This window comes from Acinetobacter sp. 24-47-67 (assembly GCF_056779735.1).
The window spans coordinates 1-56,383 of the sequence record NZ_JBWYIK010000014.1 but is presented as its reverse complement, the minus strand read 5'-3'; the positions used below and the strand labels follow the sequence as shown (position 1 = coordinate 56,383).

Sequence of the window (56,383 nt, the reverse complement as noted above, 5' to 3'; positions counted from 1 at the left end):
GTGAAACCTCTTAGCGCTGATGGTAGTGTGGGGTTACCCATGTGAGAGTAAGTCATCGCCAGCTCATTATTCTAAACACCCCCTTCAATACAAGGGGGTGTTTTTTTATATCAAAAAATTGAATTTGAAAATAATTAAACCCTTGTAATTAAATAAGAAGCTCCATTCAGTTAACTTATGCCAAAAGATTGATGATTCTTGCAATTAAAAAAACAACAATAAATGTCAGTATGCCTATGAGGATTTAAATAATTTCAGGGACATAGTTGATGCAATACAATCCGATCTATTACACAGATGAACACTTTGCATTTGCCGATGCAGTAAAAAAATTTGTAGAAAAAGAAATTATTCCCTATGTAAATGAGTGGGACGAAGCTGAAACTTTTCCACGAGAACTCTACAAAAAAGCTGCAGAAGTTGGATTGATGGCATCAGGTTTTGATGAAAAATACGGTGGTATCCCAGATACAGATGCATTCTATACTTTATTGGGATGTGTGGAGTTGGCAAAGGCGGCATCAGGTGGGTTAATCGCTTCCTTACTTTCACATATGATCGGTGCACCGCCAATCAATAGCTTTGCAAGTGAAGAGGTGAAAGCAGAGGTTTTGCCACAAATCTTATCAGGTGAGAAGATTTCGGCATTAGCAATAACAGAACCGGGAGGGGGGTCTGATGTTGCAGCACTTAAAACAAAAGCAGTAAAAGAAGGTGATTACTATGTAGTCAGTGGCGAAAAAACCTTTATTACTTCTGGTATTCGCGCTGATTACTATACCGTTGCCGTTCGAACTGATCCTGAAGGAAAAGGACCCAGTGGTATCTCAATGCTACTGATTGATGCCCATACACCAGGTATTACAAAAACGAAGTTAGATAAAATGGGATGGTGGGCTTCTGATACCGCTCATCTACACTTCGATCAAGTTAAAGTGCCTGCAAGAAATTTGATTGGTCCTGAGAATATGGGTTTCTTTGTTATCATGAATAACTTCAATATGGAGCGTTTTTTCTTGGCTGCGAGTAGTTATGGTTATGCAAAAGTTTGTTATGAAGAAGCTCTAGATTGGGCTCAACAGCGACGTACTTTTGGTAAACGCTTGGTAGATCATCAAGTTGTTCGTCATAAATTGGTAGATATGGCAACACGTTTACAAACGACTCGCGCTTTACTTGAAGATACGGCATATAAAATGGGGCGTCCTGAACTTCAAGGGAATGAAATGATTGCACAAATTTGTATGCTCAAAAACGTAGCAACGCAAACTATGCAATTCTGTGCTGATGCAGCCGTTCAAACACTAGGTGGCATGGGCTTTATGCGTGGCATGAAATCTGAACGTATATATCGCGAAGTTAAAGTGAATATGATAGGCGGTGGAGCTGAGGAAATTATGAAAGATTTGGCAAGCCGACAGCTGGGCTTCTAAAAGAAATAAAAAGGTGGATAAGCCACCTTTTTTAATTGATCAGATATAAAGTTAAGCATTCATTGCCATATCCCAGACGATATTGGTTAACTCATCAAGTGACATTTTCCCTTCTGGATTGTACCAAGTTACGGTCCAAGCGATTGAACCACCAATCAGTCTTCGCCAGATAAAAGGATCGTGCTTAATTTTGCCTTTGTCATGTAATACCTTGATGACACTCAGCCATATCCCTTCATAATCATTTCTTAATTTTAATAGTTTCTTCTGATTTTCCTCAGAAAGTGAAAACCATTCATAGACCAATACAGCCATAGCGGAACCTGTATCCCCAGAGATCGCATCGAGTTCAGCTTTAATCAGAGCCTTGAGTTGTTGCTCTGGATGGTCTGAAGTGGATATGGCACTTTCAAGGCAAGCGTGATTGTAAATGATGGTTTGTTCCATCACATGCGCCAAAATATCGTCTTTGGTTTTGAAATGATGAAATAAACTTCCAGATTGGATACCAATAAACTGAGCGAGTTCACGAACAGTGGTTTTGGCATAACCTTGTTTATGGAATAAATAAGCTGCCCCCAAAAGTAAACGACCACGTGGTGTATCGTCAAAGCAGGCTATTGGTTGAATTTGGTCAATAGAGGTCGCGATCATCTTGTTATTTTATCCTATTTTGTTTTCTAAACGCGTTGCTTCCATGCAAATTTTAGCGCAATAAGCAGATTTGCAAATAATAATAACATTTTGCACTTTACAAACCAAGCGCTTGCTTGGTAGATTAATCTCAAATTCTAAACAGAATAATGAGATTGTTATGACAAATATTCAGGACGAACAAAAAATTGTAAAAATTGGCTGTGCTTCAGGTTTCTGGGGAGATACCAACACAGCTGCATTTCAATTGGTACACATGTCGGATATTAACTATTTAGTATTTGATTATCTTTCAGAAATCACCATGTCTATCATGGCAAAAGCCAAAATGAAAGATCCTTCTCATGGATATGCATTGGACTTTGTTAGTCGTGTTATGACACCGCTCATCAAAAAAATTGCGGACAAGAAAATCAAAGTTGTAAGTAATGCTGGCGGTGTAAATCCATTGGCATGCCGTGATGCACTTCAAGAAGTGATCAAAAATGCTGGTTTAGATTTGAAAGTTGCGGTGGTACTTGGTGATGATTTAATGGATCAGCACGTTGAACTTCAAAAACAAAATATAAAAGAAATGTTTAATGGTGAGGATCTTCCTCCACATGTCGCAAGTAGTAATGCTTATTTGGGTGCCGTAGGTATTCGTGATGCTCTGGATTTAGGTGCAGACATTGTGATCACAGGTCGTGTCGTGGATTCGGCTGTTGTGATTGGGCCTTTATTGCATGAATACAAATGGGATTTAAACGATTACGATAAATTAGCACAAGCTGCACTTGCAGGTCACGTGATTGAGTGCGGTGCACAATGTACTGGCGGTAACTTCACAGATTGGCGTTTGGTTGAAGGCTTTGACAACATGGGCTTCCCAATTGTTGAAGTGAAAGCAGATTCATCATTTATCGTCACTAAACCAAATGGTACAGGTGGTTTAGTTTCTACAGGTACTGTGGGCGAGCAAATTGTGTATGAAATTGGTCATCCACAAGCTTATTTATTGCCTGATGTAACTGCTGACTTTAGCCAAGTCAAACTTGAGCAAGTAGGCGAGCACCGTGTATTGGTGACAGGTGCAAAAGGTACAGCACCGACACAACATTACAAAGTAAGCACAACCTATCCTGATGGTAACCGTGTGTTGGTGAGTTTCTTACTTGCAGGCCAAGATGCAGAAGAAAAAGCTTATGCCGTTTCTAATGCAATTTTAAATAAAGTTGAGCGTGTAATGGCGCTTCGTTCGATTCCACCATTTACTGAAAAATCAATTGAGATTTTAGGTACAGAAACAACGTATGGCGCAAATCGTCGTGTGCAAAAACCTCGTGAAGTTGTGGTGAAAATTGCCGTTAAACATATGTTTAAAGAAGCATGTATGTTCTTTGCATCTGAGATTGCGCAAGCTTCAACAGGTATGGCACCTGCATTAACAGGGATTGTGGGTGGTCGTCCAAAACCATCTCCAGTGATTAAATTATTCTCGTTCTTGGTAGAGAAATCTCAACTAAATGTTGAAGTGGATATCAATGGTGAGCGTCATAAAGTTGATGTACCACAGGGTGAGCCGCTTGCAGAGATTCCAACGATTCCTACAGGTGAAGTGGCAACTTTAACAGGTAATGAAATCGAAGTGCCATTGGTTGAAGTTGCACATGCACGTAGTGGTGATAAAGGTAACTACAGCAACATCGGTGTACTTGCACGTAAACCAGAATTCTTACCTTGGATTCGTGCATCTTTAACGGAAGCCAATGTTGCTGAATATATGAAGCATGTATTTGAAGGCGGTGAGGGTGGCGAAGTTCGTCGCTATGAATTACCGGGTTTAAATGCCATGAACTTCTTATTGATTGATGCGCTTGGTGGTGGTGGTGTTGCGAGTTTACGTATTGACCCACAAGGTAAAGCCTTTGCACAACAATTGTTAGATATGCCAGTGAAAGTGCCTGCAAATTTATTGTAAGCACAGCTTTGGGCATCGCCATGATGCCCAATCCAGAAAATTTACATCAATTAAAAATGGAATTATGCGCAATGGGTTATCAATCAATTTTTAGAAATGATGCGTTCGCTGGCAAAGTCGTGATTGTGACAGGTGGTGGTTCGGGGATTGGTCGTTGTACGGCACATGAGCTTGCATCACTTGGTGCGCAAGTGGTCATCACAGGTCGTAAGATTGAAAAACTTGAAAAAGTGATTGCTGAAATTACAGAAGATGGCGGTAAAGTGCATGGCATCGTGTGTGATAACCGCGAAGAAGAACAAGTCAAAAATATGATTGCGGAAGTGATCGAAAAATTTGGTCGCATTGATGGTTTAGTCAATAACGCAGGTGGTCAGTTCCCATCGACTTTAGAAAGTATTTCTGCCAATGGTTTTGATGCGGTGATCCGTAACAACTTGCACGCAACGTTCTTTTTAATGCGTGAAGCCTATAACCAGTGGATGGCAAAAAATGGTGGAGCCATCGTCAATATGGCAGCAGATATGTGGGGCGGTATGCCGGGTATGGGGCACTCAGGTGCAGCACGTTCAGGTGTTGATAACCTGACCAAAACGGCTGCGGTGGAATGGGGTAAATCAGGTGTGCGGGTAAACTGTGTGGCACCGGGTTGGATTATCTCATCAGGGATGGATACCTATTCAGGCCCTGTCGCAGAATTCATTATCCCTAACCTTTCTAGCAATGTGCCTTTACAACGTATGGGAACAGAGTCGGAAGTATCTTCGGCGATTGTTTATCTATTATCTGACGCTGCTAACTTTGTTTCAGGGATGACAGTACGTATTGATGGTGCGGCTTCACAAGGTACACGCGTATTCCCATTATCATCTGCAGAAAATAGTGAGTCTTATAACGGCTTCCACCGTGCATTTATTCCAGATGTACTAAAGAAAAAAGACGAAAAGAATTAATCCAGATTATAAGGAACAAGGAGGAAACGGAATGGCAGTGATTCAGTCCGAAGTTGCAGTAGGAAGCGAAGTATTTGAACAGAATAAAGCGAAATTGCTCGAGCAAATCGAAGAGATTCGAGCGATTCAAAAAAGTGCGCTAGATCGTTCTTATAAAGCTAAGCCTAAGTTTGATAAAAAAGGAAAGATTTTACCGCATGAGCGTGTACGTATGTTGCTCGATGCAGATTCTCCATTTGTAGAGTTGTGTGGTCTTGTGGGTTACAAGATGCATGATGATAAAGATGGTTCAGAAGCAGGTGGCGGGATCATTGCAGGGATTGGTTTTGTAAATGGTACACGTTGTATGGTGGCTGCCAATAACAGTGCGATCAAAGGCGGTACGATTGCTCCAATGGGTGTACACAAAAGCCTTCGTTTACACCAAATTGCGTTAGAGCAAAAATTACCAATCATTACTTTAGCAGAAAGTGGTGGTGCAAACTTAAACTACGCAGCAGAAGTATTTACTGCTGGTGGTACAACCTTTGCCAACCAAGCACGTTTATCTGCAAAAGGGATTCCACAAATCTCTGTAGTCCATGGTAATGCCACAGCAGGTGGTGCATACCAACCGGGTCTTTCTGATTATGTGATTACGGTACGTAAGCAAACTGAAATGTTGCTTGCAGGACCGCCATTGTTATTGGCAGCAACAGGGGAAGTGGCAACTGCTGAAGAATTGGGTGGTGCAGAAATGCATGCACAAGTGGCAGGTACAGCAGAATACTTAGCAGAAAATGATGCTGATGGTATCCGTATCGCACGTGAAATCTTTAAGCATTTAAACTGGAAAGAGCAAGTTAAGCTTGAAACACCAGAATATAAAGAGCCACGTTATTCAGCAGAAGAATTACTTGGCATCATTCCATCAGATCCAAAACAACCTTTGGATATGAAAGAAATCATTGCACGTATTGTTGATGATTCTGATTTCTTCGAATTTAAAAATGAGTATGATTCACATACGGTATGTGGTTGGTCGCAAATTGGTGGTATGCATTTAGGCATTATCACTAATAATGGTCCGATTACGCCACAAGGTGCAGCAAAAGCAGCGCAGTTTATTCAGTTATGTGAACAAACACGTCGCCCGATTTTATTCTTGCACAACACCACAGGCTTTATGGTAGGTACAGATGCAGAACAAAACGGCATCATCAAACATGGTTCTAAGCTGATCCAAGCGGTTGCCAACTGTACAGTGCCGAAGATTTCGATCATTGCTCATGGTTCATACGGTGCAGGTAACTATGCGATGTGTGGTCGTCCACTTGGCCCACAATTTATCTTCTCATGGCCGAACTCTCGTGTTGCGGTAATGGGCGGTGCGCAAGCAGGTAAGGTACTTCGTATTGTTGCGGAAGCGAAACAACGTGAATCTGGCATGGAGCCAAATGAGCAAATGTTGGACTTCTTAGAACAATCGACAGCAATGAAATTAGAGTCGCAATCGACTGCATTATTCAACACAGCGATGTTGCATGATGATGGCATTATCGACCCACGTGATACACGTAAATTGCTGATTTTCTTATTGCAAACCATTAATGAATCACAAGCACGTGAGTTGAATCCAACACGTTTTGGTGTGCCAAGATTCTAATCAATCCCTCTTGCGGAAGATATTCCTCATCCCTTTAAAAAGTGAGGAATACCCCTCTTTTTAAAGAGGTGAGAAGCATGGATTCGCAAGGTAGATTAAAGATTAAAAAACAAATATTGAAATTTTAAGGAAGACAAAAAATGAAATTTACTGAAGAACATGAAGCGCTACGCCGTACAACACGTCAATTTGTAGAAAACGAAATCAACCCATTCACAGCAGAATGGGAAAAAGCGGGTCGATTCCCAATCCACGAAGTATTCAAAAAAATGGGTGATTTGGGTTTATTGGGTATCTGTAAACCTGAAGAAAACGGTGGTTTGGCACTCGATTATTCTTATAACCTTGTTGTTGCAGAAGAATTAGGTCGTATCAATGTTGGTGGTGTTGCACTTGCTATGGGTGTACAAACTGACATGGCAACCCCTGCAATTGCACGTTTTGGTAGCAAAGAATTACGTGATGAGTTTTTAACGCCAGCAGTTGCAGGTGAAAAAGTTGCAGCGATTGCGGTATCTGAGGTTCAAGCAGGTTCTGACGTTGCAGCACTAAAAACCACAGCAACTAAAGATGGTGATGACTACATCATCAATGGTCATAAAATGTGGATCACAAACTCTCTACAAGCAGACTTTTTCTGTTTGTTAGCGAATACCTCTGACGGTAAGCCACACTTTAATAAGTCAATGATTGTGGTTCCAGCAAACACACCGGGGATTACATTCTCTGAGCCATTAGATAAATTAGGTATGCGTTCTAGTACCACTGCACAGGTGTTTTTTGACAACGTACGTGTGCCACAGCGTAACTTAGTGGGTCAAGAAGGCATGGGCTTTATGATGCAAATGCTTCAGTTCCAAGAAGAGCGTATGTGGGGGGCTGCAAACGCAATGGGCGGTATGTTGCAATGTATCGAAAAAACAATTCAATACACGAAAGAGCGTACAACTTTCGGTCAGCCGTTAATTGACAACCAATATATCCATTTCCGTTTTGCTGAGTTAATGACTGAGATCGAAGCGCTTAAAGCATTAACCTATCGTGCTTGTGAACTTCATATCGAAGGCGAAAACGTAACGCAAATGGCATCTATGGCAAAACTAAAAGCAGGTCGTTTAACGCGTGAAGTTGCAGATAGCTGCTTACAGTTCTGGGGTGGTAATGGCTTTATGGCAGACAACCCTGCTGCACAATTCTACCGTGATGGTCGCTTAGTTTCGATTGGAGGTGGTGCGGATGAAATCATGCTTGGCATTATCTGTAAGATGATGGACATCCTTCCTGGTAAGAAAAAATAAGCAGGAGATCTGAGATGACATTATCAAGTTCAATTGCCAATTTAGAAGTTGATGGCAGCATCATCCTAGAGCAAGACGGTGGCATTTTAACTTTATGGTTAAACCATCCTGAAAGCCGTAATGCGATGAGTCTAAAGATGGTGCAATCGATGCAAGCGGTATTTGCTGCGATCAAAGATGATGTGTCTGTACGCGCTGTAATTTTGCGTGGTAAAGGCGGTCACTTCTGTGCAGGTGGTAATATCAAAGATATGGCAGCGATCCGTGCTAAAGCGATGGAAGTGGGAAACAACACACCATATACCGAATTTAACCGTACCTTTGGTGCGTTGATTGAGCAAGTCGATCAAGCACCACAAACGGTTGTGGCTGTACTTGAAGGTGCTGTACTCGGTGGTGGTTTCGGTTTGGCATGTGTCTCTGATGTTGCAATTGCGCATGCAGAAGCACAATTTGGCTTACCTGAAACTGGCTTAGGGATTTTACCTGCACAAATAGCACCGTTTGTGGTGACACGTGTTGGCTTAACTCAAGCACGTCGTTTAGCCTTATTAGGTATGCGCTTTAAGGGTCAAACCGCTTTAGAGGTGGGGATTGTGCATCAAGTGGTTGCAGATGAAGTTGAACTTGCATCAGCACTTGAAGAAACCATTACCCAAATTAAACGCTGTGCGCCATTGGCATCGCGTGCAACCAAAGCATTATTACATCGTACCACCAAAGAAGAATTGGGGCCGTTACTTGATGATGCAGCACGTCAATTTGCAGATGCCGTGGCAAGCGCAGAAGGAATGGAAGGCACAATGGCGTTTATTCAAAAACGCCAACCAAGCTGGGCAGAATAAACCACATTCCAACGCCTGTATGAATGTGAATTAAAAAGGATACGCTCCTCAAGATCAGAGGAGCCTAAAAAATTGGTGGAACTATGGCGTTTACAAAAGTATTAGTTGCAAACCGTGGTGAAATTGCTGCTCGTGTGATGCGTACAGCAAAAGCCTTAGGTTACGAAACCGTTGCTGTGTACTCAGATGCCGACAAAAATGCGCGTCACGTACAAGTCGCAGATGAAGCGGTTTATATCGGTCCTTCAAAAGTATCAGAATCTTATTTATCGATTCCAAATATTATCGAAGCATGTAAGAAAACTGGCGCAGATGCGGTGCATCCGGGTTATGGTTTCTTATCAGAAAATACTGATTTTGCTGCAGCATGTGCAGAAAATGGCATTATCTTTATCGGTCCACCTGCAGGTGCGATTGAGCTCATGGGTAGCAAGCGTTTGTCTAAAATCGCCATGATCGAAGCAGGCGTACCATGTGTACCGGGTTATGAAGGCGACCAACAAGACATCGACTTTTTAGCAGATCAAGCGAAAAAAGTAGGTTTTCCATTGATGGTAAAAGCATCAGCAGGTGGTGGTGGACGTGGTATGCGTCTTGTTCACCAAGAAGCGGATTTACTTGAAGCGTTAAAAACTGCACGTTCTGAAGCAGAAAATGCGTTCGGTTCGGGTGAGCTGATTATCGAGAAAGCAGTGATTGCACCTCGCCATGTAGAAATCCAAGTCTTTGGTGATACACATGGTAACTACGTGTATTTATTTGAACGTGATTGCTCGATTCAACGTCGTCACCAAAAAGTGGTTGAAGAAGCACCTTGCCCAGTTTTGACAGAAGAAACTCGTCAAGCGATGGGGAATGCCGCAGTTGCAGCAGCCAAAGCGTGTGATTATGTCGGTGCGGGTACAGTTGAATTCTTACTTGATCAATCAGGTGAATTCTATTTCTTAGAGATGAATACGCGTCTACAAGTTGAGCATCCTGTAACAGAAATGATCACAGGTCTTGATCTTGTTGAATGGCAACTTCGTGTCGCAAACGGTGAAACTTTACCGCTTAAACAAGAAGAATTGACCATGAATGGTCATGCGATTGAAGTGCGTTTATATGCAGAAGATCCACGCCAAGACTTCTTACCACAAACAGGTAAAATCTTGCGTTGGCAACCTGCAGATTTAGAAGGCGTACGTATCGACCACGGCATGATGCCAACTGATGAAGTTAGCCCATTCTACGATCCAATGGTGGCTAAAATCATCGTACATGGTAAAACTCGTACTGATGCGATCCGTTTACTTGCTCGTGCAGTAAATGATTCTGTACTGTTAGGTGTAAACAGTAATAAGGAGTTTTTAGTTAACTTATTACGTCATCCACTTGTGGTGGAAGGTGATGTGAACACTGGTTTTATTCAACAGCATTTCCAAAGTGATGTGAGTTTGAATAAGCAGAGTCTAAATTTAGAAAGCTTAGCATTGGTTGCAGCGTTGTTGACAAATGCATCTGCGCAAACAGATTGGAACACAGGAGTTTCTTCAGCGTTACCACTGAAACTTCGATATGATGATCAAAAGTTAGATCTCATTGTGCATCGTGATGGTCGTTCAGTGAGTGTTGAAACCTGTGGTGAAAGCCAGTCTATTGAGGTTGTAGCGCAAAATACACAGCAATTGATTTATAGCATTAATGGAATTCGACGTCGAATCGACTATGTTCTTGATGGTAATTTTGTTTATTTAGATCGCGCGAATGGCAACGTCATGGTGGAAAATATTACCTATTTACCACCTGAGACTGCCGATGTGGCAGGGGATGGTAAAATTCGTGCCCCAATGGATGGTGCAATTATAAATGTCATTGCTCAACCTGGAGAGCGTGTAACTAAAGGGCAAACATTATTGATTCTTGAAGCGATGAAAATCCAACAGCAAATTAAGTCAGATGTCGACGGTGTTGTGGGTGAAATCGTAGGACAAGTTGGTCAGCAAGTGAAAAAACGTCAAATCTTGATGAATATTGAGGTTGATGCTGAATAAGCAATAAAAAAAGCCATCTAACGATGGCTTTTTTTATGACCGGATTTATACAAATACTGTTTGTACGGCACAGTAAAGCACCCAAAGAATTGCAATCGCAACTACAGGTTCTAAAACTTTTGCCCAAGTTGGTGTAGCCACTACTTCTGGCTCAGCAACATCGTGGTGATCATGTTGAACTTGATTGACCATGTCATGAAACTCCTTCATCGTTTGGTCTAATGATATCTCTTCTTGAATGACAGGTTGAGAACCAATCAACTCATTTAGGTTATTTGTTAGCCAAACCCAATCTTTTGCTTTACCAGAGAGATGTTCAACTTGACCCTGAAGTAATTCATTCATGCCTTGTAGTTGATAATGACCTGTTACATCAAGTTGTTTAAGTTCATTAAGCTGTAAGGTCAAAATCTCTGATGTCGCAGTTTCAAGTTCTTGATGAGACAGCGTAGACTGATTATGTTGAGATGTCGTCAAATGCCGTGCGACTTCTTGAATATAAAGTTGGTCAGCGGCATGAATTTCTTGGTATATTTTTTTTTCGTCTTTACGCCATAGGCTGATGAGTTTACCTAAAGCTAAGATATTTAATTCATTGAGATATTCATGCCGTTGTTCAGCTGGATACTGTTTCAACAGCTGAGGCTTTTGAATTTTGGTCTGCTCAACAAAATATTGTACTAAATCAAAAGCCATTCAACTCTCCTGTAAGTTTTTAATCCAAAATTCTTAAACTCGGTTTTTTCTTTGGTGCTTCATTTTCTTGATTTTGTTGCTGTTTAGATTCTATCGGATTTTCATCCGTTTGTGCATTGGCATATTCATCAGGATCAAAGAATAATCCTTGACCATTTTCTTTTGCATATAACCCGAGTACAGCATTGATTGGTACATAAATATCTTTGGAAACACCACCAAAACGTGCAGAAAAGGTAATCGCTTCATTGCTCATGTGTAGTTGATGCACAGCATGTGGCACGATATTTAAAACAATCTGACCGTCTTGAACGAACTGTGTAGGTACATCGGTATAAGGCTGTGTGGCATCTACCAGTAGATATGGGGTGAGATTGTTATCGCAAATCCATTCATAAATCGCACGTGCTAAATACGGGCGAGTTGGACTTAATTTGATTTCTTGATCAGACATGTGACTCACTCTTTTGCTTTTTTAAGCGGATTTTAATTCAGGACTATAACGATTTTTTTCCTGAACCGTCATGGACTTAAGGAAGGCTGGACGACTGAAAACACGCTGGCAATATAAATAAAACGGGCGGCATTGTTGCTTTGGAAGCTCAATACCCATCGTTCTTAACCGTATAAAAATCGGTGCCAACATGCAATCTAAAATTGTAAATTGTTCAGACATGAAATAAGGATAGTGCTGAAACAAAGGTGTCAGCGAGATAAGCGTATCTTTTAACTTTTTTTGAGCTGCCTTTTGTGCGTCAACATCAAGTGTGTCTGGGTGGCGCAACATATCATCTGCAAGTTTTAACCAGTCATTTTCAAAACGCCATATATATTGGCGTTGTTCTGCACGTGGAGCAGGAGCATCTGCATATAACTTATTCTGACGATAGCGATCATCTAAATATTCAGAAATGATGGATGTATTGAAAAGTTTTAACTCATTTTCAATCATCATCGGGAGTCGATTGTATGGATTTAAACTCGCAAGATCCTCGTTGTCTTCGTCGACAATAAATAAATTGTGTTTAATTTGTTTTTCTGCCAGTAAGAAGCGAATCCAATGCGATCGAAAGTCATCTGCATGACTATAAATGGTGATGCCTTGTAATGGGGTGGTTTCGACTGACATATTCCAATCAAAGTATTAATGAATAGATAAGGATACTAAAAAAGCACGCTAAAATCATCGTTTAATGAGCGATGCATATTAAAACACTTGGATTTTATATTGATTCGTATTTATGTCTGGAACGTTTTTTATTAACTTCTATCCTTGCATTGTTGAAATTCAATCTTTAACTTTTTTATCCAAAGCGATGTAAAAAGCCGATCTTTAAATCGGCCTTGTTCACTAATGTATGATTCCACTCCACCATTGACGGACGTCGCGATTGTTAGTTAATGCACTTGTGTCGCCTGGTCTAAGTTTATAGCCACACTTGTAAACCACTGAGAATTTTTGACCTAAAGATCGATGTACCAGACTGTTATTTTGTACAGGGTATCCATCTGAGCATCCAACTAACTCTAATGCTTTATTTATGTTTTCATATGAAGACATTAATCTTTGTATGGGTCCATCACAAACATGCTTACCCGTATTGGATTGCCAGCACACGGCTAAAGCATCTATCGATTGTGAGTTATTTGCTTGTGCAATATTGGATGTACCTAATATTGTAGCGGCTACGGCGAATGATAAACATATTTCCCTATTTAACATTTTTATCCCCTTAATTTAAAAAACTGCATGAAAGTATTTTTTAATGAAGTTATAAAAAGTTAACAATCCTCAAATTGGGATAGATGATTAAGCATATGTTTGTTTAAGTCAGTCAAAATAGAGCAATAAAAACTAGCATCTTTTTATTGATATCAGCGTTTAATATTCATTTTAAAGTATCGTGTACGACTGATTTTCATGAGTAAGGGAAAATATAAAGATGAAAAAAAACCTTGGCATAAGCCAAGGTTTTTTTGTCCGAATTCGGAAAACGAATTAACGTTTAGAGAATTGTGGACGTTTACGAGCTTTACGTAAACCAAGTTTCTTACGTTCAACTTCACGAGCATCACGAGTAACGAAGCCAGCTTGACGAAGAGCAGGTTTTAAAGTTTCGTCAGCAGCGATCAATGCACGAGTAATACCGTGACGGATTGCGCCAGCTTGACCACCGATACCACCACCAGCAACAGTGATGTAAAGGTCATATTTCTCAGTAGCATCTAAAAGCTCTAGTGGTTGACGTACAACCATACGAGCAGTTTCACGACCGAAGTATTGTTCTAAAGAACGGTTGTTAATAACGAGTTTACCAGTACCAGCAGATAGGAAAACACGTGCAGTTGCGGTCTTACGGCGACCTGTACCATAGTTAGTAGCCATGTGCTGTATCCCTTAGATGTCCAAAACTTGTGGCTGTTGAGCTGTGTGAGGATGCTCAGCACCAGCATACACTTTCATTTTCTTGATCATAGCATAACCAAGAGGACCTTTTGGCAACATGCCTTTTACAGCGCGTTGGAAGATTTCTTCTGGCTTGTGAGCAACTAATTTTTCAAAGTTAGTTTCACGGATACCACCAGGGAAACCAGTGTGGCGATAGTATTTCTTATCAAGTGACTTATTACCAGTTACTTGAACTTGCTCAGCATTGATAATTACGATGTAATCACCAGTGTCAACGTGAGGAGTATAAGAAGTTTTGTGCTTACCGCGTAAACGACGTGCGATTTCAGTCGCAAGACGACCTAAAGTTTTGCCAGAAGCATCAACAACGTACCAGTCGTGTTGAACTTCAGCTGGCTTAGCGCTGAGAGTTTTCATTAACCACTACCTATTATAGTTGGTTTGGACGGTGGAATCTGTCCAAACAAAAAGGAGAGCGAATTCTAGCGGAAAAACACTAGAACCACAATCAAAATATTAAGATTTCGAGGGGCATATTCTATTTAATTTAGATTGAAAAGTATAGCGGTTTATTTAATCAATTTCTTTTAGAATGAGGAAATAATCATAATAATAGCTCAGAGTTTTGATGAGTTCACAAAATAATAATGATCGTTTCTCTCCTCCTGTTCATCATTCAGATTTATCTTCACGCCATGATCAAATCAAAGTGAGCAAGGTGACGAAATTTTTGACCGGATTTTTATTTATTTTTCTCGGAATATATTTAGCGTTAGGCATGGTGTTTGGCGCTATTTATGGAATCGATGTTTTAAGTGTCATTCTTATATATTCAATGTATGCACATTTTATGATTTTCCCTTGGATCATCTATTTAATCGGTGGCTTGGGTTTCTTGTGCATTAAAGATTCAGCATTTTATTCAGCGCGTTCAACGATTGGACGGATTCTTTTGTTGGGTTTGTTCTTCGTCATCGTGATTGTATGTGTATCCGAAGTCGCTCATGCTTTTGGTCTATTAGATGCAAGATTTCGTATGGATTGGCACTAAAAGACTCAAAAGAACGATTAAAAAAATCAGAGGGCTAAGATTTTACCATTTTGGTATTGTTGAACATCGTACATTCGATCTGTATTAAAATAATAAAAATCCTTGAATGATGATCGTTATGCTTCCTTTGTATGTCACCAGCGGTGAGCCTGCTGGAATTGGTCCTGATATCTGTTTAAGCCTTGCGCAACGTTTGGATGAGCGTCCACTCGTCGTGCTTGCTGATATACAAATGCTCAAGCAACGTGCAGAAAAACTTCATCTTGAAGTTGAAGTGATTGAGTATCAAGGGCAACAAACATCGTCAAAAGTGGGTCAGCTTTATGTGGAACATATTCCTTTAAATGAAACTGTAGTACTGGGTGAGTTAAATGCTCAAAATGCGAGTTATGTCTTAGAGCAACTCCGCCGTTCTGCAGACTATGCGATGTCAGGTAAAAGCGTTGGCGTGGCGACAGCACCTGTACAAAAGTCAGTGATCAATGAGGCAGGTATTCATTTCAGTGGTCACACTGAGTTTTACCAAGAGTTTGCTGGTGTATTACGCGTGGTCATGATGCTGGCAACCAAAACCTTACGTGTTGCACTTGCAACCACGCACTTACCCCTTCGTGCGGTTGCGGATGCGATTACAGCTGAGCGCTTGCATCAGGTCATCGACATTCTGATTCATGATTTAAAATCAAAATTTAAAATCGAATCTCCCAAAATTTTGGTGTGCGGTTTAAATCCTCATGCAGGTGAAGATGGTTATTTAGGAGTGGAGGAGATCGAAGTGATTAATCCTGTACTTGAACGCTATCGTGCGCAAGGGATAGACATGAGTTTATGTCTGCCTGCAGATACCTTATTTACACCAGAAAATTTAAAAGATGCCGATGCAGTTTTAGCCATGTATCACGATCAGGGATTACCTGTGTTAAAATCACAAGGATTTGGTGAAGCCATTAATATTACTTTGGGCTTGCCGTTTATTCGCACCTCTGTCGATCATGGCACAGCACTCTCCCTCGCAGGTACTGGACTTGCGAAAAACTCGAGCTTACATGTGGCTGTGGACTTAGCGCTCGATTTAGCGCGTTAGTGATCTTGTCTTAATTACACGTTGGAAATCTTTATGTATCAGATTAATGCCTTAAACCCGAAAGATGAAGGGCATCACACGCGTAAGCGTTTTGGTCAAAACTTCTTACATGACCAACGTGTCATTGCCAAAATTGTGCGTTCGGTGAACCCGCGTACTGGTGACAATATTGTTGAAATTGGTCCAGGTCTTGCTGCTTTAACATCGCCTTTAATTGGTGAATGTGATGCTTTGACTGTCATTGAATTAGACCGTGATTTAGCAGCTGGATTACCGGGTCGTGTACCGCATCCTGAACGTTTAACTATTGTGGAAACTGATGCTTTACGCTACGACTTCACTGAATTGTTTGATGGTCGTCCGTTGCGTGTTGTCGGTAACTTACCTTATAACATTTCTACGCCTTTGTTATTTCATCTCTTAGAGTTTGGTGACAAGGTCAAAGACATGCACTTCATGTTGCAAAAAGAAGTGGTCGATCGTATTACGGCATCACCAAATACCAAAGAATATGGTCGTTTATCAGTCATGATTCAGTACTACTGTAAACCGACATTCTTGTTTGAAGTGCCACCTGGTTCGTTCAACCCACCACCCAAAGTAACTTCTGCGGTATTTCGCTTAGAGCCGTATGATGTAAAACCAATAGTGGCGAAGAATGAAAAAGCCTTGGCACGTTTAGTCTCCCATGTATTTACACAACGCCGTAAGACACTTCGCAACAGTTTAAAAGGCATGTTGCAAGAGGAAGGATTTGAAAAAGCTGGTGTTGATCCAATGGCGCGTCCAGAAACATTAACACTTGCTCAATTTGTTGCACTTGCAGATCAAATGGTAGATGCATAAATGGCTGGTGAAAACATTCGATATAATTACGTGATTGGTGATGTTCAGGGCTGTTTTGAAGCTTTGAAAATGTTACTCAAGGAAATCAAATTTGATCCTGATCAGGATTTTTTATGGTTTGCGGGTGATTTAGTCGCACGTGGTGAAAACTCGATTGGCGCTTTACGTTTTATCAAGAAACTGGTCGATCGAGGCGTTGCTGCGACAGTCTTGGGTAATCATGATTTGACCTTGTTAGCGTGTGCAAGGGGCATTAAAGAGATTAAAGAGAAAGACAATACTCGTGATGTGATTGATGCGATTGACAGTGATGATTTAATCGACTGGTTACGCAAACAACCCTTATGTTTATGTCCAAATGAAAATATTGTCATTACACATGCGGGTATTCCACATATTTGGACAGTAGAGCAAGTGAAACAGTTTGCTCAAGAAGTTGAAACGGTTATTGCGCATGATGATTTTGATGTTCTGGATGCATTTTTGAAAGAAATGTATGGTAAAGAACCTACATTATGGTCAGATGATTTAACAGGACATGAGCGCTTACGATGTATCGTGAATTATCTAACCCGTATGCGTTTGACTGATCCAGAGGGTCGACTTGAATTTAGTTTTAAAGACGCTTTAGATGAGCCGATGCCAGCTGGCTATCAGCCATGGTTTGAATATGAGTCAAAAGCTGCTCAAACTCATCAAGTCATTTTTGGACATTGGGCTGCCTTACAGGGCAGAACAATATCTGCGCATATTCAGAATGTTGACGGTGGTTGTGTCTGGGGCAATCAATTAATGGCGTATCGTCTTGAAGATCAGCAAATGTTTGCTGTTGATAATCCTATGTTTGCATAGAATCTACTTTTGGTCGTTTTCGTCTAATAAAAAAGCCACTCATCAGTGGCTTTTTTATTTTCAGTTGTGGGTATATCAAGAGGTCGCTTTTAAAAAGTGAATAAAAGTAGGGAGCCAAACGGCTGTAAACGTTGCATTTACCGCCATACCAAATGCAGCATAACGACCAGCTACACTGCCTCGTTGCCAAGCTTGAGCTGTCCCAATCGCATGGGCTGCTAAACCGAGTGCTAAGCCTGAGGCACGCTCATCATTAATATGACGTAGTATGAGTGGTGAAAAAGCTGCGCCAATCACGCCAGATAAAATAACGATTAAAATGGCTAAGCTAATTGGTGCATGGAGTAAGGTCGCAATATTAATTGCGATTGGTGTTGTCACTGCACGTGTAGCGAAAGCCATAATGGTCGAATCTGCCATATGCAGTAGATACGCTAAGCCCATAGGCAATGCGACAGCACTGACACTAGCAAAAACTAATATTCCTAAAATGCCTTTTAGTGGTAAATCGTCATAACGCATCGCTGCAAGTGGGATCGCGAGAGCCACTGTGACGTATCCTAATAAATGATCAAAAATCGGATTGACATCTTTCATGTAGTGATCATAAGGAATACCAATAATCAGTAAGATGACGATCACAAAGAACATCCCGAATACAATGACAGGAATCTGTGGTACGACACGGTTACAGGGTTTTGAAATTAAATAGGCGAATAACGTAATAGCAAAGCCGATTAAAATTGCGAGCATATTTCTCTCCTATAACCAGCGTTTTGCCATTTTGGCGTAAACCCAAAGTGGAATAAGTGTACTTAACGTGAGTACGAGTAAAAAAAGAGGAATTTCTTTACCCATATGAACCAACATAACCAATGCCCCAGCACTAATTGGTAAAAATGCGAAAGCACTTTCTTTCATGATTTTATTATTTACATCGACAACTCTGGTTGGAAGAGTGCCAAATCTACGCCAAGCAAACAGTACAAGTAGTAAGGAAAGCAACCCGACAAGATTGCCCAGTTCGGGATGATTCAATTGAGTCATAAGCCAAACTGAACCTTCTCGGAAGCCAATAATAAGCACTATGGTGCCAATCCATGCTGGCCAATCTATCGTTTTCATCCACTGCATCATGATTATACTTTTAACATTATTTATCACGTTTTAACTGATTTATGATTTGATTTCAAACTCTTCTAAAGGTCTTTTAAATTGTTGCGCCTTATCACCAAGAATTTGATCAATTGGTAAATGTGCTTGTTTTATAAGTTGCTCTAATTTATGTGGCGCAATTTGAATATTTAAAATCAAATGACCTAGATCATCATAATGTTCAGACTGAATCACATTTAATTCATACAGTTGATTGCGTAATTTGCCATATTCAGGTCTGAGTGTGAGTTCAAATTGTTGTATTTGCCCCATTAAACACTCTTGAACGGCTTGTCGCAGTAAATCTAAACCTTGACTTGAGTGTGCTGAAACATAGACTCGATCAGGCAAATTGGGAGAAGCATAAATGATTTTAGGTTCTTCTCCCGTTTGATCAATTTTGTTGTATACGCGTAGTATTGGCACTTGAGCCCCAATTTCTTTTAGGACTTTTTCAACAGCATCAATTTGCTCAAGCTTTTCTGGACTATTTGAATCGATAACATGTAAAAGCAAAGTCGCCTCAAGTGTTTCTTCAAGGGTTGCTTTGAATGACTCTACTAACGAGTGTGCAAGATTGCGAACGAATCCCACTGTGTCAGCCAAGACCAATGTTCCAATGCCATCCCAATTTAATCTTCTTAAAGTTGGGTCAAGAGTTGCGAACAATTGATCTGCTGCATACACATCACTTTCAGCAAGAATATTAAATAGGGTGGATTTTCCTGCGTTGGTATAACCGACTAGAGACACTGTTGGAATAGACGCTTTTTGACGCGCTGCACGACCTTGAATTCGTGTTTGGCGGACTTTTTCAAGTTTGTCTTTGAGCTGGGTTATGCGGAGACGAAGTAAACGACGATCTGTTTCTAATTGTGTTTCACCTGGACCACGTAAACCAATACCACCTTTTTGGCCATCTAAGCCCATGCGACCACCCACTAAACGTGAAGCGAGATGGTCTAACTGAGCCAATTCAACTTGTAGTTTACCTTCATGTGTGCGTGCGCGTTGTGCAAAAATATCTAAGATAAGGCGAGTACGATCGATGACACGACATTGAATAACACGCTCGAGATTACGTTCTTGAGATGGTGTGAGGGAATGATCGAAAATGACAATATCAGCTTCTACCGCTGCAACAAATTCGGCGATTTCTTCAGCTTTACCCGAACCAATAAAAAATTTAGGGTCAGGTTTAATACGTTGAGCTTGTATATGTTCAAGAATCTCTGCACCAGCAGATTTGGCCAATAAACGAAATTCTTCTTGATCACGATCTTCTAATATTTGGACATTAACACTCACCAAGACCGCACGTTCATTTGCTTGATTTTGTCCAGTAACTTCCACTCAGCTAATACTCCACATCAAAACTCTAGTGTAGAGGAAATTGAACAATTGAGGGAAATAGATTTAAATTAACCTAAAGCAGTTTTGAACATAAGTATAAACGCCAGCATAAATAAAAAGACGCCACCGACAATTGATGCCAATGAGAAGAGTGCCGACCAGATGGGAATGACTTGATTTGATGGTGATTGAGTTGTAGTTTGCATAATTTTTAAATCTATAAATTCGATTTAAAAATTATATTTTATTGGGTATTTGAATTGAAATTGAATTTTCAAATCTATGTATACGGTTTTTATAATCAATGCATCTCTGGTGAGCTCAGTATAGAATGGAGCTATAGTGGATAACGCCTGTTATTATTTAGTGAAATAATTTATGACAACATTAAAGCCTAAAAAACTCAATTTATTTTCAAAAACAGCGCTATATAGCCAAAAAATCATCTCAGGTACTGCTGCTGTCACTGAAGGGTTTTATTTAATTTTTAGGCATCAAATGTATAAAAATCCGAATAATCCAAACAATACTCGCTATGTACAACATTTTTGCCGTCGCTTATGCAAAGTTTTTAATATCGATTTACAAGTACATGGCAACATTCCTCGTGAACCCGCATTATGGGTGAGCAATCATATCTCTTGGTTAGATATTCCTGTATTAGGTTCGAGTGCGCGTGTATTTTTCTTAGCAAAAGCAGAAATTGAAAATTGGCCGATTTTTGGGAAACTTGCCAAGGGTGGTGGAACACTGTTCATTAACCGAGGTTCAGGAGATTCGGTCCGTATTAAAGAGCAAATCACAGAATTTTTGAAGCAAAATATTCCTGTCTTATTTTTTCCAGAAGCAACCACGACTGATGGAACTAAAGTCAAAAAAGTGCATGGAAGACTTTTAGCTGCAGCTATCGAGGCTCAAAAACCAGTGCAAGTTTGTTTAATCTGTTATGTCAATCAAGAGGGGGAGTTAGATCAGGTTGCTCCCTTTATCGGAAATATTGGATTTACAGTGCATCTCAAAGCAGTATTGGAAATGCCTCAAGTCGTTGCACATTTAACAGCTTTGCCCACGATTGATGTTACTGGACATACAGTTGAAAGCTTAACGAGAGAAGTGCAACTCAGAATGCAGGAAGGATTGGAAGTATTACATCAAAAAGTACTCAAAGCTTAATCAGTAGAAGCAAAGCAGGGATCATGATGATCCCTGCTTTTTACATGAATCCTTCTATTGGCAACCACGAGATAACTTTCAAGCTTGCTTTTTGCCACCATTTCATTTTTGGTTCTTTGGTATAGATTTTAATACCTTCAGGTGTCGCTTGTTTCCAATTAATATTATTTTGTGAATCTAGAACTAATTTATAGGCATATTTTTTTAGGTTCTGATCCATGGTTTTATGCACAGCTTGCGCTAGGGGCTGGCTGTTTAAAATGACGCCAATTTCAGTATTTAAATTGGCTGAACGTGGATCAAAATTAAATGATCCGATAAATACTTGCTTATCATCCAAAGCCATCATTTTTGCATGCAGGCTTGAGCGACTCAGCCCTTTAAGGCTCACTTTGGACTGCTTAGAAATTTCAATATTATTTTTATTTTGGAATTCTTCTGGCAAAGCAGGGAGGAACTCATATAACTCTACGCCGTTTTGCAGTAAATCCTGACGATATTTCGCATAAAATGCATGTACAAGCGCAACATCATTGGCTTTAAAAGAGTTGGTCAGTACGCGAACTTTAACGCCATCTTGTGCGATCGCACTTAAGCGTTGCTCACCCTTGCGTTCAGGAACGAAGTAAGCGGAAATGATATCGACACTTTTTTCTGGTTTCTCTAAGCGTTCAACCAGTTGAAAGTTGAGATGTTCTTCTTTCTTAGCTTTCGCTTTGATTTTTTCAGGAGAATCTTTGATGACTTCTGCTTTCACCCAATCCAGCTTAATTTCTTGATTGAGCCAACGATCAAAATCATGAGATTCACGAGTAATTTCAACATAACTACGTACAGCACCATCATCAAAGTGCTCTTGCAGTTGCTGTTTTAAACCATCATAGCGCAATGTATATTGTTGATGATTGACAATATTTTTAACTGGATAGGCATATTCATGATTCCAGTACTCATCAAATGAGTGTGTAATATCACTTACTGCATGACCGACAAGCATGACATCAACATCTGAAAATTGATATCGGTCACTGACATTGTAGTATTGATTACTCATATTTCGGCCGCCAATCAGGGTAATTTGATTGTCAGCTGTAAACGTTTTGTTGTGCATCCGTCGATTGATACGTTTCAGATCCAAAATCATATCAACGGGTCTAAGGCGTCGGAATTTATAAGGATTGAATAACTTTACGTCAATGTTTTGATGTTGATCCAGCGCGAGATAAATACTTTCCATCGTCTTAGCGTTATTGTCATCCATTAACAATCTGACTTTTACACCACGATCAGCAGCTTGAATGATTTTATAAAGAGCCAATGCACCTACACGGTCGTTATCCCAAATGTAATATTGAAGGTCGAGTGTTTTTTCGGCTTTCTCAATTAATTGAAAACGTGCAGCTATCGCTTCGATTGGATCATATAAAACATGAAAACCTGTTAATTCAGGATTCTTAATTTTCAAAGGTTCGACAATTTGCGCCAATGAAGTGTCATGAGTGTCGATGTCATACGCATATTGAGGTGCAACAGCTTGTTGAGTGGGTAAAGTTGAGCATGCGGGTAAAGCAAGAATCAAACATGAACTCATGATGAAGCGCATTTTAAAAGATGTTTTCTTTTGGCGATTCAATTGTTGAGATTGATTCTTTTCCATGTGATTTGCTTGCATAATCTATTCTTTGAACTCAATGTGCTAAAGTATAAAGAGCACCATTTAAAAGATAAATGAACCACTCAGATTATTCGTCTGATTTAATGAAAGAGATTGAATATGTGGACAACAAATAACATCCTTGCTGCCTTCTATATTATTTTCTCGCTCTTCGCTATTTGGGGAGTCACGCAAGCATGGATGAGCCAATCTCGAACTGAAACCATACATCCATTTAAAGCCTTTGTTCATCTCTTGGCATTTTATCTTTCTTATTTACTTGTTCCGTTGTGGTTTTTTAGTATTTTTGCTACTTGGCAAGGTATATTTTCATTGCATGAAGGTGTGTTTATTTTCTTGTTGAGCAGTGTATTGATTTATGCACGTTTCATTGAGCCACATCGTGTAGTAGTGAATAACCTGAGTTACAAGTTAAGTTCGGCGCAACCCTTTAAACATCCGATTAAAGTGGCATTAATTGCAGACTTACATATTGGATTGTTTTCTGGGCATGAAAGACAACTGAAAATTATCGTGAATAAGATTAATCAAGCTCAACCAGATTTAGTAGTTGTGGCAGGTGATTGGACCTATGAACCAGAAAATAAGCTGGCAGAAGAGCTCCGAGTATTAAGAGAAATTCAAGCGCCTGTCTATTCTGTGAATGGTAATCATGATGAGCAATATCCAGGTCCACCGATTCAGGCATTATTAAAAGATGCGCTAGCTTCAAATCAGGTGATGGATATTGAAGGTAAGATTGTTGAGTTTGATGAGTTTAGATTGATTGGTGTGGGGGATTTGTGGGCAGGTAAGGCTGACATGCGGGATATGCCTGATTTACCACAAGATAAGCCGTGGTTAATTCTGTCACATAATCCGGATACGGTGGATATGGTGCCAAAATTGCCAACTCATCCGTTGATGTTGTCAGGGCATACACATGGGGGACAAGTGGAGCTTCCGTGGTTGACAGATTACATCATGAAAAAAGTGTCTATCTTGGGTCATAAACGTGGTTTATATAAGCATGAACATGCCAATGTTTATGTGTCCGTAGGTACTGGCATGGTAGGTGTTCCATTCAGATTCAGAGTACCACCGATGATTGATATCATTGAGCTCAGCTAATAAAAAAACCGGCTTAAGCCGGTTTTTTTATTAGCTGAAAGCATCAAATTTGATTATTCACATCATCATGTTTCGTTTCGCGAATCATCAGGAAAGCAATCAGTGAAAGGATTGATGCAGCCGTCAAATAATAGCCTACTGCAGACAAACCATATTCAGTTGCTAATTTCGTTGCAATCAAAGGTGCGAAAGATGCACCAAAAATACCAGCAAGGTTAAATGTTAACGCTGAACCAGTATAACGCACCGATGTCGGGAAGATTTCTGAAAGTACCGTACCGATTGGACCATAGGTTAAGCCCATAATCGCAAGACCAATACATAAGAATAAGAACACAATCAGTGTGCTTCCTGACTCCAACATGTCCGCAAAGAAAATACCAAAAATAGCAGAAATTACACACACCGCAATCGAAGTGGTTTTACGACCGAACTTTTCCGCAAAAATTGCAGAAAGGGGAATAAATGCTGCAAAACAAAGCGTTGCAACCAACTGAAGTTGTAGGAACTCTTCACGAGAGTAACCTAATTGTTTTGTACCCCATTGCAATGCAAATACGGTGGTTAAGTAAAAAACTACGAAAGTACAAATGGCTGCAATCGTTCCGAGTACAAGCATTTTTGAATGCTTTTTAAAAACTTGTACAAAAGGGACATTCACTTCTTTTTGTTTATCCAGCACGTTTTGGAATGCTGGCGTTTCATGCAACTTTAAGCGAATCCACAAGCCTACAATCACCAATAAGGCACTTGAAATAAATGGAATACGCCATCCCCATGACATGAATGTTTCTTCACTCATGAATGCCCCAAGCGTAAGGAAAGAGCCTGTGGCAAGGATGAAGCCGATTGGTGCACCAAGTTGAGGGAACATACCGTACCAAGCACGTTTGCCTTCTGGCGCATTTTCAGTTGCGAGTAGAACTGCACCTGACCATTCGCCACCTAAACCTAAGCCCTGACCTAATCGGCACAAAGCTAAAAGTAAGGGTGCCACAATGCCAATTTGCGCATAGGTTGGAAGTAAACCAATCGCAACGGTAGAAAGTCCCATGGTTAGCAAGGCTGCCACTAAGGTTGCTTTACGACCGATTCGATCTCCCAAATGACCGAATAGTGCGGCGCCGATAGGACGTGCGATGAATGCGATTGCAAAAGTTGCTAATGATTGAATCGTTGCTGTCATAGGATCTGTACTTGTTGGAAAGAACAAGTAGGGGAAAATAATGACTGCAGCTGTTGCGTAAATATAAAAATCGAAGAACTCGATGGTTGTACCAACGAGACTTGCAGTTAATACCCGAGTTTTAGAGTTTGCGGGTTGAGCTTGTTGTGATGCTGTATTAGACGCCATAAGAGACCTTACACTTACTAAAAATAAAAAACTTAGATTTAATAGCGTAATCTTTTTAAAAAAGGCGTAATTTCTTAAAAAAATACGAAATACCAACTCGCTCTACGGTGTTAGGGTTGCTAGACGATGTAGTTGAAGTGGTTATAGCACGTAAAGATAAATAGACAGGAAATGTGATCCTGCACCTATCAATACAAAAATATGCCAGATAGCGTGAGTGTATCTTACCTTTTTTAAAGCATAAAACAATGCGCCTATGGTGTAAGCAAGGCCACCAATTATAAGCAAGGTTAAACTTTGATCAGATAAATATGTGCGCATATCATCTATCACAAGTAATGCTAACCATCCCATTGCAAGATAGGCAAAAAGCGATATTTTTTGAAAATGGTGAATAAATACCAATTTGAATAAAGTGCCAATCGCCGCAATTACCCAAAGTGCAATTAATAAATAGTGAGCTTTTTGCGTTGGTAAAGCTATAGATAGAAAAGGCGTGTATGTTCCTGCGATGAGATAATAAATAGCCGTGTGGTCCAATTTTTTAAACCAACCCCGACGCTCAGGTGTTTCCGCAAAATGATAAAGACTAGACGCCGTAAAGAGTAGAACTAAACTAAGTCCATAGACCCAAAGCCCGATCCATTGTGCCATAGGATAAGCAGCACCTTTTATAATCAATAAAATGGCACCGATGACGGCCAAGACAGCACCAATGGCATGACTGATGAAATTAATTTTTTCTTCTAATGGATCATACGAAGCAGGAGATGCTTTCATTGTTCACTTACACATTTAATTATACATCTGTATCGTAATTGAATTTTGCTTTTCGCGTAAGACGCATTAAAATTTAATAGCATTTCTTTTTTTGGCACTGTTTATGACCGTTTCGGCATCCTCCACACCGCAAGAGCAACAATTTCTTGAAGCATTTCATCAAGCATTAGCTTCTCAGCGTTTTGATCGTATGATTCTGAGTCAGTATCAGGGCGAGATAGAAGCTTTAGAGAAGATGACTTTACGCATGATTCGATTACAAGATGAATGGATGCTGAATGTTCTGTATCGCTTTAAAACTCAAGATGTGACCAAAAATTTTCCAATTGATGAAGCTGATCCGTTGGTGAGTAAATTGGTCAGTGAATGCAAACAAGCCAATCTTTTTACATTGGACAGCGAGTTACAGCTCAAGAAAAATAAGAAAAAAGCGATCTTAACTCAAAGTAAAAAGGCTTCAGTCTCCAAGATCATTGAAAAATCACACGACCGTCAAAAACACCGTTTTGTTGAGCAAGAAAGTTATTTTCTTCAACCGTTGGGTATTACGGATCAAAAAGAACAAATTATTCCAAGCATGGCGCGTAAGTGGAAACAGATTAATAAATTTGTTGAGATTTGCTCAGGCGCATTAAACCAAATTCAAGTTGATCAGCAGCTCAACGTTGTCGATTTTGGCTCAGGTAAAGGTTATCTCACCTTTGCACTGTATGACTACTTACAAAAAAATGATTATAATCCTTATGTTACAGGTGTGGAACTGAACGAGAAAATGGTTCAATTCTGTCAAGATGTTGCCCGTAAATCAGATTTTAAGCATTTAGATTTTTTCCAAGGAGATGTACGAACTTACTCGCCTGAAAAACTCGATGTCATGATTGCGTTGCATGCCTGTGATGTAGCAACTGATTTTGCGATTCATACCGGTATTCGATTGAATGCGCAAATGATTATGTGCGCGCCGTGCTGCCACAAAGAGTTGAGACCTCAAATGCAAAGTCCCTCTGTATTAAAACCAATGTTGCAGTTTGGTATTCATGAGGGGCAACAAGCTGAAATGCTGACAGATACAATTCGAGCGCTATTGTTAAAAGCCTATGGTTACGAGACTAAAGTTTTTGAATTTGTGGCTTTGGAACATACCAGCAAAAATAAAATGATTTTAGCCACCAAGCGCAAAGATTTGAACGCACCAGATCAGCAAGTGTTAGATCAAATAATTGCATTAAAAAATATGTATGGTATTCAAAAGCACTCATTAGAGTTGCTTCTAAAAGGAGAGTGGGAGCAACAAAATATTGGTGAAAAGTGCTAACACACCTTTGGGAATTAACACATGAGTAATGTCTTCGATGTTCAAGTAGGTTCATGGTCGCAATTAAAGTGCTACGCGATGCAGATACGAGAGCAAGTATTTATTCTGGAACAACAAATTTCACCTGAAGACGAATGGGATATGGAAGATGAGACATCGATTCATTTCGTTGTTTTCCATGAAGGTGAGGCAATCGCCACGGCTCGACTACTTCAAAACCATAGTATTGGAAGGGTAGCAGTCATAAAGGCTTATCGAGGAAAAGGTGTTGGGTTTGAGCTCATGAAATTTATAATTGAGTTTGCTCAAAGGGAAAAGCGACCAACCTTGAATCTTTCTGCTCAAGTTCATGCATTACCATTTTATCAACGTTTAGGGTTTGAGCCCCAAGGTAAGGAATACTTAGATTGTGGTATTCCTCATGTTTATATGACGATGCAGCTTGAATAAAAAAACGGAGCCAATGCTCCGTTTTTTCATCACAAAATCAATGACTATGTGAACTTGATTCACCATCATGTGTATGACTGTGTTCGCCCATTGCTGCGTGTTCTTCTTCAGTCATATTGTGTCCAGTTGCACTAGCTTGAGCAGCTTTGTTGGCTTCGATTTTTGCTGCTGCTTCTTCAGACATCACAGGTGATGCTTTGAATGCATGATGTTCACTGGTTTCTGTTCGTTGTTTACTTGGCATATAGTCAGGTTCATTTTCAATGGCTACATAGAAAATCACCATAAATATAATACTTAAAATGATCGCGATAATTAGCGCTTTCCAACCCCAAGGAGATTTTTCTGGTGAAGAATGATCAGTCATAATGCTATACCAAGTTGGGTAAAATGAATCTGAGAATATGTTACTTTATAACACAGAATAGAAATATAGAAATGTTCACAACAAAATATTGTTGTATTTATAAGCATATTTTAATGATCACTATGTAAAAGCTGAAATGTTCGAATAGATCAGGCTTAGTGATATAAATGCCATAATTGATGCTAATAATTTCATAATGATATCCATTTTTCTTTGAGAACATAAATATTTCATAATGATGATAGCCAAAGAAATATACAGTCCTCCAATCAAAACTAAGACGAACATCGTCGCGACATATACACTAAAGATCTGCTCTAAGCTGAACATGGTATTAGCGGAAAGAAATGGGGGTAATAGTGCAATGTAAAACGTCATCGTTTTAGGATTGCTCATTGTGACAAGTAGGCCTTGTCCATAGGAGGTTTTGTAAATTTTTTTATTTGTTGGTGAAAATTTGAAATGATTTTGGTTCATTTCACGGATATTGGATGCCCAAATTTGTATTGCTATGTATAGTAAATAAAATGCACCAATCATGATAATGATCTGAATAATTTTAGGATCTATAAATTGGTGAAGAAATTTAATAAAGATAAGAGATAAGGTTAAATATAAGAAATCACCTGTGATTAATCCAAATAGAGTAAACCAGCCATGCATTTTGGTATTTTTAATTGTATTAATTAGAATTGTGATCATACCTGGCCCGGGTACAGCGGCAGCAATAGTCAGAGCTAAAGGATAAGTGCAAAAGTTTTGTTCTACAAACATGGATATCTTGTTTTTTTGTGAAGGTAAGAACATTTTCAATCAAATACAAAGCACAAAGTGATCGTTTTCGTTTGCCTTTTCTATTGATTGAGGTATATCCTTTCTATAAATAAAATAAAAAAGGTTAAAATTTTCATTATGAACTTTGATAGATTTGACAAAAAAATTTTAAGACTACTTCAACAAGATTCACGAGTGACCAATCAAATACTGGCGGAACAAGTCGGTATTTCTCCATCACCATGTTGGCGTCGTGTTAAACGATTAGAAGACGAAAAAATTATCAAAGGATATGGTGTTAACCTTGATAGAAGAAAAATTAATTTGGGTGTAATGGTCTTTATACGAGTGTCAATTGATAGACATAGTGAAGTTGAAGCCAAAAAATTTGAAGAAAAGGTTCAAGAGTTAGATAACGTAGTCGCTTGTTATAGTATTGGCGGAGATGCAGATTTTTTGCTTCAAGTTGTGTCTCGAGATCTCGATACTTATGCAGATTTTGCTATGAAAACAATTAGAAGACTCCCTGGTATCAAGGAAATGCAGAGCATGTTTACGCTCAAAGAGATTAAGACTTTTAAGGGATTTCCAGTTACTTTAGATTGAAAAACCTCTCCGAAGAGAGGTTTTTAGTTTATATCAATCAAATCGACTGACCAGACTGAACTTTGTCCTTGAGGAGTTGAGGTGCTTTAAAACGCTCACCATACTTCGCTTCAAGCTGATTCGCGCGGTCAAGCGCTTGTGCGAGTCCATATTGATTGAGGAACTGTAAAGCGCCGCCAGTCCAAGGGGCGAATCCTATGCCAAAAATAGAACCGATATTTCCATCAATGACAGACTCTAAAACACCCTCTTCAAGACAACGTAAGGTATCTAAAGATTGCACAAACAAGAAGCGATCAATCATTTCTTGCTCAGAAATATCAGTCTCTTTCGTCCAATGGTTTAAACCATCCCAAAGGTATTTTTTACCACTTTCAGGATATTCATAAAAACCAGCACCAGCAGCTTTCCCTTTACGCCCAAACTCATGGATCATTTGCTTTAAAACATCTTCAGCAGGGGAGTGTGGTAAATCTTTGCCTTCAGCCTGAAGCGCTTTACGCGTCTCGTTGGTCACATGCTCAGACAAGGTTAATGCGACTTCATCTTGGATTGCTAATGGACCGACTGGCATACCTGCTTTTAAAGCAGCCATTTCAATTTTGGCTGGATGTACTCCCTCAGCCAGTAAACGCAAACCTTCGTTGACAAAAGTACCAAATACGCGGCTGGTGAAGAAACCACGACTATCATTCACAACGATAGGTGTTTTTCCAATTTGTTGAACATAATCATAGGCTTTAGCTAGTGTCTCAGCTGAAGTCTCTTTACCTTTAATAATTTCAACCAACTGCATTTTATCAACAGGGCTAAAGAAATGCAGTCCAATAAAGTTTTTCGCATCTTTGCTTGCTGTTGCAAGACCTGTGATCGGTAAGGTGGATGTATTAGAAGCCATCACACCGCCGTCAACCAAATATTGCTCAGCTTCTTGAGTTACTTTGGCTTTGAGTTCTTGATTTTCGAATACAGCTTCAATGATTAAATCACAGCCTTGTAGATCGGATGCATTTGCTGTAGGGGTAATGAGAGATAAAATTTGTTCGCGCTTTTCAGCAGTCATTCGACCTTGTGAAACACGTTTATCTAACAGTTTTTGACTATATGCCTTACCTTTTTCTGCATTTTCAATCGATACATCTTTAAGGACGACTTGAATCCCCTTAATCGCTGTCGAGTAGGCAATGCCAGCGCCCATCATTCCAGCGCCTAAAACACCTACTTTCGTCGCTTGCCATTTTGCAGGCTCTTTAGGGCGGCTTTCACCTGATTTGATTGCATTCAGTCCATGCCAGAAAGTACCAATCATGTTTTTCGCAACTTGACCAGTTGCCAAATACGTAAAATAGCGAGATTCAATGGTTAATGCAGTATCAACATCTACCTGAGCACCTTCAACGGCAGCAGCCATAATGGCTTCAGGGGCTGGATAGCAACCTTTTGTTTTATCACGCAGCATCGCTGGTGCAATCGCAAGGACTTGAGCCACTTGAGGTGATGATGGCGTACCACCTGGAATTTTGTATCCTTTAACATCGAATGGTTGTTGAGATTTTGGATTTGCTTTAACCCAAGCAATCGCTTTATCCATGAGCTCTTGTTCAGAATCAGCCGTATCTTGAATTAAGCCTAGAGATTTTGCTTTTTCTACACCAAATTGTTTACCTTCCATCAAGAAAGGAAAAGCATTCTGCAAGCCGAGCAGTCGTACCATACGTACGATACCACCGCCACCTGGTAACAATCCTAAGGTAACTTCAGGTAGACCAAATTTCGCTTTAGGATCATTTAATGCAATACGAGCATGACAGCCTAGTGCGATTTCCCAACCACCACCGAGCGCTGTTCCATTTAATGCAGCAACAACAGGTACACCCAAGGTTTCAATATAGCGGAATTCCGCTTTCATTTTTTGGATCATGCCAAAGAATTCAGTGGCGTGTTCTGGTTGAGCTTGAATCAACTCATCCAAATCACCGCCTGCAAAAAAGGTTTTCTTTGCAGATTTAAAAATGATACCTGTAATGCCAGATTCGGCTTTCAGTTTTGTTACCGTCTCTTCCAAAGCAACTCGGAAATCTGCATTCATGGTATTGGCAGACTGATTAGGTGAGTCTAAGGTGAGAATAACAATGCCATCAGCATTTTTTTCAAATTGAATTGCACTCATTATTCTTCTCCTTATACCAATTCAATGATCGTTGCGATACCCATACCACCACCTACACACAGTGTAGCCAAGCCACGTTTTTTACCTTGACGCTCAAGTTCATCGAGCAACGTACCTAAAATCATGGCACCTGTCGCACCGAGTGGATGACCCATTGCAATTGCACCACCATTTACATTGACTTTTGCAGGATCGACATTGAGTTCATTAATAAAGCGCATCACTACAGCCGCAAACGCCTCGTTCACTTCAAATAAATCGATATCATCAATGGTTAAGCCAGCTTTTTCCAAAGCTTTGAGTGCCGCAGGTGCTGGACCAGTTAACATGATTGTTGGATCAGTTCCGACAAGCGCAGTTGCCAATACTTTAGCACGAGGTTTTAAGCCTTGTTCTTGAACCGCTTTTTCAGATGCAAGCAGGACAACAGCAGCGCCGTCTACAATGCCTGAAGAGTTTCCTGCATGGTGAACGTGATTAATCTTCTGAGCTTCTGGATATTTTTGTAATGCGACTGCATCAAATCCCATACCGCCCATCATTTCAAAGCTTGGATTTAATTTGGCTAAGCCTTCAACGGTAGTCGTTGGTTTGATGAACTCGTCTTTATCTAAAACGACAACACCAGCTTTATCTTTTACTGGTACAACTGATTTATTGAAGTAACCATTCGCTTGAGCCGCTGCTGCTTTCTTTTGTGAATCTGCAGCAAAAGCATCTACATCAGCACGAGAGTAGCCATCTAAAGTTGCGATTAAATCAGCACCAATCCCTTGTGGAACAAAGGTAGATTTCAGGTTTGTTTCTGGATCGAGTGCCCATGGTCCACCATCGGAGCCCATTGGAATACGCGACATTGACTCTACACCACCTGCAACGACAACATCTTCCCAGCCTGAACGAACTTTCTGTGCAGCAAGATTGACAGCTTCCAGTCCTGAAGCACAGAAACGGTTGATTTGAACGCCTGCTACATCATCATTCCAGCCTGCTGCAATTGCAGCAGTTTTAGCGATATCACCGCCTTGATCACCAATTGGAGTTACACAACCCAGTACGATGTCATCGACTTTAGAAGTATCGAGTTGATGGCGAGTTTGAAGTTCATTTAACAGCGTTGTGAGTAATGTGATTGGTTTTACTTCATGTAAAGAACCATCTTTTTTTCCTTTTCCGCGTGGTGTGCGAATGGCATCAATGATGTAAGCCTCGCTCATAATAGTTCCTTTTTTATAGGTTGAAATTGTTATGGTGTTTTGAGTGTAGATGATCTATGTGATTGTGCAATGACGAGAACGGATGAGTCGTTTGATATTTTTGGTCACTTAAAAATTAAATGTTTTAGATTGTGAAATGAAAGTTTTTGACGAATTAAAAAAAAATTGTATTGCGAATGCTTAGATTATAATTTTTCTATATCAAATCTTAGGCGTTTGATATGGCAAGCTTTACACCATAAGAGCCTTCATCATCTTCATTAACATACCAACCACCGTTAATTACAGCGGGCACTTTTTTATTGATAATCTGCCCTTTCAGCTTTTCTGCTTCTAATTTACTTAAATAGCCAACTGTTAATCCGTTGATTTCAACTTTGATTGCATTTGGATCGTATTGGTTAAATGGTTCTGACAGAACATGAGCAGTACATTCATGAAATTTAGATACAGATTTTTTTTGACCAGCTATTTTAAGTAAATTTTTTTGATATGCATTTTCTCCGACAATATTATAAGTGTACCGTATATCAGCTTTAGGTTGAGAACTGTGTGATTTTGCACTGTAAAAATAAAGCGCTATTCCAATCAAAATTGAGATTAAGATTGCAGTAAGTGTCATCTTATTATTCCTTTTAATATTCCGAATAGTTTAATTTCAACTTGAATATTTTTGCAAAATAAATAAGCACTTAAGTCCATTTGTAATAAAAAAAGCCTGAAAAATGTCAGACTTTTTTATGTTTGACTAAATTAATGATAACCATGTAATTGACGATACAGTCCTGGTGTTACCCCTGTCCACTTTTTAAATGCTCGGTGGAAGGTACTGGTTTCACTAAAGCCGACTTGTTGTGCCACATCTTCTAAAGTTAAAGATGGGTTTAACAGTAAGTGAATTGCGGCGTCTCGACGCAAAGCATCTTTCACACCTTGATAGCTCTTACCTTCAGCAGCTAAGCGACGGCGAAGCGTCTGTGGTGATAAATAGAGCATGGCTGCAACATCATTTAATGTTGGCATTTCTTCACCAATTTGGCTCTTCAATACTTCGCGAATACGTGATGTGAGTGAATTGGTATTCTTGAATTTCACCAACAGTTTCGCTGGAGCACCTTTTAGAAACTCTTCCAAGGTGTTTTCATCTTGGCGAATTGGAAGGTCTAAGTAGTCTGCAGCAAATGTGATTTCAGTACGAGCTGAATCAAATTGGATCACTGGCGCAAAAAATAACGCATCATATTCATCTGCATGTTGTGGGCGTGGATAAGAAAAATGTACACGCTCTAACGGGATACGACGCTCAATAAGCCACGATGCCAAACCATGCCAGATCATGAGCATACTTTCAGTAATGAAATGGTCAGGATCCATTGTTTTTGGAATGAGTGGAACTAAGCGTGCTTCATGTTTATCGCGCTCTAAAGTCACAGACCACTCATCACCGAATAATTTATAGAACTGTGATGATAACTCAAGCGCATCACCTAAAGTTTTGGCATGTATGATCAATTGACACATGATCGCAAAGGTCCCTAAGCGACGTGGCTGGATATCAAAACCAACGTGTTCATCTTGGGTGACCATCCACAGCATTTTAACAAAGCGTGTGTACTGCTCAGGAGAAATACGTGCTTTAGGTTGGCGGAGTAGTTCAGCTTCAATGCCGACATGTGAAAGTAAAGTGTCAACATCCATCCCTAGACGTTTTACCCCAGTCAGGGCTGCATTCACAAAATGGATACTTATCGTATCGCGACTCATGTTAAATCCTTCAGTCTCTTTGATGTTCACTGCTACTTGACCTAAATGACACAAAAAATAATTTAATTGGCAATTATCACTAGAGTAATTGCTCTTTTACATCATAAATTGCCGAAATGATCAAGGTAAATGGCTGAACATGACATTGTTAATCTTGTTTTATATTTCTATTATGGGTGAAAAATCAACATATTCTTGGTGAAAATAACAATGACAGCTGCATTAAAGGGATTGAAAGTTTTAGATTTTTCCACATTATTACCCGGACCTTTTGCGACTTTGTACTTAGCAGATCTAGGGGCAGAGGTGGTCCATATTGAGTCACCAAATCGACCAGACCTTGTCAGATTGTTGCCACCTTATGCAAATGGTCAAGCCACAGCGCACAGTTATTTGAATCGCAACAAGCAGTCGATTGCCCTAGATTTAAAAGATAGTCAGAGTATTGAACTCATTAAATCAAAAATTTCAGAATACGATATCGTCATTGAGCAGTTCCGTCCTGAAGTGATGCGACGCTTAGGACTCGACTATCAAACTTTATCTGAAATAAACCCTCGTTTGATTTATTGTTCAATAACAGGATATGGGCAAACAGGTCCTTATAAAGATAAAGCGGGACATGACATTAATTATGTATCGCTCTCAGGGATTGCTGGGCATTCAGGTCGGCAGGAAAGTGGACCACCACCGATGGGGATTCAAATTGCTGATGTCGCAGGCGGTTCTTTACACGCAGTGATCGGCATTTTAACAGCCGTGATTGAAAGGCAACGAAGCGGTTTAGGTCAATATATTGATATCTCCATGACGGATTGTGCGGTGACCTTAAACAATATGGCCGCGGCAGCTGTACTTGCAGGTGGGCAGAATCAGTACCCTGAAAATGAACATCTGAACGGGGGAACATTTTATGACTATTATCAAACGCAAGACGGGCGCTATATCTCAATTGGAAGTTTAGAACCTCAATTTATGACAGGTCTGGCAACTGTATTAGAACTGCCTATCTTATTGGAAAAAGGAACTTCATTTGATCTTGAAGATCGAAAAGCAGTCAAGACTGCCATCGCTGATAAAATCAAGGAAAAAAGTTTTGATGTATGGCGTAAAACATTTTCTGAATTAGACGTATGTGTAGAACCTGTGTTAAATCTAGACGAAGCTCTGACGTCAGATTTGGCTCAACAACGTGCTTGGACAGTGGATGTACCTCTAAGGAAAGATGCAAATGAGGTAGAAAAACAGTTGGCTTGCCCAATTAAATTTTCAAGATCCAAGGCACAGTATCATTATATCGGCCAAACGCTGGGTGAAGGGAACTGGTAGTCAAAGTATTGAATATATGAAAAAAAAAGAACCGATCTGTATCGGTTCTTTAATCTATGTTTTCATACAGTAAATGAAATACTTTAGACTAAAGTCTATAATTGTCATGGAATGAAATTAGGCTGAGTCCCAATGGATTTAATTCAAGTAAATGGTCAACCGCGCTATGGGCGTTTTACAGAATTGCCAAGTGCAATTTCTGTCTCAAAATATATTTATAAAACGCCATATGGCAAAGTGCTCAAAGGATGGAGAAAAAAACTTAAATATAAGAAATTTAAGTTTTGTAGTATCCAACATGAGCATTACAGCATTGGGATGGCTATCGTCGATATCGCTTGGGCGGGACATGGTTTCATCTATATTTATGACCATAACACCGGACAAGTCGTCGAGTGGAATGCGATTAATGTATTGGCACGCAGTACGGTTCTAGATGAACAGCCACTATTTAATCATAGCCATTTTCAACATGGAAAAATCCAACTCGATATCCAACATGCCAATGGTGTTCGTTATATCAAAGTGATCAAACATGGTGAAGAAAAACTGTCTGCACGAATCTTTTGTGCTGGAACAGATCCTTTGTCGATGTGCAGTCCTACTGGTATAAATGGTTGGACCTATACTCAGAAACTAACTACATTGGCCGTTGAAGGGTATTTCATTAATAAACAAAAAGAAAAAATTGAATTTAACTCACGAACTTTTGCTTCGCTTGATGATACTTGCGGTTTTCTAAGACCTGAAACGGCTTGGTTTTGGCTATCTTCTAATTTTTGGGATGCGCAAGGAAACCGTGTGGGTTTGAATCTTGCCTCTGGCGTGAATGAAAGCTTTGGCAATGAAAACTGTTTGTGGATTAATGGGCGCCTTTATGCGTTGACGGATGTTCTTTTTGAAATGCAAAATGATCAGATGTGGACCATACGATCTATGGATGACAAATTACAATTGACCATTGAAACAGGCTGGCGCCGTTATGAAAATCTTAATCTTAGAATGGTAGGCAGCCAGTTCAGTCAGTGGCAATCTAAAATTACGGGTTTTATTATTTCAGATGATGGTCAGCATATTGAGCTTAATCAAGAGTATGGACTATTAGAGCAACATTACGCTAAATGGTAATGGCGTCATAACAACAAAAAAGTCCGATTGATCGGACTTTTTTACATTCTTTTTTATATCGCACCTTGCCAAAAAGCTTCACCTGCTTGAATTGGATCTTGAGTTTCAGCGAGCGTATCAACCCAAACTTGGTATTGATGAATAATAGGGTGTTGGTTTGGGTGGAAATCAGGTTTAAACCAGTCTAAATATTCTCGTTTTTTTGCCGTTAAAATGCCATCTTTTCCAAGCAACCATTTCAAGCCTTGAGCAAACATTTTTAACCTTTCAATTCGAGTAAAGCCATCTTGTTTGAGAAGTCCATGTGTTCTTTGCATGGTAAATCCAAACATCATAAGCGTAACTAAAACCAAGGCGGTATAACGTGTAAGGTTTGAAGTCTGCGCTACCTCGATCATGACATCATAAGCTACATCGCGATGTTCCATTTCTTCAATACTATGCCATGCAAATAAACTACGGACAAAAGGATGTGCATGGGCCATCGTACTTTTATGACTGAAAAAGGTCGTTGCCATTAAAGCGGTTAAGTGTTCGCATGAAGCGGTAATCGCAATATTAAAACGATCAGGATACCTTTTTAACGCATGTTTGAAACGTTGATTGACTTGATGAATATATTTTTCAATTGGCATACCTTGCTCAATTAAAATTTTATTCATTTTGTCATGGGCAATACCGTGTTGCGCTTCTTGTTGAATAAAGTCTTTCACACGTTTGGCTAAGACAGGATCTTTAATATGCGGTTGAAATAGTCGGACACACTGTATGAAATATCGTTCTCCATCTGGAAATGTCAAACTCAAAGCATCAAATACACGTGTTTTAAAAGGATCGTTGTTAAACCAAAATCGTGGTACTTCGTTAAGTCGGAAATCAAGGTGCTTACGAATCACTGGATGGTATGTGGTAATTGCATTCATGTTATTTTTATCGCTTATGCAGAAAGAACAAGTATGTAAAAAAATCACATTGAGGTCATTATCTCTACAGGACAAAAGAAGAGAGAAGAAGATTAAAACTGTAAGTAATGTCGGCTAAATCATCCGAATAAAAATGATTTAGCCGGCGATAGGAATATTATCGAGCTGCTTGCCAGAATGCTTCACCAGCTTGAATTGGATCATTGGTCTCGGCTAATGTTTTTACCCAGACATCATATTGGGCAATCACAGGATGTTGGCTTGGATGAAAGTCTTTTTTAAACCAATCTAAGTATGGATCTTTCATTCTCGTTAACATGCCATTTCGACCGATAAACCATGGAAGTCCTTTGACGGTCATTTTGAAACGGTCTAAACGACTAAATCCGTCATACTTCAACATGATATTGGCACGATAAGTTGTAAATCCAAGCATCATGAAAGTTGTAAATGCCAAAGCAAATTGTCGAGTAAGTTCTGGAACATCACCGACTTGTTTCATGACATCAAAAGCCACATCACGATGCTCCATCTCTTCGATAGCATGCCATGCTAAAAGCGCGCGCACATAGGGGTGAGCATCTTCAAGGGTTGCTTTTTGACTATAAAAAGTATCAGCCATTAATGCAGTTAAGTGTTCGGCTGCAGCAGTCATGGCAATATTATATTGAGGTGAACGACGTGTCAGTTCGAATTTAAAAATTTTGTTAAGAACCTTAATAAATTGATCGACAGGCATACCTTGATCTTTCATGACCTGATTCATCTTGTCATGCGCAATTCCATGCTGTGCTTCTTGTCGAATAAAATCTGCGACGCGTTTTTGTAATTCAGGGTCTTTGATTTTATCTCTAAATAATCGAACTGATTCAATGAAGTAGCGCTCTCCGTCTGGGAAAGTTAGACTCAATGCATCAAACATACGGGTTTTGAATGGATCTCCACCAAACCAAAAACGAGGAATTTCTGAGAGCTTGAAATTGAGATTCGTGCGTACGACAGGATCAACCTGATATTTTACCAATGCGTTCATCTTATTTTCATTCATCCGCTTTAGATCGTTTAAGTATGTATGGCATTGGTCTGATTGTTTTGACAGTACTTGCCATTTTTTATACATTTTACGACAAATGAAAATGAATAAAGTCAAATTTGCCTAAAGGAATAGTGCATCGTGAAAGATATTCAAATACCCAATGGATATTTCCATTTATGGCAAACATTTATTCAAGTGAAACAGCTCGATAAAGAGATAAAGACTGCATTAAATCAGGATGTTGATACGCTGAATAAGATTTTGGCAGCACCGATTGCCATGCAATCATCTTATTCTTTTTTCTTAAAGCTTAATTCTCTCACGCAGGTTTATTTGAATCGCGCCAATTATATTTTTGAAATGGCTCAATATGTGAAACCTGAGCATTTTGGTGTGCTTGGATATATGGCTACACGAAGTGAGACGGTGGCGGAAGCACTGAACTATATTTTAAGATTTAGCCGCTTGGTGATTGATGGTGAAGAGATTACACCCATGCAGATGCATCAGGACGGTGATATACTGATTTTAAGCTGGCCGTTTATTTGTGATGACTATAATTTTATCAATGAGTTGACGAATGCCATGATGGTCTCATTGGCGAAGCAAATATTAGTGCATGATACCTTTCCACTGTATAAAGTGATCATGGCGCATGAAGCTATCGCACCATTGTATGAATATCAAAAGTTCTATGGTTGTCAGGTAGAGTTCAGCCAAGTTGAATATCAGTTTCAAATTCGCACTCAGGGGTTGCAGCTAAAACCCCAACAAGCAGATCCTTCACTTATGCAATTGTTGGTTCAACAAGCGGAAGAGGCGATTGCATCAAAACCCGTTCAATCGAGTCTTGATCGGCAACTCCACTTAATTATTGCTGAGTATTTGCGTATTGGTCACGAAGCGCCAAAGATTGAAGATATTGCGACAGAATTATGTTTGTCGGTGAGGACTTTGCAACGACAATTAAAAGATCGCGGAACATCATTTAAACGCATACTTGAGCAAGAGCGGATGTCACAATGTGAGCGCCTATTAAATCAGGGGCTAGAGTTAACGGATATCGCAGTGCAACTCGGTTACTCAGATCAGTCTGCGCTTGCTAGAGCATTTAAAATGTATAATGGAATAACGCTGTTGCAGTTTAAAAAACAACTTAAACAACGACCAACTCACCACCATAATCTAAGTTAGATTATGGAAATAAAAAAGGTAAGCATGTAGCTTACCTTTAAAGACTTCATTTTTATGCCAGTCTAAAATTGATTCATCTGTATTTTGGGATATCTAAAAGCAATGGAGAGTATAGCAATCACCGCTAAGATCCAGCAGTAATAAACGTTTTGGATCATTTCCATTGGCGATAATTTTGCAATTGAACACGCCAATAATAATTGTGCGCCAAACGGAATTAAGCCTTGAACAACACAAGAAAAAATATCCAACAAAGCAGCCGAGCGTTTTGGGTCAACACCATATTCTTTAGCAACTTCACGTGCCATATCGCCAGATAGAATAATGGCAACCGTATTATTTGCCACAAAGAAATTAGACAAGATTACCAGAAGGCAGATTCCGATTTCACCAGCTCTTTGCGTTCCCACTTTGAATAAACGCGTAAGTTGATAAATGCGTTGTATAAGCCACTCTAAGCCACCTTCTTTTCGCATAAGGGCAGAAATACCACCGAGTAACATTGAAAGCAATGCGACTTCAAACATGCCCACAAATCCATCGTAAATCGCAATATTTAATTTAAGTAGGTTAAAGTCGGGGGCTTGAATCAGACCGACGAGTCCAGACATAACAATGCCCAGCATAAGTACAGCCAACACATGTAATCGGGTAAAAGCCAAAGCAAATACAGCTAAATAAGGCAAAATCAGCCAAAAATTATAGTCATTGAAAGAAATTTGTTGCGTATCACGACTCATCACAAAATAAATCAAAATCGTGAAAAGTGCTGCTGGTACTGCAATCCATACATTGACTTTAAATTTATCTTTTAGTTCTACACGTTGGCTACGAGTTGCGGCGATAGTGGTATCTGAAATCATCGACAAGTTATCACCAAACATGGCTCCTCCAACCACAGCGCCAATCGCAACAACAGGATTTATATCGGTGACTTGAGTAAAGCCAAATGCGATCGGCGCACAAGCAGCGATAGTACCCATCGAGGTGCCCATCGCAGTAGCAATAAACGCTGAAATAACAAAGAGCATTGGCAGGACAAAAGCCGAAGGAATGAGAGATAAACCTAATTGTACTGTTGCATCAACACTACCAATGGCACTACTAATACTGGCAAAAGCACCTGCCAGCATAAAGACCATAAACATTAAAATAAGATTAGGATGGCTTGCCCCACGGAGAAACTCATCTATACCTGTATTTAATTTGCCACGATAAAGTAATACCGCAAGAATGAGGGCAGGGATAGCAGCAATGGGTGCTTTAATTTGGTAGAAGGCAAACTCAGTGCCAATCAGAGTGTGATAAATACCGCTGCCCAAAAAAATGGCTAAAAACACAATAAGCGGTAGAAGGGCAAGCGCTCGCGGAGAAGCTTTGCCTGGGGAGATTGTGGTCATAACATAAGAAATAAAAGAGTAAGCATGTATAGTATAGAACAGCTTTGGCTAATTCAGAAAAGTTAAAATGTAAGTGCTAAGCTATTTGTTTTTAAACATTTTTAATCAATAAACATAAGTTCATATAAATATTCATGATTTAGAAAAAACAGAAAAAATCGAGCTTTTTGATCATTGTTAAAAAAATCAAAACATTGATAAATATGCACTTGGAATACTTAACTGAAAAGAGTGTTTGGTGCTTTTCATCACACTCTGTTCAATGAGTAAAAAATAGCGTTACAATGGGCCGTCTTGTATTTTACAAAACCAACTCCTCAATTCTATACAATTCAAGGAAAGTACATCCCTATGTCACGTTTAGCCACACGATTTGCACAGCTTAAATCTCAACAGCGTAAGGCTCTAGTTTCTTATGTCATGGCAGGTGACCCTCATCCACACGTAACGGTTCCTTTGTTACATCAAATGGTGGAAGCAGGTGTGGATGTAATTGAACTTGGCTTACCATTTTCAGATCCAATGGCCGATGGTCCAGTGATTGCACTTGCGGCTGAGCGTGCATTGGCAGCCGGTACAAATACATTGGATGCATTGGAAATGGTCAAGCAATTCCGTGAAAAGGACACAGATACACCAGTGGTGTTGATGGGTTATTTGAATCCTGTAGAAGTCATTGGATATGAAAAATTTGTATCAACTGCTCATGACTGTGGTGTGGACGGTATTCTGTTGGTGGACTTACCACCTGAAGAAGCACAAGCGCTCGATGTTGTCTTGAAAAAGTTTGATATGGATCAGATCTTCTTGTTGGCGCCAACATCTACAGATCAACGTATTCAACATGTCGCTAATCAAGCGAGTGGTTTTATTTATTACGTGTCTTTGAAGGGTGTAACAGGTGCAGCGACTTTAGATGTGAATGAAGCTGCTCAACGCATCGAAAAAATTAAGTCGATGACGGATGTACCTGTTGGTGTAGGTTTTGGTATTAGTGATTCAGCCTCTGCAAAAGCAATCGGAAGCGCAGCGGATGCGGTCATTGTTGGTAGTGCTTTTGTTAAACCATTTGCACAGACAACTCCTGATCAAGCAGTTGAACAGGCGGTCAATAAAGTCAAGGAGCTTCGAGCAGCGCTCGATGAGTTAGTATGAATCAAGAAGTTAAATCAGGGAAAACTTTAGCACCTGCAACACCTTGGACAGATCGTTCAGTACCAGGTATTCAAATCCCTGATCAACAGCAATCATTAAAAGCGACGTTTACTGAGCCTACGATTGAATGTCCAGAATGTCATGCTCTGGTGACTCGTACGGCGATGTCTTTCAATGCTTATGTTTGTCCTCAATGTGATGAGCATTTAAAAATGAAAGCACGTGACCGCTTAAATTGGTTCTTTGATCAAACCGCAAAAGAATTAGGTCAAGAGTTTGTTGCAAAAGACCCACTCAAGTTTGTGGATAGCAAAGCTTATCCTGTGCGTATGAAAGAAGCACAAGAGAAAACTGGCGAAACTGAAGCACTCGTGGTGATGGAAGGACAAATCAAAGGTTTATCTTTAATCGCTTGTGCATTTGAATTTGATTTCATGGGCGGTTCGATGGGAACTGTAGTTGGTGATCGATTTGTACAAGCAGCAGAGCGTGCGATTGAAACCAAACAGCCAATGATTTGTTTTGCTGCCTCTGGTGGTGCTCGTATGCAAGAAGGAATGTTATCTTTAATGCAAATGGCACGTACGTCAGCTGCGATTCAAAAAATGAAAGATGCTCGTATTCCGTACATTGTTGTATTAACTCATCCAGTATATGGTGGTGTGACCGCATCTTTAGCCATGTTGGGTGATGTGCATATTGCTGAGCCTAAAGCAATGATTGGTTTCGCTGGTAAACGTGTCATTGAACAGACTGTACGCGAAAAGTTAGAAGAACCGTTTCAACGTGCTGAATTCTTGCTTGATCATGGTGTAGTCGATCAAATTGTTCATCGTCACGCATTACGTGATACAGTTTATCGTATCGTAGCGAAATTGATGAATTTGCCTTGAACCTCACTGCTCCACTCAGTACAGATAATTTACAAACATGGCTCGATTATTGGAGCCATGTTCACGTTACAGGAATTGATTTAGGGCTTGAACGCGTCATTCCTGTGGCTGAAAAATTGGGAGTTACACACCCGCAAGCGAAAGTCATTACCGTCGCTGGTACGAATGGTAAGGGTTCAACAACTACAACCTTAGCTTCAATTCTGAATGCTCAAGGATATCAAGTCGGTTTGTATCAATCTCCGCATATCTATCGTTTCAATGAGCGTGTAAAACTCGCAGGTCAGGAAGTTTCAGATGAGCTTCTGATCGAAGCATTTGTTCAAGTTGATCAAGCACGACGTGAATGTGATTTAAGTTTATCTTTTTTTGAAGCAACAACCCTTGCAGCTTTTGTCATCTTCAAACAACAGAAATGTGATGTTTGGGTATTGGAAGTTGGACTTGGGGGACGTTTGGATGTGGTGAATGTCGTTAATCCAAATGTTGCGGTCATTACTAATATTGGATTGGATCACACAGATTGGCTGGGTGACACCATTGAAAAAATTGCTTTTGAGAAAGCGGGTATTATTCGTCCAGATATTCCAGTCATTTTTGGTGGGCAACAAATACTTCCAACATCAATTCAGGATAAAGTCATTGCATGTAATGCGACGCTGTCATGTCTAAATCAGGATTATTTTTATCAAGCAAATGGTGATGGTAAAACTTGGACATTTTCAAGTTCAGCACTGACCTTAAAATTACCATGTGGTCAGTTGGCCCTAGATAATATTTCTACTGCCGTGGCTGCATTATTGGTCAGTGGATTGAAAGTTTCTCAAACTGCACTAGAGCAGGGTATTATTCAAGCACATTTACAAGGTCGATTTGAAATAAGGGAAATCGCAGGAAAAACAGTGATTTTCGATGCGGGACATAATCCGCATGGTGTAGAATTTTTGTTAAAGCAATTGCGAAATTATTTAGAATACAATAAACAGTACACAGAAGTTATCGCTGTGTTTTCGATGTTAGCGGATAAAGATATAGATTCAGTCGTTAATTTATTGAAAAACACGGTATTAATGTGGAAAATTGCGCCGATGGATGTGCCTCGTGCAGCACCATTAAAACAATTAGAGTCAGCGCTTCAAGGTGAGACAGTACAACAGTATTCAAATGTACAGGTCGCATTTAAATCAGCACTTGAAGAAACAAAAAATAATCAGCTGATTTTGGTGTGTGGTTCGTTTCATACCTTAGAAGCGGTCTGGGAGTATTTAGAGAATGTCAATGAATAACAAACAACGCTGGATGGGTGGTGTTGTTTTATTGGGTGGTGGTGTTTTATTGGCAGCATTACTTCTAAAAGGCAAAGAAGAGATCCACCAAAATAATGTTGAACAACCGGTTGAAGCTGTTCAACAAAAAAATAATGAACCTGAAGCAGTACAACTTCAACCTCTCACAGTTGATGTGGAAACTGAAAAGCGTTTACTTGAAGAGCAACGACGTGCTCGTGAAAAAGCTGTGGCAGAGCAAGAGGCTCGTGCTGCTGAATATTTAAGAATGCAACAAGAGGCCGAAGCTGAAGCCGCACGTCGCGCTGCTGAAGAATATGCTGCAATGAATGCTCGTCGAAACGCTGCTCAGCAAAGTTCAGACAATATTCCTCCTGAATTGGTTGAGGATGAAGCTGAAAAGCAAAAGCGTTTGGCTGAAGAAAAACGCATAGCTGAACAGAAGCGTTTAGCTGAGCAAAAAGAACAACAGGCGAAATCCTCAGAAGAACAAAAGCGTAAAGCCGAAGCAGAAAAACGTGCAGTTGAAAAGAAAGCAGCAGAGCAAAAAGCTGCTGAGGAAAAACGTAAAGCAGAAGAAGCGAAGAAGAAAGCTGAAACTGATAAAAAAGCTGCAGAAGAGAAAAAACGCAAAGCTGCTGAAGAAGCGAAGAAAAAAGCTGAGGCAGAAAAAGCTCGTGATCTGCTGGAAAATGGAGATCGTCAATGGATGGTTCAAGTGGCATTGGCTGCGAATGAGGCGAATGCAGATGCGCTTGCGGCTAAGCTTCGTGCTAAAGGATATAAGGTAACGAAGAGTCCAACGTCGAAAGGTATTCGAATTATGGTTGGTCCATCTAAAGATCGTGATTCGGCAGATGCGTTACGTAAGAAAATTAACAGTGATGCAAGTTTAAATATGAAATCAGCATGGGTGATTGATTGGGTACCACTGGATAAGCGTCAATAGTTTCTTGCTTTGTTTTAGAAAAAAGGATTCAAACTATAATTTGAATCCTTTTTTAAATTAATATGTTAAAGAATATAAGCCATAATCAAAAAAAAAGCCTATCTGAGGATAGGCTGAACGCTGAAACTTGATGGCTCGTCAAAATTAATCAAGATCAGGTTGAGGTGTTAAACGTAGATAAGGTGTCACTGCCTTGTACCCTTTAGGGAAGCGTTGTTGAATTTCATTTTCGTCTTTAATAGAGGGAACAATCACAACATCTTCACCATGCTGCCAGTTTGCAGGGGTTGCCACTTTATAGTTATCTGTTAACTGTAATGAATCTATAACACGTAAAATTTCATGGAAATTGCGACCAGTTGACGCTGGATACGTAATAATCAAGCGTACTTTTTTATTTGGATCAATGATCACAAGAGATCGGACGGTTAGGGTCTCGCTGGCATTGGGATGGATGAAATCATATAAAGTCGAAACTTTACGATCCTGATCAGCAATGATTGGGAAATTTACCGTGGTAGACTGAGTTTCATTGATATTTTTAATCCAACCATGATGTGATTCAACATCATCTACAGAGAGAGCAATCGCTTTAACATTACGTTTTTCAAACTCGTCTTTTAGCTTTGCTGTAAAACCTAATTCCGTCGTACATACGGGAGTGTAGTCGGCAGGGTGTGAAAATAAAACGCCCCAATGATCTCCTAAAAAATCATAAAAATTAATCACTCCTTCGCTCGATTGCTGTTCAAAATCTGGAGCAGTGTCACCTAAACGTAATGCCATATATACCTCTATTCTTATCAAAACCTTAATGTATTGAAATTAATATGGAGGAAACTCTTTATAATTAAAAATAGTGTTTTTTTATTTACTTATGAAAAAAATAGATTTATTTGGCTGCCTGAGTGCAAATAAACGCTCATAAAATTGAATTTGAACGATATATATTTTTGATCAAATTTGCTACATTAACTCGCCGTTGCTCATGCGTCATGGAAAATAATCCAGAAATTTTTTGATTGCATTTGTTTAAAACCCTTGTACTTCAAATTTCTAGCACCATAATAACGTTTGAGAAAAATCATTTTGATAAGTAAGTTTTAGAGAGTCTATATGTTGGCAAGTCTGATCGGAGGAATCTTCGGTACTAAAAACGAGCGCGAATTGAAGCGTATGCGTAAAATTGTCGAGAAGATCAATGCGCTCGAGCCGACGATATCTGTGTTAAGTGATGCAGACTTATCTGCAAAAACAGAAGAATTCAAACAACGTTATAAAAACGGCGAAAGTCTTGATCGCTTGTTACCAGAAGCTTTCGCGGTATGTCGTGAAGCTGGTAAGCGTATTATGGGTATGCGTCATTATGACGTACAGTTGATTGGTGGTATTACCCTACATGAAGGTAAAATTGCAGAAATGCGTACAGGTGAAGGTAAAACCCTAATGGGTACTTTGGCTGTATATTTAAATGCAATTAGTGAACAAGGTGTTCATGTTATTACTGTCAATGATTATCTGGCGCAACGTGATGCTGAGTTAAACCGTCCACTTTATGAATTTTTGGGATTATCTGTTGGGGTGATTTACTCCATGCAAAATCCTGTCGAAAAAGCAGAAGCTTATCGAGCAGACATTACCTACGGTACAAACAACGAATTTGGTTTCGACTATCTTCGTGACAATATGGTGTTCTCGTTAGCCGAGAAAAAACAACGTGGTCTTGCCTATGCGATTATCGATGAGGTTGACTCAATCTTAATTGACGAAGCACGTACTCCACTTATTATTTCGGGTCAAAGCGAAGATTCCTCACAACTTTACGCGGCAATGAATGCGATTCCGCCAAAGTTACATGCTCAAAAAGAAGAAAAAGTTGCAGATGGTGGGCACTTCTGGATCGATGAAAAGCAACGTTCAGTCGAAATCACAGAAGCTGGTTTTGAAGCCATTGAAAGTGAACTTATTGCGATGGGATTATTGGCAGAAGGTGAGAGTCTATATTCTGCAGCCAACTTAAATCTTGTTCATCATGTGACAGCTTCTATTCGCGCACATTACTTGTATCAACGTAACGTGCATTATATTGTCCATGACGGTGAAGTGATTATTGTCGACGAAAATACAGGTCGTACGATGCCTGGTCGTCGTTGGTCTGAAGGTTTACATCAAGCGGTAGAAGCGAAAGAAGGTTTAGAAATTCAACCTGAAAACCAAACGCTTGCAACGACCACATTCCAAAACTATTTCCGTTTATACCGTAAACTTTCAGGTATGACAGGTACAGCAGATACTGAAGCTGCTGAAATGAAAGAAATTTATGGCTTAGATGTGGTGTTGATTCCAACCCATCGTCCAATGATTCGTAAAGATCTGAATGACTTAATTTATTTGAATCGTAATGGTAAATACAATGCGATTATTGAAGAAATTAAGAAAATTCATGAAGCTGGTGTTGCACCGATTTTGATTGGTACGGCAACAATTGAAGCTTCTGAAATCTTATCGGATAAACTGAAAGAAGCGGGTATCGCACACGAAGTATTGAATGCCAAACAGCATGAGCGTGAAGCGGATATTATTGCACAAGCCGGCTCTCCACGTGCCGTGACTATTGCGACCAACATGGCAGGGCGTGGTACGGATATCTTGCTCGGTGGTAACTGGAAAGCGAAACTGGCGAAAATTGAAAATCCAACTCCTGAAGATGAAGCACGTTTAAAAGCAGAATGGGAACAAAATAACCAACTGGTGCTGAATTCTGGTGGTTTACACATTATTGGTTCTGAACGTCATGAATCTCGTCGTATTGATAACCAATTACGTGGTCGTTCAGGTCGTCAAGGTGATCCAGGTGTTTCGCGTTTCTTCTTATCGTTAGAAGATGATTTGATGCGTATCTTTGCAGGTGATCGTGTCGTCGCAATGATGCGTGCAATGGGTCTGCAAGAAAATGAAGCCATTGAACATAAAATGGTGTCTCGTTCGATTGAAAATGCCCAACGTAAGGTTGAAGCACGTAACTTCGATATTCGTAAGAACCTGTTGAAGTATGATGATGTAAATAACGAACAACGTAAAATTATATACTCACAGCGTGATGAAATTCTGGCAGAAAGTACATTGCAAGAATACATCGAGTCAATGCATGAAGAAGTGATGAAAGGGGTGATTGAAACGTATATCCCACCTGAATCAATTCATGATCAGTGGGATGTCCCAGGTCTAGAATCTGCATTACGCTCAGACTTTAATATTGATCTTCCTGTGCAGCAATGGTTGGATCAAGATCGTCGATTAGATGAAGAGGCATTAGCACGTCGTATCACTGATGAGGTTTTACAACGCTATCGTGCGCGTCGTGAACAAATGGGTGCTGAATCTGCAGCAGTGTTAGAACGAAACTTTATGTTAAGTTCTTTAGATCGCCACTGGAAAGATCATTTAGCAGCGATGGATTATTTACGTCAAGGTATTCATTTACGCGGTTATGCGCAAAAGAATCCTGAGCAGGAATATAAGAAAGAAGCATTCAATCTGTTTGTAAATATGTTAGCTGTCATTAAGTCTGATGTTGTGACAGATCTTTCATTGGTACGTTTACCAACGCCTGAAGAGCTGGCAGAAATGGAAGCACAGCAGCAAGCTCAAGCTGAAGCGATGCAACTTTCACTTTCTCATGCTGAAGTTGATGGTATAACAGGTGAGCAAACAGTTAATACTCAAGAATTGGATCAGAATGAAGTTGAGATTACGCCACCTCAAAGCCGTAATGCACCTTGTCCATGTGGTTCTGGTTTAAAATACAAGCAGTGTCACGGTAAAATCTAAATTTCATGAAGCAGAACTTAGGTTCTGCTTTTTTTATTTTATTATAGTGCTTGGTCAGTTCATGTGAATAAGCATTGCCAATTTTCTCAGTTAATGCTATTTAATTTTGCATGATTGAATATATGGAAGCGACAATGAAAAAAATACTAAAATCGGCTCTATTTGCAGTTTTTGCTTTACCAGCTTTCGCATTTGCCAATGCTGATACGAAAACTGTACCTCTAGCGAAAGTTCAAGCAGCTGCGGGTGTTACTCAAGCACAAACTGAAGTTAAAAATGACTCCACAACGGTGATAAGTCCACGCACTGGTATTCGTTACACACTTGGTAATACAGCTGGTCGACCAATCATTCTTCAAACAGCTGCAATAGCACCAGCAACTCCAGCTACAGCAAATCGTATTGTTGCATCAAATCCAGCTCTTTCAAGTTCAAGTCAAGAAAAAGCAAAACAAGCCTTATTGGAACAAACTGTATCTAATTAATTTTAGAATTTCGTACAAAAGCCAGTCTTTGACTGGCTTTATTGTTTTTAGGGATCGAGATTTATTTCAAATCATTCATTTCAATCAACCCTAATGCCTTATTCACTCGATTTTTTTTCTAATTTCTAATAAGCTTAGCCATCATTTTTTTTAATTCGGACAATCAAAAATGGCGGTGGGTGACGTATCAATGCCACAAATGCATGTGGTAAAGGGTGTAAGAATTGGCTCAGCAGAAGCGTATGTACGTTACCCAAATCGACGTGACTTGGTTGTATTTGAATTTGCACAAGGCACTCAAGTTGCAGGTGTATTTACCCAAAATGCTTTTTGCGCAGCGCCAGTACATATTTCAAAACTGCATTTGTCTCAAACAAATCCACGTTACCTTGTAATTAATACAGGCAATGCGAATGCAGGTACTGGTCCTACAGGTTTGAAAAATGCAAAGGACACTTGTGCTGAATTTGCCAAAATTGCTGGTGTAAATGAGAACGAAGTTTTGCCATTCTCAACAGGCGTAATTGGTGAACAATTACCCATGGAGCGTTTGATTGCTGGGTTAAAACCAGCATTTGAGAGTCTTGAAGATGATGTATGGCCTCAGGCAGCATCAGGTATTATGACGACGGATACTTTACCTAAGGGTGCTTCTGAACAATTTGAAATTGACGGGGTTGTTTATACAATGACGGGGATTTCAAAAGGTGCAGGAATGATCCGTCCTAATATGGCAACAATGTTGTCTTTCGTAGCGACAGACGCGCCTATTGCTCGTGAATTGGTTCAAAAACTATTAAAAACCACGGTTGAACAATCATTTAATCGCATCACGATTGATGGTGATACATCTACTAATGACTCTTGTATTTTTGCAGCAACTGGTCAAGCAGGTGGTGCTGAAATTACATCTAAAGAAGATGCTCGTTACTCTGTTGTTTTAGATGTACTTACACGTGTCATGAAGCGCTTGGCTCAGTTAATCGTTCGAGATGGTGAAGGTGCAACCAAATTTATAACTGTTTCAGTTGAAGGTGGTGCAAATACGCAAGAGTGTTGTGATATCGCTTACAGCATTGCACATTCACCTTTGGTAAAAACAGCGTTCTTTGCTTCTGACCCTAACTGGGGGCGTATCTTGGCTGCAATTGGTTATGCTGGGGTCCAAGATTTAAATGTCGACAAAATCCAAGTATGGTTAGATGATGTCCAGATCTGTAAAGATGGTGGTGCAGCGGCAGATTACACAGAAGAGGCTGGTGCTAAAGTGATGAATCAATCAGAAATTACTATTCGCGTTGATTTGGGCCGTGGTTCTGCCAAAGATACGGTTTACACCTGTGATTTGTCATATGATTATGTCAAGATCAACGCAGATTATCGTTCTTAAATAAATTAAGCCTCCCTGTTGAGGCTTTTTATTTATCAAATTTTAATGATTGGTCAAATCCAATCTGTGTGTAATTGCTTATATTGATAAGCGCTATGGATAGAGATGCAAATAATGAATGATGCAACCAATTTAATTGCAAATGATGCGAAAGCAATTGTTCAAGCTCATTTAGACCTGATTGGTGAATCTAACAATCAAGATTTAACACCAGAGTTAAAGCAGCAAAAATTTGCTGAGATCCAAGCCGAATTGGAAAAGCGTAATGCGGTATTGGTTGCTCATTATTATTGTGATCCAGTCGTACAGGAGCTTGCGGAGCTGACTGGTGGTTGTGTTTCAGATTCACTTGAAATGGCACGTTTTGGGCGTGACCATGATGCGACAACACTCGTTGTGGCTGGTGTGAAGTTTATGGGTGAAACTTCTAAAATTTTATCACCTAACAAAACCATTTTAATGCCTACTTTAGAGGCAACTTGTTCACTCGATCTAGGTTGTCCTGTAGATGAGTTTAGCAAGTTCTGTGATGCTCATCCTGATCATACTGTTGTGGTTTATGCAAATACCTCAGCTGCGGTAAAAGCACGTGCAGATTGGGTGGTAACATCCAGTTGTGCTGTCGAAATTATTGAGCATTTAGATAGTTTAGGTGAAAAAATTATTTGGGCACCTGATCAGCATTTAGGACGTTACATTCAAAAGAAAACTGGAGCGGATATGTTGCTCTGGGATGGTTCTTGTATTGTACATGAAGAATTTAGAGCACGTGGCATCGCTCAGATGAAAGCCATCTATCCTGATGCTGCAGTTTTAGTCCATCCTGAATCTCCAGAATCGGTGATTGATGTTGCTGATGCAGTAGGAAGTACTTCGCAATTGATTAAGGCTGCAAAAGAACTACCGCATGAAACAATGATTGTTGCGACCGATCGCGGTATTTTTTATAAGATGCAGCAAATGGTGCCGAATAAGACTTTGATTGAGGCTCCTACGGCAGGTGAGGGAGCGACTTGTCGTTCTTGTGCACATTGTCCATGGATGGCAATGAATGAATTGGATGGCATTTTGCATGTTTTACGACATGGTGATCAGGAAGTGTATGTTGATCCCGCTTTAGCAGAGCGCGCTAAATTACCATTAGATCGAATGTTAAACTTTAGTGCGTCATTAAAGCGTTAATATTAGTCAAAATGCTTGATAAATATACATTTGAAGTGTTTTTTTGAATTTTTTTGAAGATAGGTGTTGACGTTATCCAGCGTCACGCCTAGAATGCACACCGTACCGAACGATACATCAAACGATAAGTTGAACGGTACAAAAGCTGAGATGAATCGGAGTATAGCACAGCCTGGTAGTGCACCTGGTTTGGGACCAGGGGGTCGTAGGTTCGAATCCTACTGCTCCGACCAATTCTTCAAGGCAAAGGTTTTCCAATGATCTCGCAATCATGGGTAATGCGCCTGTAGCTCAGTTGGATAGAGCATCCGCCTTCTAAGCGGATGGTCACAGGTTCGAATCCTGTCAGGCGCGCCATTGGTCGCTTGATTTTATAGAACCAAATTTTGTGATGGTGGATGTAGCTCAGTTGGTAGAGCCCCGGATTGTGATTCCGGTTGTCGCGGGTTCGAATCCCGTCATTCACCCCAACACAAACCGATGTAATCGGAGTATAGCACAGCCTGGTAGTGCACCTGGTTTGGGACCAGGGGGTCGTAGGTTCGAATCCTACTGCTCCGACCATTTATTTCATTATAAATGGTCAGATAAAAGATACCGCGTTAAGCGGTTTTTTTATGTCTGATTTTTGCTGTTAAAAAAAGATCCTATCAGGATCTTTTTTTGTTGAGTGTTTAAGGCACGATAATAACAGCAACGCGTCTATTTTCTGCATGGGCAGCGTCAGTATTTGCAGTATTAATAGGTTGGGTTGAACCGCGACCAATGGTTTGGATATGAGCTGGGTTAAAACCCTCCTCAATAAAAATAGTGCTTACGCTTCGGGCACGGCTTTCAGAAAGTTTAAAATTATAATCTGGATTGCCAATAAGATCGGTATGACCGACGATACGGACTTTCTTTAAATTGTACTTTTGTAGTTGTGCTGCGAGATGTTGAATCTGTTCACGATTTTTTTTAGAGATTTCAGCCTGATCGAAATCGAAAAGAAGTCGTTCGGGTAGTCCCAAACTCCAACCTTCCTCTGTGAGTACGAAACCTTGTTGTTTTAACATTTTTACTTGTTTATAGCTTAAAGATCCCATACCCAAGCATGCACTTAATCCTATACAAAGAATGCTCATGATAAAAAGTTTGAAACTACGATTGAGCATAGGTATTAATCCTCAGTAAAAATTCTATTGTTGAAATATGTGCCAATGATGTTTTAGATTCTTCGCTTTGTACATCGCTTGGTCTGCTTGAGAAATTAAGTCCTCAGGGGTATGAGCTTCTTTAGCCAAAGCTATACCAAGACTAAAACTAAAATGGATTGATTGTCCGTTATATTTTAAGGGCTCATCAGAACATTTTATAAGATTTTCGGCAATCGAAATTAAGTGATCAACCTGGCTGACAGGACTTAGGATAATTGCAAATTCATCCCCGCTTAATCTTGCGACAAAATCATTTTGACGTGTGTTTTGTTTTAATCGTTTTGCCATTTCTTTCAACACTTCATCCCCCACTAAATGACCATATTGATCGTTAATAGACTTAAATTTATTGTTATCTATAAAAATCAAAACAGTATTTTCACGTTTATCAGGCTGATCGAAAAGGTTACACAAAACTTTATAAAAGTAATGTCGGTTTGGTAATTGCGTTAATTCATCATGTTGTACTTGATAATTAAGCTGCGTATTTTCAGACTGTAACTGATTGTGCCAAGATTGAATTTCTTCTAACAGTTGATTAAATACTGAGTTTAGATGATGAAATTCTTGAATATCATTTTTTGGAAAGCGGAGATTGTATGCTTTTTGTTGACTCACTAATTGTGCTGTATGAATAATTGGTGATATAGAATTCATAATATGACGATAGGTTGCATTAACCGACCACCATAAGGCGAAAATCATAAAAAGCATACCTAGGATCAAGGCTAAGCAAATCTTGATAATGAATAAAATGATATCTTGAGAACTGCCGAATAGATGAAGCTCACCGACCAGTTGTCCATTGTGAGTAACTTCAATTTGAATCGGCTTAGAAAAAAATAATCCATCAAACCAAGTTTGAAGTTCTGAATGGCGATCTATCAGTTTGCTGCTTTCAGTGATTTTAACTTTATTGCTATCCAATACTTGGATAAGGCGAATTGAATGTTGTTGTGTGTACTCGTGTAAAATATTGTCTAAAGTGTATTTATCTTGGAAAACAAGAGCAGGTTGAATGCGTTCCGCAATTGTGCGACTCACTAAGGTTAAGTTTTGATTGGCGTATGATTTCACCGTAAAGATTGAAATCGTTGTAAAAATTAAAGTGCAGATCAAAAAAGTGATCGCAAAAATTAAAAATTGTGATCGTCTAAATAGTGATTGGAGTGAAGTTAATCCAAAAAATTTATCAATCATCTGAATTACTCCATATTCTGTGCAAGAAGTAATACACGAGGATCAACGTGGATTTTGGTTTTTGCAAGACTGTCTAAATTGACTTTAAATTTTGTAATACCTGCTTTATTGCTATAGAGACAGAAAACACTTCCAACATCGCAATCTTCATTATTTGTCGAAAATGAGAGAATTGATTTCTTTAGTGATTCTCCGATGAGCTTTTGTTCGACTGTTGGAGAAGATTTAGAAAAAAATACAACATCACAATTGGTCTTGTTTAAATCGTAATCATGAATATTTTGTGCTTTGATCTTTGAATTTTGCTTTAGAATTATTTGATTAAACTCTGCTAATGCCAAAGTGTTATCAATTAGACATAAATCTGGTTGTGGAGATGAAATTTTGGCATAGCTCAAAATAGATAGAGTCATTTGATAAATGTTCTGGTTGGAATTGGCATGGCTAAAGCTGCACATCAAAAGCAGTAGGGAGATCAATACGGCTTTTTTGATTTTAAATATAGCCATTTAGTAACATAGTTCTAGTCAGTTAAATAATAGTTCCTATTCTAATCTAATTTTAATAAAGTTAAAGTGTTCGATTTTTTATCAATATCATACTGAATGATGTGAATTTGATTATTAAATACCCACTCAATACTCATAATTTAAAATAATTCTAAAATATTAAAAAAAGTAGTTGCGTAAGAAAATAAATAGCCTATAATGCACATCCATCGGCGGTGATGTTGATTAAAACTTGTTGAAAAACAAGGATTTAGCTGAATAGGTTGGATCTAAG

The 56,383-nt window shown here is 39.6% G+C and carries 52 protein-coding genes and 4 tRNA genes; 31 read left to right on the top strand and 25 right to left on the bottom strand.

Features of this window, described 5'->3' with window-relative positions:
- The first annotated feature begins 269 nt into the window (after positions 1–269).
- Complete coding sequence (locus tag AC1M9K_RS13650) at positions 270–1,433, top strand: acyl-CoA dehydrogenase family protein (protein WP_481589559.1); 1,164 nt, start codon at positions 270–272, stop codon at positions 1,431–1,433.
- A 51-nt stretch (positions 1,434–1,484) separates the two neighbouring features.
- Here the strand turns inward: AC1M9K_RS13650 and AC1M9K_RS13645 are convergent, their stop codons facing one another.
- Positions 1,485–2,087, bottom strand: a complete 603-nt coding sequence (locus AC1M9K_RS13645; RefSeq protein ID WP_035269534.1) for a TetR/AcrR family transcriptional regulator — start codon at positions 2,085–2,087, stop codon at positions 1,485–1,487.
- A 160-nt stretch (positions 2,088–2,247) separates the two neighbouring features.
- Between AC1M9K_RS13645 and AC1M9K_RS13640 the strand changes: the two genes are divergently transcribed.
- The 6 genes from AC1M9K_RS13640 (at position 2,248) to AC1M9K_RS13615 (ending at position 10,821) form a co-directional block, all read left to right on the top strand.
- The gene (locus tag AC1M9K_RS13640) at positions 2,248–4,047 is read left to right on the top strand and encodes an acyclic terpene utilization AtuA family protein (protein ID WP_092768480.1); all 1,800 of its coding nucleotides are present in this window, start codon (positions 2,248–2,250) and stop codon (positions 4,045–4,047) included.
- Between the two features lie 71 nt (positions 4,048–4,118).
- Positions 4,119–5,000: an SDR family oxidoreductase gene (locus AC1M9K_RS13635; protein WP_481589563.1), complete on the top strand. Its 882-nt coding sequence runs from the start codon at positions 4,119–4,121 to the stop codon at positions 4,998–5,000.
- Between the two features lie 31 nt (positions 5,001–5,031).
- Positions 5,032–6,645, top strand: coding sequence for an acyl-CoA carboxylase subunit beta (locus AC1M9K_RS13630; RefSeq protein WP_481589558.1), 1,614 nt, complete (start codon positions 5,032–5,034; stop codon positions 6,643–6,645).
- Between the two features lie 140 nt (positions 6,646–6,785).
- Positions 6,786–7,943: an acyl-CoA dehydrogenase family protein gene (locus AC1M9K_RS13625; RefSeq protein ID WP_481589557.1), complete on the top strand. Its 1,158-nt coding sequence runs from the start codon at positions 6,786–6,788 to the stop codon at positions 7,941–7,943.
- Between the two features lie 14 nt (positions 7,944–7,957).
- Positions 7,958–8,788 carry an enoyl-CoA hydratase/isomerase family protein gene (locus AC1M9K_RS13620; RefSeq protein WP_481589556.1) on the top strand — a complete coding sequence of 277 codons (831 nt, stop codon included), beginning with the start codon at positions 7,958–7,960 and terminating at the stop codon, positions 8,786–8,788.
- 83 nt (positions 8,789–8,871) lie between these two features.
- Entirely contained in the window at positions 8,872–10,821 is a 1,950-nt protein-coding gene (locus AC1M9K_RS13615; protein ID WP_481589555.1) for an acetyl/propionyl/methylcrotonyl-CoA carboxylase subunit alpha, read from the top strand.
- A 45-nt stretch (positions 10,822–10,866) separates the two neighbouring features.
- Here the strand turns inward: AC1M9K_RS13615 and AC1M9K_RS13610 are convergent, their stop codons facing one another.
- The 5 genes from AC1M9K_RS13610 to rplM all read right to left on the bottom strand — a co-directional run bounded on the left by AC1M9K_RS13610 (position 10,867) and on the right by rplM (position 14,344).
- Positions 10,867–11,517 carry a hypothetical protein gene (locus AC1M9K_RS13610; RefSeq protein WP_481589554.1) on the bottom strand — a complete coding sequence of 217 codons (651 nt, stop codon included), beginning with the start codon at positions 11,515–11,517 and terminating at the stop codon, positions 10,867–10,869.
- A 19-nt stretch (positions 11,518–11,536) separates the two neighbouring features.
- Entirely contained in the window at positions 11,537–11,971 is a 435-nt protein-coding gene (locus AC1M9K_RS13605) for a ClpXP protease specificity-enhancing factor (protein ID WP_035269488.1), read from the bottom strand.
- Between the two features lie 21 nt (positions 11,972–11,992).
- Positions 11,993–12,646 (bottom strand): glutathione S-transferase N-terminal domain-containing protein, encoded by a 654-nt coding sequence (locus tag AC1M9K_RS13600; RefSeq protein ID WP_481589553.1) that lies wholly within the window; start codon positions 12,644–12,646, stop codon positions 11,993–11,995.
- An 870-nt stretch (positions 12,647–13,516) separates the two neighbouring features.
- Positions 13,517–13,903 carry a 30S ribosomal protein S9 gene (gene rpsI / locus AC1M9K_RS13595; protein ID WP_035270019.1) on the bottom strand — a complete coding sequence of 129 codons (387 nt, stop codon included), beginning with the start codon at positions 13,901–13,903 and terminating at the stop codon, positions 13,517–13,519.
- A gap of 12 nt (positions 13,904–13,915) precedes the next feature.
- Positions 13,916–14,344 (bottom strand): 50S ribosomal protein L13, encoded by a 429-nt coding sequence (gene rplM, locus AC1M9K_RS13590; RefSeq protein ID WP_035270016.1) that lies wholly within the window; start codon positions 14,342–14,344, stop codon positions 13,916–13,918.
- 211 nt (positions 14,345–14,555) lie between these two features.
- Here rplM and AC1M9K_RS13585 point away from each other — a divergent pair, with 211 nt between their 5' ends.
- From AC1M9K_RS13585 to AC1M9K_RS13570, 4 genes are all read left to right on the top strand, one after another.
- A complete protein-coding gene (locus AC1M9K_RS13585) occupies positions 14,556–14,978 on the top strand; it encodes a hypothetical protein (RefSeq protein WP_481589552.1) in 423 nt (140 codons plus the stop codon).
- A gap of 118 nt (positions 14,979–15,096) precedes the next feature.
- Positions 15,097–16,062 carry a 4-hydroxythreonine-4-phosphate dehydrogenase PdxA gene (pdxA, locus tag AC1M9K_RS13580; protein ID WP_481589562.1) on the top strand — a complete coding sequence of 322 codons (966 nt, stop codon included), beginning with the start codon at positions 15,097–15,099 and terminating at the stop codon, positions 16,060–16,062.
- A gap of 33 nt (positions 16,063–16,095) precedes the next feature.
- Positions 16,096–16,908 carry a 16S rRNA (adenine(1518)-N(6)/adenine(1519)-N(6))-dimethyltransferase RsmA gene (gene rsmA, locus AC1M9K_RS13575; protein ID WP_035270009.1) on the top strand — a complete coding sequence of 271 codons (813 nt, stop codon included), beginning with the start codon at positions 16,096–16,098 and terminating at the stop codon, positions 16,906–16,908.
- The gene (locus AC1M9K_RS13570; RefSeq protein WP_180028601.1) at positions 16,909–17,760 is read left to right on the top strand and encodes a symmetrical bis(5'-nucleosyl)-tetraphosphatase; all 852 of its coding nucleotides are present in this window, start codon (positions 16,909–16,911) and stop codon (positions 17,758–17,760) included.
- A gap of 75 nt (positions 17,761–17,835) precedes the next feature.
- On the opposite strand, the gene AC1M9K_RS13565 is transcribed toward AC1M9K_RS13570, so the two are convergent.
- The 3 genes from AC1M9K_RS13565 to hflX are packed head-to-tail and all read right to left on the bottom strand — an operon-like array spanning position 17,836 to position 20,268.
- Entirely contained in the window at positions 17,836–18,513 is a 678-nt protein-coding gene (locus AC1M9K_RS13565) for an LrgB family protein (RefSeq protein WP_035270007.1), read from the bottom strand.
- Between the two features lie 9 nt (positions 18,514–18,522).
- Positions 18,523–18,894, bottom strand: coding sequence for a hypothetical protein (locus AC1M9K_RS13560; protein ID WP_092768555.1), 372 nt, complete (start codon positions 18,892–18,894; stop codon positions 18,523–18,525).
- A gap of 42 nt (positions 18,895–18,936) precedes the next feature.
- Positions 18,937–20,268, bottom strand: coding sequence for a ribosome rescue GTPase HflX (gene hflX, locus AC1M9K_RS13555; RefSeq protein WP_481589551.1), 1,332 nt, complete (start codon positions 20,266–20,268; stop codon positions 18,937–18,939).
- A 378-nt stretch (positions 20,269–20,646) separates the two neighbouring features.
- On the opposite strand from hflX, the gene AC1M9K_RS13550 reads away from it, so the two are divergent.
- Positions 20,647–21,441 carry a lysophospholipid acyltransferase family protein gene (locus AC1M9K_RS13550; protein ID WP_481589550.1) on the top strand — a complete coding sequence of 265 codons (795 nt, stop codon included), beginning with the start codon at positions 20,647–20,649 and terminating at the stop codon, positions 21,439–21,441.
- Positions 21,442–21,481: 40 nt separating this feature from the next.
- Here AC1M9K_RS13550 and AC1M9K_RS13545 read toward each other — a convergent pair whose 3' ends face one another.
- On the bottom strand, positions 21,482–23,044 hold the full coding sequence (locus AC1M9K_RS13545; protein ID WP_481589561.1) for a phospholipase D family protein: 1,563 nt from the start codon (positions 23,042–23,044) through the stop codon (positions 21,482–21,484).
- 171 nt (positions 23,045–23,215) lie between these two features.
- Here AC1M9K_RS13545 and AC1M9K_RS13540 point away from each other — a divergent pair, with 171 nt between their 5' ends.
- On the top strand, positions 23,216–24,226 hold the full coding sequence (locus AC1M9K_RS13540; protein WP_035270000.1) for a metallophosphoesterase: 1,011 nt from the start codon (positions 23,216–23,218) through the stop codon (positions 24,224–24,226).
- Positions 24,227–24,269: 43 nt separating this feature from the next.
- Here AC1M9K_RS13540 and AC1M9K_RS13535 read toward each other — a convergent pair whose 3' ends face one another.
- On the bottom strand, positions 24,270–25,580 hold the full coding sequence (locus tag AC1M9K_RS13535) for an MFS transporter (protein WP_481589549.1): 1,311 nt from the start codon (positions 25,578–25,580) through the stop codon (positions 24,270–24,272).
- Between the two features lie 141 nt (positions 25,581–25,721).
- A complete protein-coding gene (gene trhA, locus AC1M9K_RS13530; protein WP_481589548.1) occupies positions 25,722–26,360 on the bottom strand; it encodes a PAQR family membrane homeostasis protein TrhA in 639 nt (212 codons plus the stop codon).
- Positions 26,361–26,463: 103 nt separating this feature from the next.
- On the opposite strand from trhA, the gene AC1M9K_RS13525 reads away from it, so the two are divergent.
- Both AC1M9K_RS13525 and AC1M9K_RS13520 read left to right on the top strand, forming a co-directional pair.
- Positions 26,464–27,675 (top strand): class I SAM-dependent methyltransferase, encoded by a 1,212-nt coding sequence (locus AC1M9K_RS13525; protein ID WP_481589547.1) that lies wholly within the window; start codon positions 26,464–26,466, stop codon positions 27,673–27,675.
- A 21-nt stretch (positions 27,676–27,696) separates the two neighbouring features.
- The gene (locus tag AC1M9K_RS13520) at positions 27,697–28,125 is read left to right on the top strand and encodes a GNAT family N-acetyltransferase (RefSeq protein ID WP_092768513.1); all 429 of its coding nucleotides are present in this window, start codon (positions 27,697–27,699) and stop codon (positions 28,123–28,125) included.
- Between the two features lie 37 nt (positions 28,126–28,162).
- Here the strand turns inward: AC1M9K_RS13520 and AC1M9K_RS13515 are convergent, their stop codons facing one another.
- Together AC1M9K_RS13515 and AC1M9K_RS13510 are read right to left on the bottom strand one after the other, a co-directional pair.
- Positions 28,163–28,492, bottom strand: coding sequence for a hypothetical protein (locus AC1M9K_RS13515; protein ID WP_092768515.1), 330 nt, complete (start codon positions 28,490–28,492; stop codon positions 28,163–28,165).
- Between the two features lie 120 nt (positions 28,493–28,612).
- Positions 28,613–29,266, bottom strand: a complete 654-nt coding sequence (locus tag AC1M9K_RS13510) for a LysE family translocator (protein ID WP_481589546.1) — start codon at positions 29,264–29,266, stop codon at positions 28,613–28,615.
- Positions 29,267–29,404: 138 nt separating this feature from the next.
- Between AC1M9K_RS13510 and AC1M9K_RS13505 the strand changes: the two genes are divergently transcribed.
- Positions 29,405–29,872, top strand: coding sequence for an Lrp/AsnC family transcriptional regulator (locus tag AC1M9K_RS13505; RefSeq protein WP_092768519.1), 468 nt, complete (start codon positions 29,405–29,407; stop codon positions 29,870–29,872).
- Between the two features lie 37 nt (positions 29,873–29,909).
- On the opposite strand, the gene AC1M9K_RS13500 is transcribed toward AC1M9K_RS13505, so the two are convergent.
- From AC1M9K_RS13500 to AC1M9K_RS13485, 4 genes are all read right to left on the bottom strand, one after another.
- Positions 29,910–32,042, bottom strand: a complete 2,133-nt coding sequence (locus AC1M9K_RS13500; RefSeq protein WP_481589545.1) for a 3-hydroxyacyl-CoA dehydrogenase NAD-binding domain-containing protein — start codon at positions 32,040–32,042, stop codon at positions 29,910–29,912.
- Positions 32,043–32,053: 11 nt separating this feature from the next.
- On the bottom strand, positions 32,054–33,259 hold the full coding sequence (locus AC1M9K_RS13495; RefSeq protein WP_481589544.1) for an acetyl-CoA C-acetyltransferase: 1,206 nt from the start codon (positions 33,257–33,259) through the stop codon (positions 32,054–32,056).
- 208 nt (positions 33,260–33,467) lie between these two features.
- Entirely contained in the window at positions 33,468–33,881 is a 414-nt protein-coding gene (locus AC1M9K_RS13490) for a hypothetical protein (protein WP_035267937.1), read from the bottom strand.
- Between the two features lie 131 nt (positions 33,882–34,012).
- Positions 34,013–35,023 (bottom strand): AraC family transcriptional regulator, encoded by a 1,011-nt coding sequence (locus AC1M9K_RS13485; protein ID WP_092768523.1) that lies wholly within the window; start codon positions 35,021–35,023, stop codon positions 34,013–34,015.
- A gap of 210 nt (positions 35,024–35,233) precedes the next feature.
- On the opposite strand from AC1M9K_RS13485, the gene AC1M9K_RS13480 reads away from it, so the two are divergent.
- Both AC1M9K_RS13480 and AC1M9K_RS13475 read left to right on the top strand, forming a co-directional pair.
- Positions 35,234–36,352 (top strand): CaiB/BaiF CoA transferase family protein, encoded by a 1,119-nt coding sequence (locus AC1M9K_RS13480; RefSeq protein ID WP_481589543.1) that lies wholly within the window; start codon positions 35,234–35,236, stop codon positions 36,350–36,352.
- 132 nt (positions 36,353–36,484) lie between these two features.
- Positions 36,485–37,480 carry a DUF2804 domain-containing protein gene (locus tag AC1M9K_RS13475; RefSeq protein WP_481589542.1) on the top strand — a complete coding sequence of 332 codons (996 nt, stop codon included), beginning with the start codon at positions 36,485–36,487 and terminating at the stop codon, positions 37,478–37,480.
- 53 nt (positions 37,481–37,533) lie between these two features.
- Here the strand turns inward: AC1M9K_RS13475 and AC1M9K_RS13470 are convergent, their stop codons facing one another.
- Positions 37,534–38,403, bottom strand: a complete 870-nt coding sequence (locus AC1M9K_RS13470) for a metal-dependent hydrolase (protein ID WP_481589541.1) — start codon at positions 38,401–38,403, stop codon at positions 37,534–37,536.
- 157 nt (positions 38,404–38,560) lie between these two features.
- Positions 38,561–39,436: a metal-dependent hydrolase gene (locus AC1M9K_RS13465; protein WP_481589540.1), complete on the bottom strand. Its 876-nt coding sequence runs from the start codon at positions 39,434–39,436 to the stop codon at positions 38,561–38,563.
- Positions 39,437–39,577: 141 nt separating this feature from the next.
- Between AC1M9K_RS13465 and AC1M9K_RS13460 the strand changes: the two genes are divergently transcribed.
- On the top strand, positions 39,578–40,633 hold the full coding sequence (locus AC1M9K_RS13460) for an AraC family transcriptional regulator ligand-binding domain-containing protein (RefSeq protein ID WP_481589539.1): 1,056 nt from the start codon (positions 39,578–39,580) through the stop codon (positions 40,631–40,633).
- Between the two features lie 62 nt (positions 40,634–40,695).
- Here AC1M9K_RS13460 and AC1M9K_RS13455 read toward each other — a convergent pair whose 3' ends face one another.
- Positions 40,696–42,033 carry a Na+/H+ antiporter NhaC family protein gene (locus AC1M9K_RS13455; RefSeq protein ID WP_481589538.1) on the bottom strand — a complete coding sequence of 446 codons (1,338 nt, stop codon included), beginning with the start codon at positions 42,031–42,033 and terminating at the stop codon, positions 40,696–40,698.
- Between the two features lie 351 nt (positions 42,034–42,384).
- On the opposite strand from AC1M9K_RS13455, the gene trpA reads away from it, so the two are divergent.
- From trpA to AC1M9K_RS13435, 4 genes are read left to right on the top strand one after another with little or no spacing between them, the layout of a single operon-like run.
- Complete coding sequence (trpA, locus tag AC1M9K_RS13450; RefSeq protein WP_481589537.1) at positions 42,385–43,188, top strand: tryptophan synthase subunit alpha; 804 nt, start codon at positions 42,385–42,387, stop codon at positions 43,186–43,188.
- Complete coding sequence (gene accD, locus AC1M9K_RS13445) at positions 43,185–44,081, top strand: acetyl-CoA carboxylase, carboxyltransferase subunit beta (RefSeq protein ID WP_035267924.1); 897 nt, start codon at positions 43,185–43,187, stop codon at positions 44,079–44,081. The genes trpA and accD overlap by 4 nt, the downstream gene beginning before the upstream one ends.
- On the top strand, positions 44,078–45,367 hold the full coding sequence (gene folC / locus AC1M9K_RS13440; RefSeq protein WP_481589536.1) for a bifunctional tetrahydrofolate synthase/dihydrofolate synthase: 1,290 nt from the start codon (positions 44,078–44,080) through the stop codon (positions 45,365–45,367). Before accD ends, folC begins: the two co-directional genes overlap by 4 nt.
- The gene (locus tag AC1M9K_RS13435; RefSeq protein ID WP_481589535.1) at positions 45,354–46,316 is read left to right on the top strand and encodes an SPOR domain-containing protein; all 963 of its coding nucleotides are present in this window, start codon (positions 45,354–45,356) and stop codon (positions 46,314–46,316) included. Before folC ends, AC1M9K_RS13435 begins: the two co-directional genes overlap by 14 nt.
- A 144-nt stretch (positions 46,317–46,460) precedes the next feature.
- On the opposite strand, the gene AC1M9K_RS13430 is transcribed toward AC1M9K_RS13435, so the two are convergent.
- Complete coding sequence (locus tag AC1M9K_RS13430) at positions 46,461–47,102, bottom strand: peroxiredoxin (protein ID WP_481589534.1); 642 nt, start codon at positions 47,100–47,102, stop codon at positions 46,461–46,463.
- 330 nt (positions 47,103–47,432) lie between these two features.
- Here AC1M9K_RS13430 and secA point away from each other — a divergent pair, with 330 nt between their 5' ends.
- From secA to AC1M9K_RS13390, 8 genes are all read left to right on the top strand, one after another.
- Complete coding sequence (gene secA / locus AC1M9K_RS13425) at positions 47,433–50,147, top strand: preprotein translocase subunit SecA (protein ID WP_481589533.1); 2,715 nt, start codon at positions 47,433–47,435, stop codon at positions 50,145–50,147.
- A 134-nt stretch (positions 50,148–50,281) separates the two neighbouring features.
- A complete protein-coding gene (locus AC1M9K_RS13420) occupies positions 50,282–50,632 on the top strand; it encodes a hypothetical protein (protein ID WP_481589532.1) in 351 nt (116 codons plus the stop codon).
- Positions 50,633–50,801: 169 nt separating this feature from the next.
- The gene (argJ, locus tag AC1M9K_RS13415; RefSeq protein ID WP_035267912.1) at positions 50,802–52,022 is read left to right on the top strand and encodes a bifunctional glutamate N-acetyltransferase/amino-acid acetyltransferase ArgJ; all 1,221 of its coding nucleotides are present in this window, start codon (positions 50,802–50,804) and stop codon (positions 52,020–52,022) included.
- Between the two features lie 114 nt (positions 52,023–52,136).
- Complete coding sequence (nadA, locus tag AC1M9K_RS13410) at positions 52,137–53,204, top strand: quinolinate synthase NadA (protein ID WP_035267909.1); 1,068 nt, start codon at positions 52,137–52,139, stop codon at positions 53,202–53,204.
- 156 nt (positions 53,205–53,360) lie between these two features.
- Positions 53,361–53,437 (top strand) — tRNA-Pro (locus AC1M9K_RS13405).
- A gap of 47 nt (positions 53,438–53,484) precedes the next feature.
- Positions 53,485–53,561: transfer RNA gene (locus tag AC1M9K_RS13400), tRNA-Arg, on the top strand.
- A 37-nt stretch (positions 53,562–53,598) separates the two neighbouring features.
- Positions 53,599–53,674: transfer RNA gene (locus AC1M9K_RS13395), tRNA-His, on the top strand.
- 17 nt (positions 53,675–53,691) lie between these two features.
- A tRNA-Pro gene (locus tag AC1M9K_RS13390) sits at positions 53,692–53,768 on the top strand.
- A 110-nt stretch (positions 53,769–53,878) separates the two neighbouring features.
- On the opposite strand, the gene yfiB is transcribed toward AC1M9K_RS13390, so the two are convergent.
- The 3 genes from yfiB to yfiR are packed head-to-tail and all read right to left on the bottom strand — an operon-like array spanning position 53,879 to position 56,058.
- Positions 53,879–54,358 carry an outer membrane lipoprotein YfiB gene (gene yfiB, locus AC1M9K_RS13385; protein WP_035267906.1) on the bottom strand — a complete coding sequence of 160 codons (480 nt, stop codon included), beginning with the start codon at positions 54,356–54,358 and terminating at the stop codon, positions 53,879–53,881.
- Positions 54,359–54,382: 24 nt separating this feature from the next.
- Positions 54,383–55,600, bottom strand: coding sequence for a diguanylate cyclase DgcN/YfiN (gene dgcN / locus AC1M9K_RS13380; RefSeq protein ID WP_481589531.1), 1,218 nt, complete (start codon positions 55,598–55,600; stop codon positions 54,383–54,385).
- A 5-nt stretch (positions 55,601–55,605) separates the two neighbouring features.
- Positions 55,606–56,058 carry a regulatory sequestration protein YfiR gene (yfiR, locus tag AC1M9K_RS13375; protein ID WP_481589560.1) on the bottom strand — a complete coding sequence of 151 codons (453 nt, stop codon included), beginning with the start codon at positions 56,056–56,058 and terminating at the stop codon, positions 55,606–55,608.
- Positions 56,059–56,383 lie beyond the last annotated feature (325 nt).

Excerpts from the sequence above, each read along its gene's own strand:
- AC1M9K_RS13635 (WP_481589563.1), top strand. The coding sequence starts at position 4,119 with ATGGGTTATCAATCAATTTTTAGAAATGATGCGTTCGCTGGCAAAGTC.
- rsmA (WP_035270009.1), top strand. The coding sequence starts at position 16,096 with ATGTATCAGATTAATGCCTTAAACCCGAAAGATGAAGGGCATCACACG.
- AC1M9K_RS13470 (WP_481589541.1), bottom strand. The coding sequence starts at position 38,403 with ATGAATGCAATTACCACATACCATCCAGTGATTCGTAAGCACCTTGAT.
- AC1M9K_RS13640 (WP_092768480.1), top strand. The coding sequence starts at position 2,248 with ATGACAAATATTCAGGACGAACAAAAAATTGTAAAAATTGGCTGTGCT.
- AC1M9K_RS13565 (WP_035270007.1), bottom strand. The coding sequence starts at position 18,513 with ATGCTCGCAATTTTAATCGGCTTTGCTATTACGTTATTCGCCTATTTA.
- yfiB (WP_035267906.1), bottom strand. The coding sequence starts at position 54,358 with ATGCTCAATCGTAGTTTCAAACTTTTTATCATGAGCATTCTTTGTATA.
- AC1M9K_RS13485 (WP_092768523.1), bottom strand. The coding sequence starts at position 35,023 with ATGAGTCGCGATACGATAAGTATCCATTTTGTGAATGCAGCCCTGACT.
- AC1M9K_RS13570 (WP_180028601.1), top strand. The coding sequence starts at position 16,909 with ATGGCTGGTGAAAACATTCGATATAATTACGTGATTGGTGATGTTCAG.
- AC1M9K_RS13645 (WP_035269534.1), bottom strand. The coding sequence starts at position 2,087 with ATGATCGCGACCTCTATTGACCAAATTCAACCAATAGCCTGCTTTGAC.
- secA (WP_481589533.1), top strand. The coding sequence starts at position 47,433 with ATGTTGGCAAGTCTGATCGGAGGAATCTTCGGTACTAAAAACGAGCGC.
- trhA (WP_481589548.1), bottom strand. The coding sequence starts at position 26,360 with ATGAAAGCATCTCCTGCTTCGTATGATCCATTAGAAGAAAAAATTAAT.
- AC1M9K_RS13615 (WP_481589555.1), top strand. The coding sequence starts at position 8,872 with ATGGCGTTTACAAAAGTATTAGTTGCAAACCGTGGTGAAATTGCTGCT.
- AC1M9K_RS13545 (WP_481589561.1), bottom strand. The coding sequence starts at position 23,044 with ATGCGCTTCATCATGAGTTCATGTTTGATTCTTGCTTTACCCGCATGC.
- AC1M9K_RS13480 (WP_481589543.1), top strand. The coding sequence starts at position 35,234 with ATGACAGCTGCATTAAAGGGATTGAAAGTTTTAGATTTTTCCACATTA.
- AC1M9K_RS13495 (WP_481589544.1), bottom strand. The coding sequence starts at position 33,259 with ATGAGCGAGGCTTACATCATTGATGCCATTCGCACACCACGCGGAAAA.
- rplM (WP_035270016.1), bottom strand. The coding sequence starts at position 14,344 with ATGAAAACTCTCAGCGCTAAGCCAGCTGAAGTTCAACACGACTGGTAC.
- AC1M9K_RS13500 (WP_481589545.1), bottom strand. The coding sequence starts at position 32,042 with ATGAGTGCAATTCAATTTGAAAAAAATGCTGATGGCATTGTTATTCTC.
- AC1M9K_RS13510 (WP_481589546.1), bottom strand. The coding sequence starts at position 29,266 with ATGTTTGTAGAACAAAACTTTTGCACTTATCCTTTAGCTCTGACTATT.
- AC1M9K_RS13420 (WP_481589532.1), top strand. The coding sequence starts at position 50,282 with ATGAAAAAAATACTAAAATCGGCTCTATTTGCAGTTTTTGCTTTACCA.
- AC1M9K_RS13520 (WP_092768513.1), top strand. The coding sequence starts at position 27,697 with ATGAGTAATGTCTTCGATGTTCAAGTAGGTTCATGGTCGCAATTAAAG.
- AC1M9K_RS13650 (WP_481589559.1), top strand. The coding sequence starts at position 270 with ATGCAATACAATCCGATCTATTACACAGATGAACACTTTGCATTTGCC.
- AC1M9K_RS13430 (WP_481589534.1), bottom strand. The coding sequence starts at position 47,102 with ATGGCATTACGTTTAGGTGACACTGCTCCAGATTTTGAACAGCAATCG.
- rpsI (WP_035270019.1), bottom strand. The coding sequence starts at position 13,903 with ATGGCTACTAACTATGGTACAGGTCGCCGTAAGACCGCAACTGCACGT.
- AC1M9K_RS13550 (WP_481589550.1), top strand. The coding sequence starts at position 20,647 with ATGACAACATTAAAGCCTAAAAAACTCAATTTATTTTCAAAAACAGCG.
- AC1M9K_RS13435 (WP_481589535.1), top strand. The coding sequence starts at position 45,354 with ATGTCAATGAATAACAAACAACGCTGGATGGGTGGTGTTGTTTTATTG.
- AC1M9K_RS13585 (WP_481589552.1), top strand. The coding sequence starts at position 14,556 with ATGAGTTCACAAAATAATAATGATCGTTTCTCTCCTCCTGTTCATCAT.
- AC1M9K_RS13515 (WP_092768515.1), bottom strand. The coding sequence starts at position 28,492 with ATGACTGATCATTCTTCACCAGAAAAATCTCCTTGGGGTTGGAAAGCG.
- AC1M9K_RS13455 (WP_481589538.1), bottom strand. The coding sequence starts at position 42,033 with ATGACCACAATCTCCCCAGGCAAAGCTTCTCCGCGAGCGCTTGCCCTT.
- argJ (WP_035267912.1), top strand. The coding sequence starts at position 50,802 with ATGGCGGTGGGTGACGTATCAATGCCACAAATGCATGTGGTAAAGGGT.
- AC1M9K_RS13625 (WP_481589557.1), top strand. The coding sequence starts at position 6,786 with ATGAAATTTACTGAAGAACATGAAGCGCTACGCCGTACAACACGTCAA.
- yfiR (WP_481589560.1), bottom strand. The coding sequence starts at position 56,058 with ATGTGCAGCTTTAGCCATGCCAATTCCAACCAGAACATTTATCAAATG.
- AC1M9K_RS13540 (WP_035270000.1), top strand. The coding sequence starts at position 23,216 with ATGTGGACAACAAATAACATCCTTGCTGCCTTCTATATTATTTTCTCG.
- pdxA (WP_481589562.1), top strand. The coding sequence starts at position 15,097 with ATGCTTCCTTTGTATGTCACCAGCGGTGAGCCTGCTGGAATTGGTCCT.
- AC1M9K_RS13525 (WP_481589547.1), top strand. The coding sequence starts at position 26,464 with ATGACCGTTTCGGCATCCTCCACACCGCAAGAGCAACAATTTCTTGAA.
- AC1M9K_RS13620 (WP_481589556.1), top strand. The coding sequence starts at position 7,958 with ATGACATTATCAAGTTCAATTGCCAATTTAGAAGTTGATGGCAGCATC.
- AC1M9K_RS13600 (WP_481589553.1), bottom strand. The coding sequence starts at position 12,646 with ATGTCAGTCGAAACCACCCCATTACAAGGCATCACCATTTATAGTCAT.
- AC1M9K_RS13490 (WP_035267937.1), bottom strand. The coding sequence starts at position 33,881 with ATGACACTTACTGCAATCTTAATCTCAATTTTGATTGGAATAGCGCTT.
- dgcN (WP_481589531.1), bottom strand. The coding sequence starts at position 55,600 with ATGATTGATAAATTTTTTGGATTAACTTCACTCCAATCACTATTTAGA.
- AC1M9K_RS13475 (WP_481589542.1), top strand. The coding sequence starts at position 36,485 with ATGGATTTAATTCAAGTAAATGGTCAACCGCGCTATGGGCGTTTTACA.
- nadA (WP_035267909.1), top strand. The coding sequence starts at position 52,137 with ATGAATGATGCAACCAATTTAATTGCAAATGATGCGAAAGCAATTGTT.
- AC1M9K_RS13465 (WP_481589540.1), bottom strand. The coding sequence starts at position 39,436 with ATGAACGCATTGGTAAAATATCAGGTTGATCCTGTCGTACGCACGAAT.
- AC1M9K_RS13610 (WP_481589554.1), bottom strand. The coding sequence starts at position 11,517 with ATGGCTTTTGATTTAGTACAATATTTTGTTGAGCAGACCAAAATTCAA.
- AC1M9K_RS13505 (WP_092768519.1), top strand. The coding sequence starts at position 29,405 with ATGAACTTTGATAGATTTGACAAAAAAATTTTAAGACTACTTCAACAA.
- AC1M9K_RS13605 (WP_035269488.1), bottom strand. The coding sequence starts at position 11,971 with ATGTCTGATCAAGAAATCAAATTAAGTCCAACTCGCCCGTATTTAGCA.
- AC1M9K_RS13535 (WP_481589549.1), bottom strand. The coding sequence starts at position 25,580 with ATGGCGTCTAATACAGCATCACAACAAGCTCAACCCGCAAACTCTAAA.
- AC1M9K_RS13630 (WP_481589558.1), top strand. The coding sequence starts at position 5,032 with ATGGCAGTGATTCAGTCCGAAGTTGCAGTAGGAAGCGAAGTATTTGAA.
- AC1M9K_RS13560 (WP_092768555.1), bottom strand. The coding sequence starts at position 18,894 with ATGCAGTGGATGAAAACGATAGATTGGCCAGCATGGATTGGCACCATA.
- accD (WP_035267924.1), top strand. The coding sequence starts at position 43,185 with ATGAATCAAGAAGTTAAATCAGGGAAAACTTTAGCACCTGCAACACCT.
- trpA (WP_481589537.1), top strand. The coding sequence starts at position 42,385 with ATGTCACGTTTAGCCACACGATTTGCACAGCTTAAATCTCAACAGCGT.